The sequence below is a fragment of the Nocardia sp. NPDC059229 genome (assembly GCF_042754165.1).
Lineage (GTDB): Bacteria > Actinomycetota > Actinomycetes > Mycobacteriales > Mycobacteriaceae > Nocardia.
Map to the genome: position 1 here is coordinate 1 of NZ_JBHZAK010000005.1, position 56,871 is coordinate 56,871.

The window sequence follows — 56,871 nt, forward strand, 5'->3', positions numbered from 1 at the left end:
GCCCTACGCGCCCCCCGCCCCCCCCCCCGCCCCCTCGCGCCCCGGTCCTCCATGCGCACGCGCCCCCCAACCTTCCCGCGCCGCGCATCTGGGGGGGGGGGCCGCCAAACCCCCCCCCACGCCAGCAGGTTCCACAGTTCGGCCCGCCAGCCCTCCAGCAGATCGGCCCGAGTCCGGCTGAGCAGGCCCATCGAGAAGCCGCCGACGGTCTTCAGCTCGCCGAGCAGGCTGCCCGCGTCGATGGTTCCGCCGAACGCGCTGAAGGCGATCAGACGACCGCGCGGGCCGAGGATGTCCACGCAGCGCTGAGCCACGTCGCCACCGACGCCGTCGAGGACGACGTCCACCCGCTCGGTCCAGGCGTCCGCGTAGGTGACGACCTCGTCCGCGCCACAGCCGCGTAGGAACTCGGCCTTGTCCAGGCTGCCGACGGCCGCGATCACCCGCACCGCCCCGAGCTCCCGGGCCAGCTGGACGGCCAGATGCCCGACCCCGCTGGCCGCGCCGGTGACCAGCACCGACTCCCCCGCGGCGAACCGCGCCGTCCGCAGCAGGCCCAGGGCGATGACGCCGCCCCGCACCAGCGTGAGCGCGTCGGCGGCATCCACCCCGGTGGGGATCTCGGACATCAATTGCGGTGCGGCGAGGGCATATTCGGCGTAGGCCCCCTCGAAGACCACGCCGCCGACCCGCTTGCCCACCCAGTCGGCGAGGTCCGGTCCGGCCGCCACCACCGTGCCGACGATCTCACCGCCGTCGGGTCCGCCGTCCCGCTGCAGCATGCGCAGCAGCCCGAGGTGGACGCCCGCCAGCTCGGTGCGCACCAGCAGCTGGCCCGAGCCGGGCACGAGTTCGGCGGCGGTGACGACAACTGGACTGCGGCCGGAGAACTGAATCTTGCGCACTGGCAGTGCCTTTCGGTGAGACCCGGCGATTCCGCCGATATTTCTATGTTGGACCTAAATTTATCTGAGTCTTATTTCCTATGTCAAACCTAAAATTTCTCTCGGCGGAATGATCCTGTTCAGCACACCAAAGAGCGCGACGGCCGTCCGGAGACGGCCGCCGCGCCCGACGTGCGGGAACGAGCTAGCTGGGAGCCTTCTCGAACTCCTCCACCGCGTGCTGCCCCGAGCCCCACCCCACATGCGCCTCCGCGCGCATGCGCTCGATCATGTGCGGGTAGTGCAGTTCGAAGGCCGGGCGCTCGGAGCGGATGCGCGGCAGCTCGTAGAAGTTGTGCCGCGGCGGCGGGCAGGAGGTCGCCCATTCGAGGGAGTTGCCGTAGCCCCACGGGTCGTCCACGGTCACGACCTCGCCGTAGCGGTAGGAGCTGAAGACGTTCCACACGAACGGCAGCACCGACGCGCCCAGGATGAACGACCCGATGGTGGAAACGGTGTTCAGCGTGGTGAATCCGTCGCTGGGCAGGTAGTCGGCGTACCGGCGCGGCATGCCCTGCGCACCCAGCCAGTGCTGGACCAGGAAGGTGGCGTGGAAGCCGAGGAAGGTGGTCCAGAAGTGCCACTTGCCCAGCCGCTCGTCGAGCATGCGGCCGGTCATCTTCGGGAACCAGAAGTAGATGCCGGCATAGGTGGCGAAGGCGATGGTGCCGAAGAGCACGTAGTGGAAGTGCGCGACCACGAAGTAGGTGTCGGACACGTGGAAGTCCAGCGGCGGCGAGGCCAGGATGACACCCGACAGACCACCGAAGAGGAAGGTGACGATGAACCCGACCGCGAACAGCATGGGCGTCTCGAAGGTGAGCTGACCGCGCCACATGGTGCCGATCCAGTTGAAGAACTTCACACCGGTCGGCACCGCGATGAGGAAGGTCATGAACGAGAAGTACGGCAGCAGCACCGCGCCCGTCGCGTACATATGGTGCGCCCACACCGCGATCGACAGCGCCGCGATGGCGAAGGTCGCGTAGACCAGGGTGGTGTAACCGAAGATCGGCTTGCGCGAGAACACCGGGATGACTTCGGAGATGATCCCGAAGAACGGCAGCGCGACGATGTACACCTCGGGATGCCCGAAGTACCAGAACAAATGCTGGAAGAGGATGCTGCCGCCGTTCGACGGATCGTAGATGTGCCCGCCCAGGTGGCGGTCGAAGGCCAGCGCGAACAGGGCGGCCGTGAGGATCGGGAAGGCAATCAGGACAAGGAAACTCGTCACCAGGACGGTCCAGACGAACACCGGCATCCGGAACAGCGTCATGCCCGGGCAGCGCAGGCAGACCACGGTGGTGATCATGTTGACGCCACCGAGGATGGTGCCCAGGCCGGAGACGGCCAGACCCAGAATCCACAGGTCGCCGCCCACGCCCGGGGAGTGCACGATGTCCGACAGCGGCGTGTAGGCGGTCCAGCCGAAGTCGGCCGCACCACCCGGGGTGAGGAAGCCGGCGGTCGCCATGGTGCCGCCGAACAGGTACAGCCAGTAGCTGAGTGCGTTCAGGCGCGGGAACGCCACGTCGGGCGCGCCGATCTGGAGCGGCAGCACCACATTCGCGAATCCGAACACGATGGCGGTGGCATAGAAGAGCAGCATGATCGTGCCGTGCATGGTGAACAGCTGGTTGAACTGTTCCGTCGAGAGGAACTGCATACCCGGCCGGGCCAGCTCGGCGCGCATGAGCAGCGCCATCAGGCCACCGATCAGGAAGAAGCTGATGGCCGTGGTCAGGTACATCATCCCGAGCATCTTGGGATCGGTTGTGGTGATCACCTTGAGGACGAACGAGCCCTGGGGACCGTGTCGCGGCGGATACGGGCGGATCGCCTCGAGATTCTGTTCGGGCTTTGGAGCAACTGCAGTCACCACATCCTCCTCGGGAGGGTTCCGTCCAGCTCTACCAATCAGGGCACATAGAACGGCGCACAGCGTACCGACAGCAAATCGATCCTCGCCGAAAACACTCCGGTCGGGGTGAACAGCGATTGGAATGCAAGATACTGCAGGGCAACCCTGCGCGTCGATGGCAGTCTCGAACAGGTTTGGTGCGTTGTTCATTGGCAGTTCATCCCGCGCCATCACGAAATACTCACGAGGCAGGGTCCAATATCGGTGCTATGTCTCGATCACTGCGCACCCGCGTTCTCACCGTCGCCGTGGTCGGCAGCCTCGGCACCGTGCTCGCCGTGGGTGCCGCCACCGATGCCCATGGCGAACCCAAGGCCGTGATCCAGGGCCGCACCGAGGTGACCGCCCGGGTCACCGGCGAGAAGCCGGACAACAAGTGCCAGATCGCGGCATCCGATATCAGCGGTCCGTGGGGCATCGTCGGCGCCGACGGCACCGTCACCCTCACGCTCGGCGCGGTGCACGGCAACGCCAAGAAGCTGCGCGTCATCTGCGAGGACCCCAAGCGCGGCGACGCAAGCCTGCACACCGTCCGCTCGGATCGGGTGACCTTCGACGGACTGCTCTCCCCCATCCGCCAGATCATGCACAACCGATTCTTCGGGGCCAGATAGCTGTCTTGGGGGCTAGACAACCGGGTGACCGGCGCGGGCCGAGGCGACCGCGGACCGGACCGCGGGCACGGTCTCGGTGGCGAAATGGTGTGTGGCGCGGTCGCCGCCGGGGTCGACGGGGAGCAGGAATTCGCTGATGCCGTGGGCCAGGGCCACTTCCGTGAGCTGGCCGGGCGTCATGGTGGGGTCGATGACGTAGGCGCGGCGGATCAGGGCCGGGACGCGACCCGCCCCGCGGGCGGCGGCGTCGATGGCGGTCATCATGGCGGTCAGGGTGGCGGGCGGGGCGTAGCCGACGCTGCCGAGCCAGCCGTCGGCCAGTTCACCGGTCAGGCGCAGGGCGCGGGGACCGTAGACGCCGAGCCAGATGCCGATCGGATGGGCCGGGCGCGGACCGGGTTTCGCGCCGCGCAGCGGATAGAACTGGCCGGCCAGTTGCGAGCGTTCACCCTCACCCCACAGCGCGCGAACGACCGCGATGGCCTCGCGCAGCGCGGCGAGGGCCTGGCCGGGACTGCGGCGGGTGCCGCCCATGGTCTCGATGGCGTCCCAGAACGCGCCGGCGCCCAGGCCCAGTTCGACCCGGCCGCCGCTGAGCAGGTCCAGGCTGGCGGCGCTGCGGGCCAGCACCGCGGGCGGGCGCAGCGGGAGGTTCGCCACCGCGGGCATGAGGGTGAGGTTGCGGGTGACGCCGGCCAGATAGGACAGCAGGGTCCAGGTGTCCAGGAAGGCGGGCTGATACGGATGATCCTGCACCGCCAGCACTTCCAGCCCGGACTCGTCGGCGTGACGCACCAGGCGCAGCAGCAGACGCCCGCGCGCCGCCTCGGGCGGCACGAAGATCCCGAACCGGAGCTCATGCCCGTAATCCGCCATAGCGAATATCAAGCTACCGCGCCGCCGGGGGCGCCCGGGCGAAATCGGGCGGATTCGGCGCGTCCGGGGCGCGACAGCCGTTTCAGATCGTGATCAACTGGCAACCCGATTCCATAGTCGTTGCCGGGCAACGGAATACAATTGAGACCGGGTCGCCCGGGTCACGACCCGGTCTTTTCGGCAGTGGGCCGTTCGCGACGGCCGGGTGAAGGGACGTGCGCGATGCCGGCTCACAGCACGGTGGACATCGCCCTACGGCACCTGAGGGGAGTGGATCCCTCGGCGTTGCACCACGCGCGGAACCGGTTGGCGGAGACCGGAATCGCACGGCTGGGATTTCTGCTCCCGCACCGGGTCAAACGGGTCCTCGCCGCCGAGGCGCTGACCCTGCTCGATCATCACAAACAGTGGGGCGACCTGCTGCCCGAGGGCGAGGGCCTGGCCCGGCAGCAGGTCGACCTGACCGAGCAGGAGGTGGCCGCCCACGCCTCCTGCATCCCGCAGCTCTACGACTGTGAACCCTTGCGGCACAGCCTTTCCGTGGTCGCCGCCGAACCGGTGCTGGCCTGCCCCGAGGCCGAGCGCTACCGCGTCAGCCGCCTGCACCACGACGACTCGGTCGACCAATGGCATTGGGACGACTACGCTTTCGCCCTCGTCCTGGTGGTGGAGTGCCCGCCGCTGGCGGACGGCGGCTTCGTGCAGACGGTGGCGCACACCCGCCGCGACTGGGACCACGCCGACATCTACCGGACCCTGACCCGCAATCCGATCCACTCGTGGGAGATACAGCCCGGCGACCTCTACCTGATGCGCGCCGACACCACCCTGCACCGTGTGCACCCCTTCGCGCACGGCCGCCGCACGATCGTCGCCATGACCTTCGCGTCGCGGACCGACACCGAGCGGGAAGTCCCGTGGCGGGCGGTCGAACTCGCGCCCCGATAGCGGACACGCCGTGCAGAGCTGGGAGTTTGCGCCAACAGGTCGATGTGGGCTGAATCATATAGAGTGATAGCCTGATTAACCGTTAACGCAGCGGGGGGCAGCGTCGCCGCACCGTATCCGCTCCGGGCAGTTGTGCCCCACCCGGCTAAGGCGGCTCCCATGGACCTGCTCAACCCTCTCGACGCGATCTTCCTGGCCATCGAATCCCGCGAGCATCCTATGCACGTGGGCGGTCTGCAGCTGTTCGAACCGCCCGCCGACGCAGGCCCCGAGTTCACCCATGAGCTCTTCGAGGCGATGGCCGCGAAAACCGATGTCCGCACCCGATTCCGGCGCAAACCGAGCCGGCTGCTGGGCGGCTTCTCCAGCCTTGCCTGGTCCCACGCCGAGACCGTGGATCTGGGCTACCACCTGCGGCGTTCCGCACTGCCGGCGCCCGGCGGCATGGGTGATCTGCTGGACCTCACCGAGCGCCTGCACGGCATCCTGCTGGACCGGCACCGCCCACTGTGGGAGGCCCGGCTCATCGAGGGCCTGTCCGACGGCCGCTTCGCGGTCTACGTGAAGATGCACCACGCTCTCATCGACGGCGTCTCGGCCATGCGGCTGCTGCAGCGCACCCTCACCGACGACCCGTTCGACAGCCGGCTCACCGTCCCGTGGGGCACGGCGCCGGTGCCGCGCGACGACAGCCCCGAACCCGAAAGCCCCTGGACGCAGTTACGCCGGGCGGTGCCGCGGATCCTGCGCGCCACCGGATCGATCGCCGCGCCGTTGCGGGGCGCCATCGACGGGCGGCTCACCCTGCCCATGACCGCCCCGCGCACCGTGCTCAACACCTCCATCGGCGGGGCCCGGCGCATCGCGGTGCGGTCCTGGCCGCTGGAGCGGATCAATGCCGTCCGGCTGGCCACCGGGGCCACCGTCAACGACATCGTGCTGGCCATGAGCGCCGCCGCGCTGCGCGCCTATCTGCTCGAGCGTGACGCACTGCCGGACGAGCCGCTGATCGCCATGGTGCCGGTCAACATTCGCAGCGCCGCCGAATCCGATAGCTCCGAGGGCAATCTGGTGGCGGCCTGCCTGGCCAACCTCGGCACCCACATCGAGGATCCGGCGGTCCGGCTGGAAACCATCAGCACCTCCATGCGCGATGCCAAACGGGTGTTCACGCAATTGCCGAAGCTGGAGGCCATGCTGCTGTCGGCCGCGCTGATGACGCCGTTCGGGGTGTCGCTACTACCGGGCTTCGAAGCACTGCCGCGCATGCCGTTCAACCTGGTGATCTCGAATGTGCCCGGGCCGCGCAAACCGGTCTACATGCAGGGTGCGCGCCTGGACGCCAATTACCCGCTGTCGATTCCGTTCGAATCGCAGGCCATGAACATCACGCTGACCACCAATGGCGACAATCTGGATTTCGGCCTGGTCGGCTGCCGCCGCACCGTGCCGGATCTCGATCGCATGACCGACCATCTGGAGAACGGCCTGGCCGAGCTGGAGCGAGCCGTCGCCTGACGCCTCGTGGCACAGGGCCGCGCCGGGCCTCATTACGCTGGTCCGCGTGGAAACATCGTGGCCCGAACTGCGCACCGAGTGCCTGATCCTCGAGGACGAGGCGGTCCTGGCCCTGAACAAGCCGGCCGGGATCTCGGTGACGGGCGAACGCCACGACACCGACATCGTGGAAATGGCCGCGGCGCAGGGCGAGACGCTGTATCCGGTGCACCGGATCGACAAGGTCACCTCGGGCCTCGTCCTGCTGGCCAAGGAGCTGCCCGCGCACGGGCAGCTCACCCGGCAGTTCAACAAGCGCACCGCGGAGAAGACGTACCTGGCCGTCACCGCCTCCACGGGCCTGCCCGACCGCGGCGTCATCGATCTGCCGCTGAGTGTCGGCCGCAAGAACCGGGTGCGAATCGCCGCGCCCCGCGAGAGCATTCACCGCGCGGGCGACACCTGGCTGGTCGACGAGCAGGACGTGGCGGCGGGCAAGAGCTATCCGTCGGTCACCGAATTCACCACCCTGGCCCGCACCGATTCCCATACCGTGCTGGCGCTGCGCCCGATCACCGGGCGGCGGCATCAAATTCGCGTGCACCTGGCCTGGATCGGTCACCCCATCGTCGGCGACCCGCTGTTCGACCGGTCCGGCGCATTTCCCCGCACCCATCTGCATTCGTGGCGTCTGACCCTGGATGCGTCCTGGCGTCCCACCGGCACACTCGAACTGGAGGCCGAGCCGGGCGCCGACTTCTGGCGGATCGGCGACACCCCGGTCACCACCGATCCGCGGCAACTGTTGAGCAGCGCAGGCGAACTCATGACCCGCACCACATCGACCGGTCACTGATACGACTTCGCTATATTGGGTGGCGGGTCTCACCGAGACCGCATCAGGGCAGGTCAATTAGCCTGAATGGGGTGACCGCGGTGCGGCGGCACAGCCGGGCGCAATGATGCGGCCCTTCACAGAAAGCGAACGCCGATGGTTCTGCTGGCTCAGCTCAGTGACACCCATTTCAATATGGGCGCCCGCAATGTCGAACGCGCCGAACGGGTGATGGCCTTTCTCGCCGAGCTGCCGCAGCGACCCGACGTCATCATCGTCACCGGCGACATCGCCGACGAGGGCGATGTGGAGGAGTACCAGCAGGCGCGCGCGGCCCTGACCGCCGATCTGCCCGTGCTGATCCTGCCCGGCAATCACGACGACCGCGCCAATATGCGCAGCGTGCTCTTCCCCGCCACCTCGGGCACCGGGCCCATCAATCAGTCCTACCGGATCGACGGCGTGACCCTGGCCCTGCTGGACTCCAGCATCCCCGGCAAACCGGAGGGCCTGCTCGAGGACGAAACCTACGACTTCCTCGCCGAGGTCCTGGCGGCGGCACCGGACGATGAGGTGGTGCTGGTGGCCATGCATCATCCGCCGGTGCCGGTGCAGTCCACCGTCGTGGATCCCATCCGGCTCACCAATCCGGAGCGCCTGGCCGAGATCGTGGCGGGCGACGACCGCATCGCCGCCGTCCTCACCGGCCACGTGCACGCCGGGCTCATGACCCAGTTCGCGGGCAAGCCGCTGATCGTGGCGCCCAGCGTCTCCTCCACCATCGGCTGCGAATGGGAAACGGCCGCACCGGGACACGTGCCGATCGACTTCGCGCCCGACCCGTCGATGATCTTCCACTCCATTACCGACGGCCGGCTGCTGTCGATGTTCCGGCCCATCGCCATGGGCGGCTGGCTCAGCGAACCGACGGAGTGAGCGCACCGCGCCGGTAGGCCGAGGGCGTGGTGCCGGTCCAGCGTTTGAAGGCGTGAATGAAGGTGGACGCCTCCGCGTAGCCGAGCCGGATCGCCACATCGCTCACCGACAGCGGTGTGGCCGTGAGCATTTCCTCGGCCAGCGCGCGCCGCACCTCGTCCAGCAGCTGCCGGTAGCTGGTGCCCGCCGCGTCCAGGTGGCGGCGCAGGGTGCGGGTGCTCATATTGAGATCCCTTGCCACCGAATCGATTCCGGGTGGCACCGCGAAACCGTCCAGGCCGCCGCGCGGCACCAGCAGCTCCCGCACCTCGGCGGCGATGCCGGTGCGGGCGCGGCGGCGGGAGACCAGTTCGGTGCACTGCGCCAGGCACATGGCCCAGGTGTGCTCGTTGGCCTGCGGCAGCGGCTGCTCCAGGATCGCCGGATCCATGGTGAACACATTGTGCTCGGCCTCGAAATTCGGTGTCAGCCCGTAGATTTCGGTGTAGAGGCGGAGGTCTGGCGGCGGCTCGAAATCGAAGTCGGCGCGCAGCAGTTCGACGCGGTGACCCATCAGGTCCGACAGCATCTGGAACATGGCGGTGACGTCGCGTTCCACCAGGAAGCGGCGGACGTCGGCGGGCACCCGCTCGTCATGGATGCGGGCCATGAATTCACCCGGCCGCCAGCGGGCCGCCGGAATGCAGAAGGTGAAGCTGAGCTCCAGGTAACGCAGGGCGAGGGAGATGGCCTCACCGAGGGTGGGACTGCTGACGCAGGCGAAGCCGAAGATGCCGAAGGTGGTGATGCGGTACCGCCGGCCCACCTCCAGCCCGAGGTCGGGGCGGGCGCCCAGTTCGCGCACCAGGTTCCGGATCACCGCCAGTTCGGTGTGCGCGTCGATCTGCTCGTCCGGATTGGCCAGCTGCTTCTCGTTCAACCCGCTGCCCTGCAGCATGCGGGCGGCCGGGACCCCGTGCTCGCGCGCGAATCCGACCATGAGGGCGACACTCGCCACGCCGCGCGGGAAATTCCAGTCGCGAATCCCCGCCTCCTGCACCGTGCCCATAGCCTGATTATGGCCGAAATTCTCGATCCGGTCGCCCACCAAATCGAACGCTCGCTCCTACAGTGAGAAGAGTCTTCGATGTGAGGAGCACCACAATGCCGTCCGTCATCATCATCGGCGCCGGATTCGGCGGGCTCGGCATGGCGATCGAGTTGCAGCGCAATGGCTTCCGCGAGTTCACCATCCTGGAGAAGGCGGCCGATCTGGGCGGGGTGTGGCGGGAGAACACCTACCCCGGGGCGGCCTGCGATGTGCCGTCGCCGCTGTACTCGTTCGCGCACGAGCCCAGACCGAAGTGGCGGCAGCGGTATTCGACCCGCGAGGACATCTGGGCGTACATGCGCGGGATCGCCGAGCGGCATCGGCTGCTGGACCACATCACGTTCGGGGCCGAGGTCACCGAGGCGGAGTTCGACGAGACGACCGGGCAGTGGACGGTGCGCACCGCCGACGGCGTGACGCGCACCGCGGATGTGCTGGTCCCGGCCGTCGGGCAGTTGTCGCGCCCGGCCATGCCGCCGATTCCGGGCATCGAGGTGTTCGGCGGGGAATTCTTCCATTCGGCGCGGTGGGATCACGGGGTCGAACTGGCCGGGAAGCGGGTGACCTGCATCGGGACCGGGGCCAGCGCGATCCAGTACATTCCCGAGATCCAGCCGCGGGCCGCTCATCTGACCGTCTTCCAGCGCACCGCCGCCTGGGTGCTGCCCAAGTTCGACACCGACTACAAGCCGGTGCATCAGCGGATCCTCATCTCGATTCCGGGAATGCCGAAGGCCGAACGCCTTTCGTGGTGGCTGCTCGCCGAGTTCATATCGCTGGGGCTGGTCGAGTTCCCCGGCATCGTGCGCGCGGTCGCGCGGATCGCGGAGAAGCATCTGGAGGTGCAGGTCGCCGATCCGGAGTTGCGCGCCAAGCTCACCCCCGACTACCCCATCGGCTGCAAGCGCGGACTGTTCTCCAACGACTACTTCCCGGCCCTCACCCAGCCCAATGTGCGCGTGGAGACCACCGTCATCAGCGAGATCGTCCCCGAGGGCGTCCGCACCGCCGACGGCGTCCTGCACGAGGCCGACGTCATCATCTACGGCACCGGCTTCAAGGGCACGGAATTCCTGTGGCCCATGAAGATCCGGGGCCGCGGCGGCCGCAACCTGAGCGACGTGTGGGACGGCGGCGCCCACGCCTACCTGGGCATCACGGTCCCCGAATTCCCCAATATGTTCATGGTCTACGGCCCCAACACCAACCTCGGCGTCGGATCCATCATCTACATGATCGAATCCCAGGCGCACTACATCCGCCACGCCCTGCAACTCCTCGCCGAACGACCGCGCACCTATCTGGAAGTCCGGCCCGAAGTCGAACTGGCCTTCAACGACGCCCTTCAGCAGCGCCTGGCCCGCACCCCGTGGAACTTCTGCACCAGCTGGTATCGGACGCCCTCCGGCCGCATCACCAACAACTGGCCCGGCACCACCCGCAGCTACCGCCGCCGCACCCGCGCCCTGCGCCTCCCCGACTACACCTGCACCCCGATCCGAGGCTGATCAGTAACCGGTAGACGCGAAATTCCTTGCCCACCAAATCATCTCAACCTCGGTGGGGACACGGTGCTGGCAGCGGACACCGAGTGATCTGCTTCGGCCGTTTGCCACCAGCACCGAACCTTCCCGATTCCTCGGCTTCACCGCTCAATGAGAATCAGAAGGGCAACCCGTTGGTCAGTACCGGTGGCAACTGTCGGTGACCTGGCGCAGGTGCGGACCGAAGTCCGAGTTGATGTCGGTGGGCGCGCCCATCTGCTGCTGTTCGACGAGCAGGGCCTGGAAGGCGAGGCGCCGCTGCCACATCGGCTGGTCGTAGGCCATCCGGAACGCCGCCTTGCGCGCGGGTGCGGCATCGAGCTGCGCCGCGATCTCGGGTTCCACCTGATGGAAGGCGGCGTCGATCTGGTCGAACGAGCAACTCGAGCTCAGCAGCGGTTCGAGATCGCTCATCGGATCGGCGCCCGCCACTCCCGCACCGGACAGCGCCGCACTGGCGGCGAATCCGGCAATCGTCACTGCAATCACGCCTGCGTACCGCGCACTGATCAACCTCATGTGAGACCAACCTTTCGTAGTAGCTGGATCTGCGGATGACAACCGGCCCTCGTCCGGGCCGGACCGAAGGGTAGCCGAGGGCATCGGGGCCCGGAGCGCTGGACTCCGCACAACACCTTTGTCTCCGCGCGCGAGTCATCGTTGACCGCGCGTACCAGGCCACATAGTTTGTTCTCCCATGCGCCGGAATTCTTGGCGGCGCAAGCAGTGGTCCGTGGTATCTGGAGCGTTGGCCGATACACACTGGAGGCGTTTTGAAGCTCGATGCCGCACGGTTCGGGAAACGCACGAATAGATCGACCAAATTATCGCGAACAATCCGATACTGGTGGCGCGCCGGACTCATCGGCGCAGTCACACTGCTGACGACGGCAATCGCGGCGCCCAGCGCCCGCGCCGATATCCCCTTCCCCGACAACGATCCGTTCTACGCGGCACCTGCCAACCTCGGACAATTCGCCAACGGGTCGATTCTCAACTCCCGGCCGATCTCGGTGTTCGGGCAGTCGCTACCGGTAGAGGGCTGGCAGGTCCAATACCGGACCACCGGCTCCAGCGGCGAGGCCGCCGCCGATATGGCCACCGTCTTGAAGCCCAATACCCCGTGGAACGGCCCGGGCGATCGCCCGCTGCTGGCGTTCCAGGTCGCCGAGGACAGTCTCGGAACACGGTGCGCGCCATCGTTCGCGCTGCGCGGCGGGCGCGGCTTCTCCATCATCACCACGCTGCTGGATGTCCCGTTCCTGGCGCAGGCGCTGTGGCGCGGCTGGGCGGTGGTGGTATCCGACTACCAGGGCCCGCAGTCCCGTTTCTTCGATGGCATCAACTCCGGCCGGGCCGTGCTGGACGGCGTGCGTGCCGCCAAATCCTTTGCCCCGCTGGGTATTACCGCCAACAGTGCACTCGGCGCGTGGGGCTACTCGGGCGGCGCCTTCGCCACCCTGTGGGCCATGCAGATGCGGTCGAGCTACGCACCCGAGCTCCGGTTCGCGGGCGTGACCTCCGGCGGCGTGCCCGTGGACATCCCCTCCATGATGCGCGGGGTGGACGGAGGCTTCCAGGCCGGGCTCGCCGTGCTCATCCTGATCGCCCTGGCGCGCAACGATTCCGGCACCGGACTGGCCAAGGTACTCAATGACAACGGCCGCACGCTGATGGCCCGAGAGGCCAGCTCGTGCGCCGGCGACCTGGTGGTCCACCACGCCATGCGGCACCTCGACGAATACTCGACCGCACCGAATCTCGTCGGCAGCCAAGCGTTCAAGGCCGCCGCCAGCCGTCAGGAACTGGGCGACCAGGCCCCCGACACCCCGCTGTACCTCTACCACAGCAACAACGACGACGTGATCCCGGCGGGCGGCTTCAGCGCCCTCGTCGACCGCTACTGCTCCCTCGGCGCAAACCTGACCGCCATCCACTCACAGATCCCCGGCCACAACCCCGCGGCAGTCGTGGAATCCCTGGGAGCCATGAACTTCCTGTCCGACCGCTTCGCCGGCAAACCGACGTCGCCCGGCTGCAACGTGCGCTGAGGCACGCATTGCGGGATAGGCCGCTACTCGCCGAAGGCGGCGAGGCCGGATTGCCAGGCGGCCGTCAGGTCGGCGTTGTTGGGGAAGCGGCCGTCGATTTCGAGGCTCACCATGCCGTGGGCGAAGGCCCAGAGGGCGCGGGCTCGGGCCGGGTCGCCGCCGACGGCCGTGACGAGTGGTTGTGCCGTGCGCTCTTCCAGGTCGGGCGGGAGTAGGTCGCGGCGGAGTGGGCGGTAGTTCATGAGGCGGTATACGTGCGGGTGGGCCAGGGCGTAGTCGCGGTAGGCCTGGGCCACGCCCGGGAGGCCCTGGGCGGAGGCGGTTTCCAGGGCCTGCGCCACCTCGGTGAAAGCCTGGGCCACTACCAGGGTTTCGAGGGCGGTCTTGTCGGGGACGTGCTTGTAGAGGGAGGGGGCTTTGATACCCAAGGCCTCGGCTACGTTTCGCATGGTCAAGGCCTCGGGGCCCTGGGTGTCCAAGAGGGTACGAGCGGCGGCGGCGATCTGCCGCTGCCGCTCGGTGAGTGGTCCGGTCGGGTCAGGCACGGAGGAATCCGTCCGCGGTGCGGAGGCCGTAGCCGGCGATGCGGTCGATGCCGATGTGCAGCATCCAGGCCAGCAGGAAGGTGAACAGGGCCGGGATCTGGAGGGGGGCAAAGGTGTACGCGACGGCCAGGGCCAGGGGGATCCAGGTGCGGTGGGCGGTGTTGTAGAAGGGGACGGCCCGGCGAGGCAATTGACCCTGCTGCACAGGGTCTTTCGCGCCGATGGCGGCGAAGAAGGTGAGGTCGGGGGCGATGAGGCCGGCCGTCAGGGCCAGCCACGAGCCGGTGCCGTGGTTGACGCCCTCGAGGATGGCGAAGGCGGCGAGGAAGACGGTCCAGGTGATCCATCCGGCCTTGCGGACGAGGGCCGGGAGGCGGTGATCGGTGGTGGCCGGCAGGTTGGCGGCGATGGTGGTCATCGGACCCTCCGAGGCTTCTAACTGGGGCTAACGTTGTTAGCCATCACGTTAGGCTAACAACGTTAGCCCGTCAACCCCGGATGGTCAGGCGGCCATCGGCTCGGCCTCCGCGGCGGGCGAACCAGCCGGTTCCGCGGGATGGAAGCCCGGCAGGAACCGGTCCACGAACGGGATCATCAGCTGGATCAGCGGTCCGATGGCGAACGCGTACACGACCGTGCCCACTCCGACGCTGCCGCCGAGGATCCAACCGACGGACAACACCGTCGCCTCCAGCCCTGTCCGGATGACCCACACCGGCTTGCCCGTGCGCCGAACCAGGCCAGTCATCAGGCCATCACGCGGACCTGGCCCCATGCCCGCGCCGATGTAGAGCACCGTCGCAATCGCATTGAGCACCACCGCCGCACCCATGGCCGCGATCCGGATCGGCAACGCGTGCAACTCCGGCAGCAACCACAGCCCCGCGTCCACCGAGACGCCGATCACCACGACATTGCTGACCGTGCCCAGACCCGGCCACTGCCGCAGAGGAATCCAGGCCAGCAGTACCGCCGCGCCCGTAATCGCCACGACCGTACCGAAACTCAGCGGCACCTGATCGGCCACACCCTGGTGGAACACATCCCACGGATCCAGGCCGAGCGCGGCACGGATCATGACGGCCATGGAGAAGCCGTACAACCAGAGTCCGACATACAGGGCGATGAGGCGGCGCAACAACATTGACCGAGCATGGCGGCAACTGGCATGCAACCGGTAGATCCAGTTGCAAAGATCTGGATACCAAGCTGGATATATCTTTTCGTACAAGAAACCGCGCAACGCCGCAGTTACGACGCGCGGAGACGCGTTGACCGCGAGGACCGGCCCGACGTAATTTTATTTCTCCGATGCGCCGGAATTCTTGTCGGCGCGAACAGCGGGTCCGTGAGATGTCTGGAGCGTCGGATGATTCGACGCTGGAGGCGTTATGCGGCGGGACGGCGCATGGTTCGGGGTACGCACGCGCGGATTCACGGTGCGCTCACACAAGGTTCGGCACTGGTGGCGCGCCGGGCTGATCGGCGCGGTGACCCTGCTGGCGGCGGCGGTCGCGGCGCCCGGCACTCGCGCCGACATCCCCTATCCCGACGATGATCCGTTCTACGCGGCGCCGATCAACCTGGGAGAGTTCGCAAATGGGGCAATCCTCAACTCCCGGCCCATCGCCGTCTTCGGGCTGCCGCTCCCGGTGGCGGGCTGGCAGGTGCAGTACCGCACCACCGATTCCGCCGGGGAAGCCGCCGCCGACGCGGCCACCGTCATGACGCCGCTCACGCCCTGGACCGGTCCCGGCGATCGCCCGCTGCTGTCGTATCAGATCGCCGAGGACAGCCTCGGAACCCGTTGCGCCCCATCGTTCGCGCTGAGCGGCGGTCGCGACTTCTCCATTGCCACCACCCTGCTGGACGTGCCCTTCCTGGCCGAGGCGTTCCGCCGCGGCTGGGCCGTGGTGGTGTCGGACTACGAGGGCCCGCAGTCCCGATTCTTCGACGGCGTGAACTCCGGCCGGGCCGTGCTGGACGGCGTGCGCGCCGCCAAATCCTTCGCCCCACTGGGTATCACGGATGCCAGCCCGCTCGGGGCCTGGGGCTACTCGGGCGGCGCCTTCGCCACCCTGTGGGCCATGCAGCTGCGGGCGAGCTACGCGCCCGAGATCTGGTTCGCGGGTGTGACCTCCGGTGGCGTGCCCGCCGATATCCCCGCCATCGCGCGCGGCGTGGACGGCGGCTATCAGGCCGGGCTCGCGGTGCTGATCCTGCTCGCCCTGGCCCGCAACGATTCCGGCTCCGGACTGGCGGACACGCTCAATGACAGCGGCCGGGCGCTGCTGGCGCAGGAGGCGACCTCCTGCGGCGGCGATCTGGTGGCCCGCCACTTCTTCGGGCACGTCGACGACTACTCGAGCGTCCCGGACATCCTTGACAGCCAAGCCTTCCGGGCCGCCACCAACCATCAGGAGCTGGGCGGCTGGGCGCCCGACGTGCCGCTGTACCTGTACCACAGCAACAACGACGACGTGATTCCGTCGGCGGGCTTCAGCGCCCTGGTGGACCGCTACTGCGCGCTGGGCGCGAACCTCATTGCCGTGCACTCGGCGATACCGGGCCACAATCCGGCCGCTGTCGGAGAAGCCTTGGGGGCCATGAACTTTCTATCGGATCGCTTCAATGGCGACCCGGTGGACGCCGGGTGCACCGTGCGCTGACGATCGTCCGCAGCGGCCGGTGCACCCGCGCCAGAGCGTTACTGGTCGCCGGGCTGGGCCCACTTGGTGGTGCCGGGCGCCGCGTTCAGCGTGTTGATCAGGTCGATGCCGGCGATGAGCAGGGCGGGCCCGCCGACCACCAGGGTGCCGATGACCGCGCCGACCGCCGCGGCGACCGGTACGGTCGCCAAACCGAAAGCACCACCGAGGAATCCGATCGCGCCGACCGCCGCGCCGACCGCCAGGCCCAGGAAACTGCCGATGGCCGTGCCGATGCCGAACTGGGTGCTGAACGCCTCCATGGCGTGCTGGTTCTCGTTCGTCGAGGCCACCGGGTGCAGTGCCGGCGTGGCCGCGGCGACATCCTTGACCGCGGTCAGGGACAGGGTGGCGCCGTCATCGCTGACGGTGCCCGGCACCGGGTAGCTCAGACCGTCCTGCTCGAAGGCCAGCGGCAGGCTGAGGACGGTCGCGCCCGCGGAGTCCTTGATGTTCACCGCTCGCCCGGCCAGCTCGAAGCTGCCGTTGGTGAGGGTGGTGACAACGGTATTGCCGACCAGCTGGGTCTGGTAACCGATGTCGGGCACCGCCGGATCCGCGTGTGCCACACCGGCTCCGGCGATGGCGACTGCCGTGACAACCGGCGCGGCGACAGCGGTGATCTTGCGCAGCATCATGGGTCTTCCAATCTTGATCAGGTGTTTGTGGCAACACACGGCTCAGTTGAAAGAATTCCCCCTTTGCGACTGTGAGCCCGTGCTGCATCGGCAACGAGTTCTACTGGCAGACACGGTAGCGCGCGGCACCGACACCCCGAATTATTTTCGGCTCGAGTGTTGCTAAAAAAGCAGTTCGACGCCGATTCCCAAGGCGCACACCAAAGCCACCACCAGCAAGGCCACCACGTCCGCGCGCCCCGGCGATCCCGGGCGGGCGGTCAGCTCGCCGGTGCCGCCGCGGGTGGTGATGGCCTCGCCGAGTTCGCCCGCCCGCCGGCTCGAGACCGCCATGCTCGCGGTCAGAATGTCGACCAGCGGGTTCTCCGACGCGCGATGCAGCAGCGAATCCTTGGGCCGCAGTTTGCGAGCCGCGCGCAGGATGCGCATCTCCTCCAGCAGCAGCGGCAGGCCGCGCAGGGTCAGCGCGACCACCACCGCCCACTCGTCCACCGGAATCGCGTGCCGGACCCCATGGCGTGTCCAGCCGATGCGCTTCAGCGGCGCACCCAATCTGGCCAGCGCGGGCGCCACCTCACCCATCGGCGTGGTCCAGGCGACCAGGAACGACGCACCCAGCAGCAGGAAGCCGAACAGGATCACCTGCGCGTACCGCAGCAGCGCCGACGCGCCGACGGGCGCGTTGATGGCCGCCCCGATCAGCACGCCCGCCCAGATCCACCACGGAAGGCGGGGCAGCGTGCCCAGCGGCAGCTTCGCCAGCAGGAACACCGCAACCAGGAACAGCGTCGCGACACCCAGCAGTGCCCAGGACGGGATGAACATGAGCAGCACGCTGACGGCGAAGACGCCGATCATCTTGGTACCGGCCCAGAGTCGATGCACGGGGCTGTCGACGGGGACCTCGCGAAGGACGACGCTGCTCATCGGACACCTCCGGTGAAATCCTGAATCCGGTTGTCGTGCACCGCGGCGGCACCGTTCTCGACGAGACGGCCGTCGCGCAGGTGGACGGTGCGGTCGCACACCGCGGCCATGTCGGACACGTCGTGCGAGATGACGATGAGGGTCAGGCCCGAATCCCGGAGCCGGGCAAGCAGTTCCACCACTCCGGCGCGGCCCTCCGGATCGAGTCCGGCCAGCGGCTCGTCGAGCACCACCACCTGGGGATGGCTCGCCACGATCGCCGCCAGCACCACCCGCTTGGCCTGCCCGCCACTGAGCTCCTCGACCGAGCGCGAGGCCAGCGCCCGATCCAGCCCCACGGCGTCGAGGGCACGCGCGACCTCGTAACTGCCGCGGCCACCCCAGTCCTCGATCTCGGTGCCGACGTCCTGGCGCTGCAATTGCAGGCGGGAATGCTGGAAGGCCAGCTGCACGGCCCCGATCCGCTTGTGCACCGGACGGGTGGTGCCCATGGGTTCGCGCAGCACGCAGGTGCCGGCGGTGGGCATGGTCAGCCCGGCCATGATCCAGGCCAGCGTGGACTTGCCGGAACCGTTGCCGCCCACGATGAGCAGGGCTTCGCCGCGGCGGACGCTCAGGTCGATGTCGTGCAGCGCGGGCGCTTCCCAGGGGGTGCCGCGGTTGTAGGTGTGGCCGACGCCCTGCAAGTCGAGGACGGCGTCGCCCATGGGCCGGCGGCGTGGATCGCGAACGGGGCGCGGCCAGGCGGGCAGATGGCCGACCGAGCGGCCCTGTTCCAGATGGATGACCCGGTCCGCGGCAGCCGCGTCCGCCTCGTGATGGGTCACCAGGACCACGGCCATCGGATGCCGGCGCGGCAGGTCGGCCAGCAGTGCGACCAGATCACGACGACCCTCGGGGTCGATCATCGAGGTCGCCTCGTCGGCGATGAGCAGCGTGGGCTGCCGGGCCAGGGCGGCGGCCACCGCGAGCCGCTGCTGCTGGCCACCCGACAGGGTCGAGGTTTCGCGGCCGCCCATACCGGTCAGGCCGACCTCGGACAGCAATCCGTCGATATCGACGGCCGCGGCATCCGCGGTGGGCAGGCCCCACACCACGTCATCCGCGACGAGCACGCCCAGCGTCTGGCTCTCCGGTCGCTGCAGCACCATCGCGGTGCCGCCACGCACGCCCAGACCGGCCGCACCCAGCCGGGTGACCGTGCCCGCGGTCGGTGGGCGACCCGCGAGAATCCTGGTGAGCGTGGACTTTCCGGACCCGTTGTGGCCGACCACCGCCACGAATTCGCCGACGTCGACGGTCAGGTCGATATTGCACAGGGCATCGGTGCGCGCTCCCTCGTATCGGAACGCGACCTCCCGCAAGGTTACCGGCAGCGGCGCGACCGGACGCGGATCCGCGGGCGCGTCCAGCAGGCTGTCGCGGCCCGGCAGCCAGGACAGGCGATCCAGCACCCGCCCGAGCACGAACCAGGAGAACACTCCGCTGACCACCATGGCGGCGATGATGCCGCCGCCCACGAAGGCCCACCACCAGTGCAGGACGGTGTCGGTGTAGTCGGACACGGCACGGCCCAGCGGCTCCAGCGAAGACTGGCGCGCCGCCAGGTTTTCGATGCCTGCCGCGGAGTTGCGGATGCTGTCGAACAGCAGGTGCCGCGACTGGGCGAAAACCAGCAGCATGCCAACCGTCAGGGCGGCCATCGCGGATCCGGCCACGGCCGACAGCGCCACCACCGCGGGCAGACCGCCTCGCCTGCGCTTGACAGTGCCGATGATCCCACCGATCACCGCGACGCCGACCAGGTTCTCGGCGGGCAGCAGCCCCGCCGCGACGAACGTCACCAGCGCCCCCGCGATGGTGGTCGCCAGCTGCGCCCGGAACCGGTGCCGATGCGCCAGCAGCCCCATGGGCACCGCCGCCACCAGTTGCAGTGCCGCGGCGAACGGCACCAGCGACCCGAGCGTCACCAGCCCCACCGTCGCTCCGCCCAGCACGGCCGACGCGGCCAGCTCGATGGGCCGCAACGCCCCCGTGGGAAGCGTCGCCCCAGCGCTGCTCCCGGCGCGGGACACGCCAACCTGCTCGGCCAGCCCACCGCGAATCCGGTACGAATCGGTCACGCCTACCAGTCTGCCGTGTCCGCACCCCAACCCACCGCGACCTCTCAACATCTCCACAGACTGCCGGCAATGCCGCCACAAATATCCGCGGTCGATCAGCGGAAACAGCGGCCCCTATGGCATGGCCCACCCGGCCGTCCCGCAGATCGGCCCGTATGCCCGGCCGCTAGGCCGGACGCTGGTCGATGAGGTTGGCGAAGATGTGGGTGATGCGGGTCGTGAGGGCTTCGGGGGTGGTGCCGGATTGGGTTGCGCGGAGGCCGAACTTGCCGTCGACGGTGAGAGCGGCCATACCGTGGGCCAGCGACCACCAGGCCAGGGCCATGGTTTCGGCGTCGGTGGCGGGGAGGAAGCCGGAGCGGACGGCGTCGGCGACGGCGGATTCGAGGATGGCGTAGGCGGCGTCGCCCGCGGCCTCGGTGTCGGGGTGCTTCTCGGGCTGGGACAGCTCGGGGCGGAACATGATCCGGAAGTAGGCGGCGTGGTCGCGGGCGAAGCCGACGTACCCCTCGGCCATGGCGAGCAGGGCGGCGCGCGGATCGGGGGCAGCGGCGCGGGCGGATGCCATTGCGGCGCCGAGTATTTCGAAGCCGCGGGCGGCGAGGGCGGACATCAGGGCGGCACGGTCGGCGAAGTGGTGGTAGGGCGCGCCGGGGCTGACGCCGGCTTCGCGGGCGACCTTGCGCAGGCTCACCGCGGCCAGGCCCTCGGACTCGATCAGCTGCAGGGAGGCGCGCAGTAGTTCCTCGCGGAGGTCTCCGTGGTGATAGCGGTCCTTGGTCGGCGGCATGGGATGAGCGTAAGGGGTTGACGGCTCCCGGCCTCGGAATCTATACATTGTTCAGATTCTAAACACTGCTCAGATTGGAGTCAGGCAATGTCCGATCTCGTTCTCGTCACCGGCGCTTCCGGCTATGTCGCGGGCCATGTCATCCAGGAGCTGCTCGGCCAGGGCTATCGGGTGCGCGGCACCGTGCGCTCGGCCGTCCGCGCCACCGCGGTGGCCGAACTACTGCCCGGCGTCGAGCTGGTCGAGGCCGATCTGGGCTCGGACGCGGGCTGGGCCGCGGCCGTCGCGGGCTGCCGCTACGTGCTGCACACCGCCTCGCCCTTCCCCTCCGGAGTCCCCGAGCACGAGGACGAACTCGTCCGCCCCGCCGTGGACGGCACCCTGCGGGTGTTGCGCGCGGCCGCCGGAACCGGTGTCGAACGGGTCGTCGTGACCTCCTCCATCGCGGCGGTCGAGGTCGGCAACGAGGGCCATCTGCTCACCGAGGCGGACTGGTCCGACACCGCGCAGTGCGACGCCTACCAGAAGAGCAAGACCCTGGCCGAGCGCGCCGCCTGGGATTTCGCCGCCGAACACCCGAATCTCGAACTGGCAGTGATCAATCCGGGCATGATCATCGGCCCCATCCTGCGCGCCGAGGCCGGCACCTCGGCGGACGGCATTCGCGCCCTGCTGGCCGGGGGCATGCCCGGCGTCCCCCGGCTGAACTTCGCGACCGTGGATGTCCGCGACCTCGCGGTGGCGCATCGGCTCGCCATGGAAACCCCGCAGGCCGCGGGCAATCGCTACATCTGCGCGGGCGAGGAAGTCTCCTTCCCGCAGATGGCGCAGATCCTCGCCCAGCGCTACCGGGTCGCGACCCGCGTGCTCCCTGACTGGCTCGTCCGCCTGAGCGCCCGGTTCAACCCCGACGCCCGCACCGCCGTCCGCTTCCTCGGGCGCGCAGCGCACCTGAGCGCCGCCAAGGCCGAGCACGACCTGAACTGGACCATGCGCCCCGTGGCGGATTCCCTGCTCGACACCGCGGAGAGCCTCATCCACTTCGGCCTGGTGCCCGCGCCCCGCCCAGCCCGCTCCGCCGCCTGAGCCAGGGAGCTTCCACCGAGGGATTTCGCCCGATTCCCCGCACCGAGAGGTCCCTGATCATGGTTCGCCGGCGGGGTAGGGTGGCGAAAGAGGGTGGGGCAGTGGGAGATTGCGGAGGGCTTATGCGGCGCGGGAACGGGCAGGAGATTCCGGAGACGCTCGAGGACGTGTGTTCGCCGGAGAAGATGGCGGTCGTCGTGTACGACATGCAGGTCGGGGTGCTCGGGCAGCTCGACGACGGCCCCGCGATCACCGAACGGGTCGCGCGGGTCGTCGAGGCCGCGCGGCGCGGCGGCTACCCCGTGATCTTCCTGCGGCACTTCTTCCTGCCGAAGCGCCTCATGGGGACCTTCGCGCTGCGCATGGCCATGAGCTGGCAGGGCGTGGACTCCGCGGACGACGTGGTGCCGATCCTGCAGCGGGACACCCCGGGATTCGAGCTGGTGCCGGAACTTCGGCCGCAGGCGGGCGAGACCGTCTTCGACAAGACCTCGATGTCGGCGTTCGAGGGCACCCCGCTGGCCTCCACCCTGCGGGACCTCGGGATCGGCGCGTACGCCATCGTCGGCGTCGCGCTCGAGATCGGCATCGTGCCGACCGTGTGCCACTCCACCGATCTGGGTTTCATCCCGGTCGTGATCCGGGACGGCGTCGGCGGGCGGGACGAGCCCGGACAGCAGCGCGCGTGGGACGATTTCGCCTTCCAGGGCCACGCCATCGTCACCGATATCGACACCATCGTGCCGCTGCTCGAGAAGTCGAGCTAGCCGAAACGGTCAGTCGGAGCTGGGAATCCAGGCCGGATGCCAGAGTCGTCCGGTCTCGGTCCAGTTCATGAAGCGCACGGTGCCGGTGAGTTTCGGCGTCACCCACACCGCGTCCTTGCGCTCGTCCGCGGTGAGTTCATTGTCGAACGGGCTGGTCTTGCGTGTCAGGCGGCGCAGCCGATCGGCGAGGTCGCTCATCTCCTGCTCGCTGAACCCGGTGCCGACCCGGCCCAGGTAGTACAGCTCCCCCTCGTGCGGAACACCGACCAGCAGCGAAGCGAACTGCCGCACCTCCGATCTCCGGTAGCCGCCGATCACCACCGACAGCGTCCGCCAGTTCCGGGTCTTGATCCACGACTGCCCGCGCCGCCCGGGCAGATACACCGCGTCCCGCCGCTTGGCGACCACGCCCTCCATGCCGTGATCCTGGCTGTACCGCAGGGCTTCCGCACCCGGTCCGCCCAGCTGTTTCGGCACGATCAGCGAACGCGCCTGCCCGGCAAGGGCTTCCAGCACCCGCCGCCGGTCGTCGTAACGTTTGCGGACCAGCGAGGTGCCGTCCAGATACAGCAGGTCGAAGGCCAGGAAGACCGCCCGCGTCGAATCCTCCCGCAGCAGGCCGAGATTCGCGCCGCCGTGATCGTCGAAGACCACCGCCTCGCCGTCGAGCACCGCGCTGTGCCCGGACAGTTCCGAACCCAGCACCGCCAGGCCCGGATACTTCCCGGTGACCACATGCCCGGCCCGGCTGCGCAGCGTGACCGCGCCGCCCTCGATCTCGGCAATCAGCCGGAACCCGTCCCACTTGGTCTCGAAGGCCCAGTGCTCGGCGTCGAGGGTCCCCACATCACCCGCCGTGGCCAGCATGGGTTTCAGCCCCCGCGGCATGGGCGCGGGGGTGCGCGGCGGCGCGGCCGGAACCGGCTGCGCCCCATTGCCTTCCATCCCCGGCGGCGTCTGATCCTTCATCAGGTGCATGAGCCACTGGTTGCCGTTGGTCTGGATCAGTGCGTACCGCCCCGTCAGCCGCTGCCCGCGCAGCCAGACGATGACCTCGTCGTCACGCCACTTCTCGGTCTCGTAGGTGCCGGTATCCCAGATGGTCATCTCGCCGCCGCCGTACTCGCCCTTGGGGACGGTCCCGTGAAAGGTGAGGTACTCCATCGGATGGTCCTCGGTGTGCACGGCCAGGCGGTTCTCGCCGGTATCGGTGGGCGGGCCCTTGGGCACCGCCCAGGACACCAGCACGCCCTCGCGTTCCAGCCGGACATCCCAGTGCAGCCGCCGGGCGTGATGCTCCTGCACCACGAACCGATTCCCCGGACCGGCGTCGGGCGGGCCCGGCGGGACCGGTTCGGGCGTACGCCGCGGGTCGCGCATGGAGCGGTAGGTGTCGAGCCGGTCCGGAACCGGTTCCGGCAGTGGCTCGTCCAATCCTTCGAGCAGATCCCCCTGCTCCCGCCAGCGCCACAGCACCTCGTCGAAGCGCAAGTGCCGCAGCCGTTTCGGTTTCTCGATCTCCGTCCAGGCCCGGGGCGCGGCCACCCACGGCTCGGTGCGCCCGCGCAGCGAATACGGCGCGATGGTGGTCTTGGCCGGATTGTTCTGGCTCCAGTCCAGGAACACCTTGCCCCCGCGCGCCGATTTCGCCATGGTGGCCGTCACCAGCTCCGGCCGCAGCTGCTGCAGGTTGGTGGCGACCTGCTTGGCCACCGCCGACGCCCCGTTCGGCCCGAGTCTGCGGTCCAGCGGCACGTAGACGTGAATTCCCTTGGAGCCGCTGGTGACCGGGTAGGCCACCAGCCCCACCTCGCGCACCACGTCCCGCAGGATGAGCGCCACCTCGGCGCATTGCGCCAGCCCGGCCCCCGGCCCGGGATCCAGGTCGAACACCAGGCGGGTGATGTCCCCGACCGCGGCCCCGTCGAAACGCCATTGCGGCACATGCAGTTCCAGCGCCGCCTGCTGCCCGAGCCAGGCCAGGCCCGCGAGGTTGTCGATGAGCGGGTACGTGACCGGCCGGTCGGAATGCGGAACCGTCCTCCGCGCCAACCACTTCGGCGCGTGCTCGGCCAGGTTCTTCTCGAAGAACGACTGCTCGTCCACCCCGTTCGGCCACCGCTTGCGGGTCACCGGTCGCTGCGCGATATGCGGCAGCAGGGCCGGGGCGATGGCCGTGAAATAGTCGATGACCTCCCCCTTGGTGGTCCCGGTGGCCGGGTACAGCACCTTGTCGAGGTTGGTCAGCCCAACCTCGATACCCCCGAAATCCCTGCGGGACCCCATGACAGCAGTTTAGGTCCGGGTCCCGGGAAAAACCGGCAACCCGAAGCGACCCGGAGGAACTCGCGCCATCCGTGAAATGCCAACGGGCCGTTCAGGTCAGCGACGGGGATCCCGCCACTCCCGAACAGCCCGTGGAACGACCGGTGCGACCACTGCGAGACGCCGCGACGATTACGCCTCGGGCTGTTCGCCTTCCGCGGCCTCCGCAGCGGGTTCCGGGGCCGGTTCGGCCGCCGCCGCGGCGGGTGCCGGCTCGGCGGCCGGTTCGGCTGCGGGAGCCTCCGCGGGGGCCGCGGCCGGCGCCTCGGCGCCCGCCTCGGGCTTGATGGCCGACTTCACCGCCTCCGCGCCCTTGTCGATCTGGGCGGAGAACTTCCCCCCGGTCTTCTCGTCGATCACATGTCCGGCCTTATCGACCGCCTGCTCGATCTTCTCGGCGTTCTGGGCCGCCACCTCTTTGCCCTTGCCGACCAAGCCCTTGAGCGTGTCCATGAGACTCACAGCGCTGCTCCTTCAATCTCGGTCCGTTATTGGCGAACATCTTCCCACCACGAATCCCGTGGTGGGAGGCCAATCGGGTCGATCCGCTCGCCCGGCTTCGGCACGGCGATGCGTGTCCCCGCCGCCTCCGCCGCCTCGACCAACCGGTGGACCGGCTCCGACCAGCCGTGGAAGGCCAGATTGAAGGTGGCCCAGTGGATCGGCACCAGCAGCCCGTAGCCCGCATCGCCGACACACAGATCGGCGTGGGCGCGCACCGCCTCCTCGGGGTTCATGTGCACATCCGGCCAGTGCCGGTCGTAGGCGCCGATGGGCAGCAGGGTCAGGTCGAACGGGCCCAGGCGCGCACCCGCCTCCGCGAAGGCCTTGGTGTAGCCGGTGTCGCCGCCGAAGTAGACCCGGCGGGTGGGACCGGCGATCGACCAGGACGCCCACAGTGTGGTGTTGCGCACCAGCCCGCGGCCGGAGAAGTGCCGCGCCTCCGCGCAGGTGATCACCAGATCGGTGCCGTCACCATGATCCCGCTGCAGCTCCGACAGCGAAACCGAAGCGGCCCAATCCAATTCGACAATGCGATGTTCGGGCACCGCCCAGTGCCGCAGATGCGCGCCGATGCCGATCGGCACGATGAACACGCAGTCCTGGCTGTCCGCCAGCTCGATCACGGTGTCGCGATCCAGATGGTCGTAGTGGTCGTGGGAGATGAGCACCGCGTCCAGCGCCGGCAGCTCCGACAGCGGTGACGGCACCGGATGCAGCCGGGCCGGACCCACCAGCGGCGACGGCGAGACCCGCTCGCTCCACACCGGATCGGCCAGCACCCGGTAGCCGTCCACCTCGATCAGGCAGGTGGCGTGCCCGTACCAGGTGACGGCCAGGTCCCCCGCCTGCTCCGGCAGCGCGGGCGTCACCAACGGGATCGTCCCGGCCGGGCGGCCCCGGTCGCGCTGGGTGGCCAGCTGATACAGCAGCTCCAGCGGGGAACCGGTGATTTGGCTGCTCGGTTCGGTGTTGTGGAACTGCCGATTGCGATAGGTGGTCGCCCCGCGCGCCGTCGGCGCGATGGCGGACATGGAGGCGCCCATGGCGGAGGGAATCCCCCACGCCGCCCGCACCAACCAGGAAAGACCGAATGCACCCGCAGACATACCCACCAGTTTCCGCGCATTCGCGGTCGCGCGCTGCCCGTTCATTTGCCCTCGAACTTCGCGGGCCGCTTCTCCTGACGTGCCGTGCGCGCCTCCTGCGCGTCGGCACTCTGCCACGCCGCGTCCAGCGCCGCGGTCTGCTCCAGGGAGTCGGGGCCGCGGGTGTCGTCGTCGTTGAATACCAGTTTCAGATGCCGCAGCGACAGCGGCGCGAGTTCGGCGATCTGCTCGGCCCAGGCCTGCGCATCGGCCAGCGTGCCGATCCGGTTGGCGAAGCCGAAGTGGTACGCGTCCGCGGCCTGTACCCGCTCGGCGCCCATCAGGATGGTGCGCGCCGGGCCGGGCCCGATCAGGTTGGACAACCGCCGCACGGTCCAACGGTCCACGGAGATACCGAGTTTCGCCGCCGGCACGCCAATGAAGGAGTCCGGCGTCATGACCCGTAGGTCCGACGCCAGGGCCAGCTGCACGCCCGCGCCCAGCGCCCCGCCGTTGATGGCCGCGATCACCGGCACCGGGATCGTCTCGATGGTGCGCAGCATGCCGAGCAGCCCGGTCAGGAACTTGTCCGAATACACGCCGTCCAGATCCGCGCCCGCGCTGAAGATCGGCCCCTGGCCGGTCAGCACGATCACGCGGGCCGAGGTCGCGGCCTCCTCGAGCGCCGCGCGCAGCAGCCCGATCAGCTCCTCGTTCAGGGCGTTCCGTCTATCCGGACGCTGCAGTTCGATGGTCACTACCTCGCCATCGCGGCTGACTCCGAGCATCTGTCCCTTCCCCACTGTCCAACTCACCTGCGCTTTCGACCCATGGTCGGCCTTCACTCTAGGTGCGGGTACCGTCGGGCCGGTGACCGCAACACCCGACGTCGACATCCTCGTAATCGGCGCCGGGCAGGCCGGTTTATCGGTCGGATATCACCTGCGACGGCTCGGTTTGCGGCCGGAGCAGGACTTTCTCATTGTCGACCACGCTCCCGCGCCCGGCGGGGCGTGGCAGTTCCGGTGGCCGTCACTGACATTGAGCAACGTCAATCGGGTGCACGATCTTCCGGGCATGTCGTTCGCGGAGACGCTGCCCGAGGGCTCGGAGAACGCACAGGCGGCCACGGCCGTGCCGCACTACTTCGAGCTCTACGAGAAGCGCTTCGATCTGCGGGTGCACCGGCCGGTGTCGGTCAGCCTGGTGTGCGACCGGGCCACCCCGGCCACCTGCCCGGATCAGGAGGTCGACGGGCTGCTGCACGCGGAGCTGACACCGGACGCGACGCTGCGGGTGCGCGGGCTGGTGAATGCGACCGGCACCTGGGACAAGCCGTTCATTCCCTACTACCGGGGCGCGGACACCTTCGCGGGGCGTCAGCTGCACGCCCACGATTACCGCACCGCAACGGAATTCGCGGGCAAGCACGTGGTCGTGGTGGGCGGCGGGATCACCGCCATCCAACTGCTGAACGAGATCTCGCAGGTCACCGGCACCACGTGGGTGACCCGGCGCGAACCTGTGTTCCGCTCAGGGCAATTCGCACCCGAGGACGGGCGGGCGGCGGTGGCCATGGTGGAAGACCGGGTGCGGCGCGGACTCCCGCCCGGCTCGGTGGTCTCGGTCACCGGCCTGCCCGAGGACGCGCGGGTGCGGGCCATGCGCGACCGCGGCGTGCTGGACCGGCGGCCCATGTTCGACCACCTCGAAGCCGACGGAATCCGCTGGGCCGACGGCACTTTCCAGCACGCCGACGTGATCCTGTGGGCCACCGGATTCCGCAGCGCCCTCGACCATCTGGCCCCGCTGCGGCTGCGCGGTCCCGGCGGCGGCATCACCATGGGTGGTCGGCTCGCCACCCGGGTCGAGGCCGATCCGCGCATCCACCTGATCGGGTACGGCCCGTCCGCCAGCACCATCGGCGCGAATCGCGCGGGCCGGGCCGCCGCCGTCGAATTGACCTCGTACCTGGGCATTCCCACCCAGCACGAGCCGTGAGCTCAGGCGGGGGCGTCCATATCGAAAATGTTCGGATCCGCGCCCTGCCGTGCGCCCTTGTCGATGCCGACGATCTGCGTCATCTCCCGGCCGGACAGCTCGAAATCGAAGACCGCCAGGTTCTCCGCCATCCGGGACGGCATCGTGGACTTCGGAATGGCCACATTCCCCAGCTGCATGTGCCAGCGCAGGATGATCTGTGCGGGCGTCCGGCCGAGCTTGTCCGCCAGCGCGATGATGACCGAGTCGTTGAACTCGGCCCCGCGCCCCAGCGGACTCCACGCCTCGGTCACGATGCCGTGCGCGGCGTGGAAGGCCCGCAGCTCCGACTGCGCGTAATACGGATGCAGCTCAACCTGATTGACGGCCGGCACCTCACCGGTCTCGCCCATCACCCGTTCCAGGTGCGCCCGGGTGAAGTTGGAAACGCCGACCGAGACCACCCGGCCCTGCCGCTTGAGCGTCTGCAGCGCACGGAAGGTGTCGACGTACAGATCGGCCGCGGGCAGCGGCCAGTGGATCAGGAACAGGTCGATGGTGTCCAGGCCCAGTCGCTTGACGCTGGCGTCGAAGGCGCGCATGGCGGCGTCGTAGCCGTGGTCGGCGTTCCACAGCTTGGTGGTGACGAACACCTCGTCCCGAAGTAGGCCCGATTCGCGGACCGCGCGGCCGACCTCCTCCTCATTGCCGTAGAAGGCGGCGGTGTCGATGCTCCGGTAGCCGAGCTCGAGGGCCGTCGTAATGGTGCCGACCGCCTCGTCGCCGACGACGTTGTACACACCGAACCCTAGCTTCGGCATGACCTGGCCATCATTGAGCACTATCGCTGGGATGTCGCTGGCCTCGAACCGATAAGTCACCGTTCCGAAGGTAGAAGCGCCGTCCCACCCCGTCAACCGAACACACGATAGAGAAGAAGCCGGATCGGATCCGCACGGCAGCAACTTCTCAGCGTCGCCCTGGCGGGATGTGAGGAGAACTACGACCCGACACCCAGGCGACGGTATCGCAGCTGCCGTGCGGCCGGCAGATCCGCGGCGGACCGACTGGTGAGACCGGCCAGTTCGTCGGCAATGGCCGCCACCATGCGCAGCGCGAAATCCACCGGCTCGTCCGCGGCATCGGGATACTCGGGCACGATGCGGTCCACGATCCCGTCGGCCCGCAGATCCTGCGCGCGAATCCGCTGGGCGGCAGCCAGTTCCGGGGCGTGCCCGATGTCGCGGTAGACGATCTCGCTCGCACCCTCCGGCGGGAGCGGAGCCAGCCAGCCGTTCGCGGCCGCCAGCACCCGGTCCGCCGGCAGCAGGGCCAGCGCGCCACCGCCGGTGCCCTGGCCGAGCAGCACCGACACCGTCGGTGTATCGAGAGTGACGAGATCGGCTATGCAGCGGGCGATTTCGGGCGCCAGGCCGCGCTCCTCCGCCTCACGGGACAACGCGGCGCCCGCGGTATCGATGACGAGGACCAGCGGGACGTGAAGTTCGGCGGCCAGGTGCATGCTGCGCCGGGCCTCGCGCAACGCCGCCGGACCCATGGTGTTCTCGGGCGACTGCCCCGCGCGATCGTGACCGAAGACGATGCAGGGCTGACCGCGGAAACGGGCGAGCGCGTGCACGACGGTGCGGTCCAGCTCGCCCTGTCCGGTGCCGGACAACGGAACTCGATCGGTGGTGTGGCGCAGCAACTCCCGGATTCCCGGCCGATCGGCACGCCGCGAGATGAGCACCGACTGCCAGCCGTCGACGTCACCGGTATCGAGCAGTGCCGGGCCGGGATGCTCCTCCGCACCCGCCAGGAAGGAACCGACGCCGTCATCGAAACGGTGTGAGCCGCCGTCCTTTTCGGGCAGCGGCAGCGGTCCGTCGCACAGGACGGTCAGAGCCCGGTGGGCGATCCGGCGGAAGACCGGCACCGGTACGACTCCATCGATAACGCCATTGTGGTAAAGGTTTTCGGCCGTCTGCACGCCCTCGGGGAACTGTTTCCCGTACAGCGCCTTGTAAACTCGCGGCCCGAGAAAACCGACCAGCGCGCCCGGCTCGGCAAATGTCATGTGCCCCAACGATCCCCACGAGGCGAACACCCCGCCCATGGTCGGGTCGCGCAGATACACCAGATACGGATGCCCCGCCGCCTTGTGTGCGGCCAGGGCCCCGGCGACCTTCACCATCTGCACGAAAGCGACTGTGCCCTCCTGCATTCGGGTACCGCCGGAGGTCGGCGAGGCGAGCAGCGGCAGTCCCAGCTCGGTGGCACGCTCCACCGCCGACACGATGCGCTCGGCCGCGGCCACCCCGATGGACCCCGCGAGAAACCCGAACTCACACGCGAGCACGGCGACCCGCCGCCCGCGCAGCAACCCCTCCCCGGTGAGCACCGCCTCATCGGTGCCCGCCGTTGCCGCAGCAGCCAGCAAATCCTCGCGATACCCGGCCGATGCCGCCACCGCAACGGGTGGCCGATCCCAGCTCACGAAGGAACCGGGATCGAGCAGTGCGCCGAGCAGCTCCCGCGCCGAGATCTTCACGGCGCGAGCTTATCGCCTGGGCGGCTCAGTACCCCTGCACAACCTTGCGCAGTGCGTACTCGGTGACCGCGACCAGAGCCTGCTTCACCGGCTCCCGGCGACGGGCGTCGATCGAGAGGATCGGCACGTCCGCGGGCACCGCCAGGGCCTGGCGAATGTCCTCGACCGGATACCGTGGCGCATCATCGAATTCGTTGATGGCCACCAGGAAGGGTAGGTTCCGCGCCTCGAAGTAGTCGACGGCGGCGAAACTGTCCTCCAGCCGGCGGGTGTCGACCAGCACCACCGCGCCGATGGCGCCCTTGATCAGGTCGTCCCACATGAACCAGAAGCGGTACTGGCCGGGCGTGCCGAACAGGTACAGCACCAGGTCATCGGCCAGGCTGATGCGGCCGAAGTCCATGGCCACCGTGGTGGTGGCCTTCGACGGGACCCCGGTCAGGGAGTCCACGCCGACACTGGCATTGGTCACCAAAGCCTCGGTGCGCAGCGGAACGATCTCCGACACGGCACCGACCAGGGTGGTCTTGCCGACACCGAAACCACCGGCCACGACGATCTTGGCCGACGTGGGCTTGCTGGTGCGCGTGTCGACCTGTGTCGTCGAATCAAATACGCCGGAGTCCACTGAGAACCCTTTCGATCAGCTCGCGACGTTCATCGTCGCTGGAATCGTCTTTCAATGTCGCCGATACCCGCACATGGCCGGCATCGATGAGGTCGGCGACCAGCACCCGCGCGACCCCGAGCGGGATGCCCAGACGCGCGGCTACCTCGGCAACCGACGGCGATTCTCTGCACAACTCCACGATTGACGTCTCGATATTGGTGAGTTCGAACTGCCGCTCGAGGGCGACCGGATGCGATGCGACGAGCGCCTCCAGGGCGAGCTCCACCTTCGGCCGGGTGCGACCGGCCGTCAGTGAATAAGGGCGAACCAGGCTCGGCTCGGCGCTCCCAACGCGTTCGTTATCTATGTCCATCCCGCCATCAGGAACCCATCGTGACGCGAGGTGTGGCCTGAACCGTCTGGCCCACTCGCTCGACCAACAAGGCCATCTCGTATCCCACCTGGCCGATGTCGCAGGACGTATTCGTCAGGACCGCCAGGTACGAGCCGTCGCCGACCGCCATGAGCAGCAGGTAGCCGTGTTCCATCTCGACCACCGACTGCAACACGGTGCCGCCCTCGAACAAGTTCGACACGCCCACCGAGAGGCTCGCGAGCCCCGCGGTCACCGCTGACAGCTGTTCGGCACGGTCCACGGGCAGCTGCGCACTCGCGGCCATCAGCAGGCCGTCAGCCGACACCAGGACCGCGTGCGCAACGCCGGGAACCTCATTGGCGAAATTCGAAACCAGCCAATCCAGCTGACGCTTCGTACCACCTAGATCGGGGTTCATCGGTCTCCTTTATCTCCGGTTAGGTTCATAGCTTTCATCGCGCGGCCATCCCGGACGCCCTGCTGGTGACGACTCAGACTTGACCTGATGGATTCTGGGTCCCGATGGGCCGCCTTGTCAGCGTTTCCGGTGACACCACCGGGCACAAGTCGGTTACCGGGATCGCGCTGCGGCAGACCCGCGGCGGTCCGCCTGTCCGCCGAGGACTCGTTGACGCGGCGAGCCGCCTGCCAGCCCTCGTCACCCGGTGATTCGAAGGACGACGCCACCTGGGACCGGTCGGCATTCGGATCCGATAGCCACGCCGACATCATCTCGGCGAAAATCGGCGTGCCGCCCATGATCGCATCGCCACCGGAATCGGCTGGCTGCAAACGGGTCTGGAAGAACGACGCCGCCTTCTGCGGATTCGAGCGGAAGCTGTGCCGGCCCGGCTCCTTGACAGCGTCGGAGCCGTTCTGCGGCAGGCCCACACCCGGAATCGGGCTCGGGCGCTGCGGCAGCACCGCACCCGGATCACGCTGCGGCAGACCGGTCGCGCCCCGCTGCGGCAGACCCGCGCCCGGATCACGCTGCGGCAGTGGACCACTCAGCGGATCACGCTGAGTCAGACCACCCGACAACGGATCAGCACCCGGGGCACCACGCTGCGGCAGACCGCCGGCCGACTCCCGCTGCGGCAGACCACTGCCGGCATCCCGCTGCGGCAGGCCGTTGCCACCGCGCTGCGGCAGACCACCGGCGGCAGAGTCACGCTGCGGCAGAGACCCACCCAGCGGATCACGCTGAGTCAGTCCACCCGACAACGGATCAGCACCCGGGGCACCACGCTGCGGCAGACCACTGCCGGCATCACGCTGCGGCAGACCGTTGCCCGCGTCACGCTGGGGAAGACCGTTGCCCGCGTCGCGTTGAGGCAGGCCACCGGCCGCCGCACCACGCTGCGGCAGACCACCCGCGGCCGGATCACGCTGCGGCAGGCCGCCGTCGCGCGGCGCGAGGCCATCACGCTTGGGCAGGCCCGGCACGTCCGAATCCTGAGCGGCGGCGAGGCCATTGGCCCCGTCCCGCTGCGGCGCGGCGCCCCGCTGCGGCAGCCCCTGGCCCGGAGCACCCGGACCACGCTGCGGCGGAGCGCCATTGGCGCCCGGCTCCCGACGCGGCAGACCACCGGCAGCGGAATCACGCTGCGGCAGACCACCGGCCGAAGGATCACGCGGCGGCAGACCACCGGCGGCCGAGTCACGCTGCGGGAGACCACCAGCGGCGGGCTCACGGCGGGTCGGACCCGAATCCGCTCCGCGCGCTTGCTGCGGCGCACCATTGCTACCCGGGTCGCGCTGGGGCAGGCCGCCGGGCGCGGGGCGCTGCGGCTGGCCGAGGCCGGCCTCGCGGCCCGGCGCACCGTTGGTGCCCGGCTGACGCTGCGGCAGACCACCCGGTCCCGACGGAGCTCCACCCGGCGCGGCATCGCGCTGCGGCAGGCCGACGGAGGGATTGCGCGGCGGCATCGCACCGGACTGACCCGGCTGCAGCAAACCGCCCTGGCCCGGACCGCTCGGCGCGGCCCCCGGCTCGCCCGGTCGCGGCGGCAGGCCGCCCGGGGCACCTTGACGCTTGAGCATGTTGGCGGCGAGACCGCCCCGCGGCTGCGACGGGCCCTCGGGGCTCTGGCCGCGCTGCGTCGCTCCACCTCCCAGCGCTGGATTGGCGCCCGGCTGGGCCGAGGGTGCGGACGGACCGTGCGCGCCCGGATCACGCTGGGGTAGGCCGGCGGGCTTCGACCCGCCCGGAGCCGCCAGCGTGTGCTTGACGGTGGGCCCGTTCACACCGGGCTGCCGGGTCGGCAGACCGCCCGGCACCTGGGCGCCCGGCTGCCGCGTGGGCAGTCCGGTCGAGGCGCTGGCCGCGGCGGGGGCCGGGGCAGCGCCCGGCGTCTGTCCCGCCGGAGCCGGAATCGGCCCGCTCACACCCGGATCTACGGTGACCATCACATTGCCGGTCGCCGTGCGGGTGACCGCGCGCATCTGCATGGAGGACGGCGCACCGGCCTGGTTGCCCGCACCCTGCGGCGCGGACGGCGTGGGAGCCGACGGCGGCGTCTGACCCTGCTGCGGCGGCACCGAGATCGGCCCGCCCGCCGAGACGATCAGCGGCTTGGGCACGTGCACGGTGACCGTCACGCCCGGGTCCCGGGCGATGTCGAAGGTCGGGCGCAGCCGCACGGTCAGGCCATGGCGCTCGGCCAGGCGGCCGACCACGAACAGACCCATGTGGCGGGCGGTGTCCGGACCGACCTCGGCCACGGCCTCCAGTCGCCGGTTGATCTCGGCCATTTCGGCCGGGGGCATACCGATACCGCGGTCGGCGACCTCGATCAGCAGACCCTGATCGTGTGCCTGCGCGAAGGTGAACTTGACGTCCGTCTCCGGGGGCGAGGCGCGCAGCGCGTTGTCCAGGAGCTCGGCGAACAGGTGCGCGAGGTCGGAGGCGGCGGGCTCGACGAGCGCACCCCGCGGGGTGGCGCCCAGCTTGACGCGTTCGTAGTCCTCCACCTCGGAGATGGCGGCGCGCAGCACGTCGGCGATCTCGACGGGCGCGGACTTGGTCCGGCGCTGCTTGGTACCGGCCAGAATCAGCAGGTTGTCGCCGTTTCGCCGCATACGGGCGGCGAGGTGGTCGAGGCGGAAGAGGTTTTCGAGCAGGCGCGGGTCCTTCTCGTCGTACTCCATCGCCTCGATGAGCGAGAGCTGGTGATCGACAAGGGACTTGGAGCGGCGGGCCAGGGTCTCGAACATGTCGTTGACCTGGGTACGCATGGCGGCCTGGTCGGCGGCCAGGCGCAGCGCCTGACCGTGGATGTCGTCGACGGCGCGGGCCAGCTGGCCGATCTCCTCGTCGGTGTGCACCGGCATCGGTTCCAGCGGAACGTCTTCGGGATCCGCACCGTCACGCAGCGAGGAAACTTCCTGGCCGAGGTCGTATTCGGCGACGCGCAGGGCGGCCAGGCGCAGACGGCGCAGCGGGACGATCATCGCGCGCGCGATCAGCACGGCCAGCGCGAGGGCGCCGAGGATGGTGGCGATGACGATGATCGAGTAGCGGATGGCGCCAGAGCGGGCCGCCGCGGCCAGATCGTCCACCCGGGACACGATGTCCTTGGTGGAGGCGGTCGCGATGGACTGGTAGCCGTTGATGCTGGCGACCAGCGAATCCTTCAGCTCGGCGACGGGCAGCTGCCCGGCCAGTGCCTGCGGGCCGTTGACCAGCTGCACGCGGGTGTCGGCCTGCCGATCGAGCTCAGCGATGGTGGCGTCGCCGTCCGGGAAGCGGTGCGCGAGCACGGCCAGCATCTGCCGCTCGGTATTGACGCCGATCTGGATGTCCTTGAGGCCATCCTTGGGGTTGTTACGTAGCGCCTCGGCCATACCGGCGACCTCGTTGAACAGCATCCAACGGCTGTTCAACGAGTCGACCAGGCGCAGCTTGGACTGGTCCACGTTCTTGTCGGCGACGCTGGCCACGATGTTCTCCACCGTGCGCACGCTGTCGCCGCGGATCCGTTCGACCGCGGTGACGGTGTCCGGGATCGACTTCGACGGCGCCAGGCCCTGGGACCGGATCGCCTTGGCGCCCACGATCATCTCGTCCAGCGCCGAGCGGGCGCTGGGCATATCGCTCAATCGCGCGGCGGCCTTCTCGGCGAACGCGATGGCCGTATCCAACTGCGCAAGCTCCGGATCCGAGGTCAGCGACTGAGTCGGGCCCAGCATGACCATCTGACCACTGGCGACCTGCGCCGCATCAGCACTGAGACCGGTGATCGCCGGGATGACCCCGACATGATCGGTCGCCGTCGAGAGCCGGCTGGAGTCGGCGAACTCCGCCGAGATCCTGGACGCTCCCAGCACAACAGCAACCAACAGCGGCACGGCGAGCACCGCCGTGACCTTCCATCGCAGGTCCCAGTTGCTCAGCGCCCAGCGCTTATTGCTGCCGGACCTAGCGGCGTCACGCATCTCCCACTCACTTTCCAAACTGGCCCCAGCCACGCGCCATCAGCGAGCCTCCGCGATCGCACGCTGGGCTCGACTGGCACAGCTGGCCGAGAACTGCGGCTGGCCGAGAAATTGCGTCCATGACGGCCGAAATATGTGACATGCGATTCTAACGGATCAATAACTTCTTGTGTGACCTCTTGGCAACCACCGGTCTCTGACCTGCCATTTGCAGGCAAAATCAAAGGTCGCGGCGTCCGCCCGGACGTCGCGTGAAGTCTGCCACAATCAGCTGGATCTATCGAGGCGGGCATCTCAGCGCATCTCGAGGACACATGGCGGAGCTAGGGAGTCACCGGGTTGAACGCGAAGCAGGAGTACCGATCGGCTTATCAGCTGAGCCTGGTCGATCCCTCGGAGTTCTGGTGCGACGCGGCCGAAGCCATCAGCTGGGATGTGCCTCCCACCCAGATTCTCGATACCGCGGCCCGTCCGACGGCGCGCTGGTTTCCCGATGCTCGCCTGAACACCTCCTACAACACCCTGGACCGGCATGTGCGCGATATCACATCCCCGGAGGGCCCGACCGGCGGTCAGGAGGGGGGTCGCGCTGAACAACCGGCCCTAATATACGACTCCGCTATGACCGGGTCCAGAAGGATCTACACATATCGGGAGCTGCTGGACGAAGTCGCCCGATTTGCCGGATCCATGCTCCGACTGGGCGTCAAGACCGGTGATCGCGTCGTCATCTATATGCCGATGATTCCGGAAGCCGTGGTGGCCATGCTCGCCTGTGCCCGCATCGGCGCGGTGCACTCGGTGGTCTTCGGCGGATTCGCCGCCCACGAACTCGCGGCCCGCATCGACGACGCCGAACCTGTGCTGATTATCACTGCCTCCGGCGGGCTGGAACCCGGCCGCCGCATCGAATACCCGCCGATCGTACTGGCCGCCCTCGACCTCGCGGAGACCACCGCGCCCCGCACGGTGCTGGTCAAGCAGCGGGACGGCTTCCCCACCATTCGTTTTCCCGCCGAGCAGGCCGCCACCGAACATCTGCCCGCCTCCTCCGACACCGTCGCCGCCCGCTGGCTGGACTGGGACGAGGCGCAGATCGGCGCGGAACCGGCCGATCCGGTCTCGGTGGCCGCGACCGATCCCCTCTATATCCTCTACACCTCCGGGACCACCGGGAAGCCCAAGGGCGTGGTGCGCGACAACGGCGGGCACGCGGTCGCACTGGCCTGGTCCATGCGCAATATCTACGAGGTCGGCCCCGGTCAGACCATGCTCACCACCTCCGATATCGGCTGGGTGGTCGGGCACTCCTACATCGTGTACGCGCCGCTGCTGGTCGGGGCGACCACCATCCTCTACGAGGGCAAGCCGATCGGGACCCCGGACGCCGGGACCTTCTGGCGACTGGTGGACGAGTACAAGGTGGACGTGATGTTCACCGCACCGACGGCGCTGCGGGCCATTCGCCGCGCCGATCCGGACGCCGCACTCGCGCATCGGCACGATCTGACCCGGCTGCGGGCGCTGTTCTGCGCCGGCGAGCGGCTGGACCCCGCCACCTACGAGTGGGCGGTGGAGACCCTGCTCGCGGAGCGGCCCGACTGCCCGGTCGTGGACCACTGGTGGCAGACCGAGACCGGCTGGCCCATCTGCGCGAATCCGCTCGGGTTGCAGCAACTTCCGATCAAGCCCGGTTCGGCCTCGGTGCCGGTGCCCGGGTACCGGCTGCGGGTGCTGGATTCCGAAGGCAATGCGGTCCCGCCCAATACAGAAGGAAACATCGTCATCGGGCTGCCGCTGCCGCCCGGCACGCTGACCACGCTGTGGCGCGACGACGCCCGCTACGAGCGCTCCTATCTCTCCGCCTATCCCGGCCACTATCTGACCGGGGACTCCGGCTTCTTCGACGAGGACGGTTACCTGTACGTCCTGGGCCGCAGTGACGACGTCATCAATATGGCCGGGCACCGGCTCTCGGCGGGCGGTATCGAGGCGGCCATCTCCGGGCATCCGGCCGTGGCCGAGACCGCGGTGGTCGGTATCCCGGACGAGCTGAAGGGGCAGCGGCCGATCGGGTACGTGGTGCTCAAGACCGGCATCGACATCGAGTCCGAGCGGCTGCGCGCCGAGGTCATCGAGCGGGTGCGCGAGCGGGTCGGCGCCATTGCCACCCTCTACGATGTGGTCGCGGTGACCGCGCTGCCGAAGACCCGCTCCGGAAAGATCCTGCGCCGCACCATGCGTCAGATCGCGGCGGGTGAAACCTTCGAGGTGCCGCCCACCATCGACGACGCCGCCATGTTGCCCACCCTGGAGAAGCAGATCCGCGACGCGGTCACCCTCATGGAGGACAAGGAGCGCATCGCCGCCGCCGATGCCGCGGTCGCCGCCTCCCCGATCCACCGGGTCGATCCGGCCACCCTCGATACGGGCGCGTCCGGGGTGGATCCGGCCGCTCAGGCCGGGGATTCGGCCGTCTCGGGCTAGCCTCAGAGAGTTTTCATACTTCGCTCATCGGCCTCCCATGCGGGTGGTTTAGCGTCGGGCGGGCGCGAATCGCGGGATTCGCGCGCCACCCTTTCGCTCTGCTTGTCGAACAAGAAAGGTCGATGCATGAGCTTCGTCCGTAATCGCCGCGTCGGTGCGCTCTTCGGAGCCGGCGCGGCCGCCGCCGTGGCCCTCGCCCTCGCGCCCGCCACCGCCTCGGCCTCCCCTGCGGATCTGGTTGCGCCGCTACTGAACTCGACCTGCACCTTCACCCAGGTGGATGCCGCCCTGCACGACAAGGCCCCGGCCCTGGCCTCGTTCCTGGACCAGAACCCGGGCTACAAGTCCGAGTTGCAGGCCAAGTTCGCGCTGTCGCCCGAGCAGCGTCAGGCCGAACTCGACCAGTATCTGAAGGACAACCCGGACGCCGCCGACCAGGCCGCGGCCGACCCGCGCGCCGGCGGAATCGCCGCCGCGATCCAGCAGGTCGCGGACTCCTGCCACAACTACTGAGCTAGCGGCTGCCAGAATGGAACCCGTGGTCGAACGCGGTGAGGTACCCACTGTCCTGGTCGTCGACGACGACGAGGATGTGCTCGCATCGGTCGAGCGCGGGCTCCGGCTGTCGGGGTTCCGGGTGGTCATCGCCCGGGACGGCGCGGCGGCGCTGCGCAGTGTCAACGAATCCGCCCCCGATGCCGTCGTGCTCGATATGAACATGCCGGTGCTGGACGGCGCGGGCGTGGTCACCGCGCTGCGCGCCATGGGCAACGAGGTGCCGATCTGCGTGCTGTCGGCGCGCAGTTCGGTCGACGATCGGATCGCCGGGCTGGAGTCCGGGGCCGACGACTATCTGGTGAAGCCGTTCGTGCTCGCCGAACTGGTCGCCCGCATCAAGGCGCTGCTGCGGCGGCGCAGCGACGTACCCGCCTCCGCCATCCCGGGCGCGATCACCGTGGGCCCCTTGGAAGTCGACGTCGCCGGCTACCGGGCGCTGCTGCACGGCACCGAGATCGAGCTCACCAAAAGGGAATTCGAGCTGCTGTCCACGCTGGCGCGCAGCGCCGGCGTGGTGCTGAGCCGGGAGCGGCTGCTGGAACTGGTGTGGGGCTACGACTTCGCGGCCGACACCAATGTGGTGGACGTCTTCGTCGGCTACCTGCGCCGCAAACTCGAGGTCGACGGCACCCCGCGCCTGCTGCACACCATTCGCGGGGTGGGATTCGTCTTACGCGCACCCAAATGAACCGGCCCGCACCCGATTCCGCGCCACCGCGCCGGCGCCGCCACTCCTATTCGCTGCGCTTCCGGGTCGCGGCGGCCGCGGCGCTGGGCGCCACCATCATCGTGGCGGTGCTCAGCTGGGTCACTGTCACCGCCATCGAGCGCAACAATCTCAGTCAGGCCGATCAGCAGCTGGCGCTGTCCTCGCGGATCGTGCTCATCGAGCCACAACTCGCGGTGACCGTCCTCGACGTGCTCGGGCCCACCAACCAGCTGGCACTCACCGTGCGCAATGCCGACGGCTCCATGACCAGCACCTCCGTGCAGCTGCCCGCCCTGTCGGTGGGTAATCACACCGTCACGGTGGACGGCAATTCCTACCGGGTGCTCACCACCACCGAGAACCAGCCCGCGGGACGCGTTGTCTCCCTGGGCATTCCGACCACGGACACCGAGCACGCCACCGCGGAGCAGCGGCGGTTCGTGTTCTTCGCGGCGCTGGCCGCGGTGGCGGCGTCGGCCGGGCTGGGCTGGCTGTTCGGCGGCCGCGCGGTGCGGCCCATCGTCCGGCTCACCGAGGCGGTCGATCAGCGCGGGCCCACCGGCGGCCCGAATGCTCAGCTGCCCGTGGACGGTTCGGGGGTCAGGGAGGCCGACAAGCTGGGCGAGGCCGTCAACACCATGCTGGAGCGGCTGGATCGGGCGCAGGCCGAGATCGCGGCGGCGCTGGAGACCGCGCGCGACTTCGCCGCGGTGTCCGCGCACGAACTGCGCACCCCGCTCACCGCCATGCGCACCGATCTGGAGGTGCTGCGCACCCTCGACCTCAGCGAGGACCAGCGCCGGGAGATCCTCGGCGACCTGCAGCGCGGCCAGAATCGGGTGGAGACCACCCTCGCGGCGCTGGAACGGCTGGCCGCCGGTGACCTCACCAATGAACGCGACCACGTGGTCACCGATGTGGCCGAGCTCTGCGACGCGGCCGCGCACGACGCCATGCGGCACTTCCCGCAGCTGAAGGTGCGCATCGACACCGACGCCGAACTCGTCACCCGGGGCCTGCCCACCGGGCTGCGGCTGGCCGTGGACAACGCGCTCACCAATTCGGCGCGGCACGGCGGGGCCACCGAGGCGCTGGTGTCGGCGCACCGGGCCGCGAACGGGCGCATCGTCATCTCCATCGACGACAACGGGCGCGGACTGCCGCCCGCGGAGCGCGAGGCGGTGTTCGAACGGTTCTTCCGGGGTAGCCAAGCCGCCAAGGGCGGGTCCGGGCTGGGGCTGGCGCTGGTCGCACAGCAGGCCCAATTGCACGGTGGCCGAGCCTATTTCGACGACGGCACGCTGGGCGGGGTGCGCCTGGTACTGGAACTTCCGGACCGCGATGCGCCGCCGGGGCCATCGCCCGGCCGCGGGTGAACGTACCGGTCTTTACCGAACTCTCAGACAACCATCAGAGCTCGGGACACGCCGCACCTCTACGGTCTGAATGGTGTTCGGAAAACGCGCCCGCTGGGTCCTGATCGTCCTGCTGCTCGCCGCCGCGGTCACCGCGGGCACGATCAGCGTCCTCCGACTGCGCTCCGCGCCCACCGCGGTCGCGCTCATCAACGGCGATACCGGGCCACTGGGCGCGCGCATCGCAAAGGAGCTACAGGGCAGCGGAACCCGGCACTGGGATGTGGTCGACGAGGCGAGCACCAAGGACTACGCCGCGGTGGTCACGCTGCCCACCGACCTCAGCACCGATATCACCTCCCTGCTCACCGACAAGCCGCAACGGGCACAGGTCACCGTCACCACCCACGATCGCGCCGACCCGAACCTGGTCAACGACGCGGTGACCGAGGTGACCAAGAAGATCAGCGCCGCCGGGCTGGACACCCTGTTCGCGACCATGAACACCGCGCGCCTGCAGGTGTCGCAGATCGCGGGCACCTCGCAGCTGCTCAGCGCGGGCGTGCAGGCGGCCGCCGACGGGGCGCAGCAGTTCTCCGGCGGCGCCGACCAGATGATGGACTTCCTGAATCAGGCGAAATCCGGTGCGGGACAGCTGACCTCCGGCATCGACGCGCTGAACTCCAGCCTGAGCGCCGCCACCACGCAGGCGAATCAGCTTGCCGCGGCGCTGGATTCGACCGGCGTCACCATGGGCCAGGTCTCCCAGGCGGCGAGCACGCTGTCCAACGGACTCGACTTCGTGGTGCCGTTGCTGCAGGCGCTGCCGTTCACCAATGATCCGCAGCTGGCGAATGTCATCACCCAGCTGCAGGGTCTGCAGAACGTGGCGAATCAGGCCAACACCCAGCTCAGCGGCTTCGCCAATCTGACCGGCACGCAAGTCACCCCGGATACCAAGGTCGGGCAACTACTGCGCGACGCGGCCGGCCGGCTGAACGACGCGAGCACGCAGCTGAATCAGGGCGCGTCGCTGGCACAGAGCATTCCGGCCATCGCCGATCAGGCGGGTACCCAGCTGGTGGCGGCCATGCAGGCGCTGACCGGTGGCGTCACCCAATTGCAGGCCGTGACCAAAACATTGGGCAATCAGGCCGGTCAGGCGATGGGCGCGCTCCCGCAGCTCGGAGTGCCGCAGCAAACGGCCATCGCGGCCGCCCTCACCGACCCGGTCGACATCGTTCGGAAATAACGTTCGCAAACAATCAGCAACATTCGGCGATTCGCCCGGATAGACTCTGCCGGGATTGCTCTAATCGACCCGTTTCGGAAGCTCCACCGCTCTACCGACCCTGGCTCCACCTAGCGCCCCGGTACCGGAGAGGAACGATCGTGAGCATGCTGATGGCCGCGCATGACATGTACGGCACAGTTCTCGCCCAGATGGGCAACCCCACCGCGGAGACCCCGCCCATGGCCGACAAGATGATGAAGATGTTCCGCTACTTCACCTGGTTCACCCAGATGTCGGGCGTCGCGGCCATCACCTACGGCGGCGGGCGCTTCGCCTGGGAGAAGTGGGGCGGCGGCTCGGCCTCCCCCAAGATGGTCGCCAACGCCATGATCGGCGGCGCGACCGCGACGAGCGCCGGAACAATCATGAACGCCATCGTCGGCTAGGGATTCGGGAGACAATGCGGGGGCCCAGCCCCCGCATTCCCTCTGGGGAGGAACCGATGACCTACGGCAACGATCCCTATTCGCAGCAGCCGCAACAGCCCGGATTCGGGCAGCAGCCCGGGTTCGGCCAGCAGCCACCGCCCGGCTACGGGCAGCAGCCACCACCCGGGTACGGCGGCCAGCCACAGCCCGGGTACGGGCAGCCGGTGGGCGGCTATCCGGGTCAGCCCGGGGGCTATCCGCCGGGACCCGGCTACGCCGCGTATCCCCAAGCGCCCTATGCCAGTTGGGGCGCGCGGGTCGGGGCGTACCTCATCGACCGGCTGATCATCGGCGTGCCCGCGGCCATCTTCTACGGCATCGGCTTCGCGGTCGGGTCCAAGGACATGAACTGCACCACCGACTCGACCGACTCCTCCTACAGCACGTCCTGCTCGGGCGGGCTGTCCGCGGGCGGGATCGTGCTGGTGCTCATCGGCGCGGCCATCGCGATCATCGGCGGCCTGTACCTCATCTATATGGAGGGCACCAGCGGCCAGACCCCCGGTAAGCGGCTGCTGGGCATCAAGCTGATCCGCGAGGCCGACGGCCAGCCCCTGGGCTTCGGCATGGCCTTCGTCCGGCAGATCTGCCACATCGTCGACACCCTCCCCTGCTACCTCGGCTGGCTCTGGCCGCTCTGGGACGCCAAGAAGCAGACCTTCGCCGACAAGATCATCAGCAGCATCGTCGTGAAGGTGTGAGTTCCAGCAGCGAAGACAACCGTGCCCGCCGCGTTGAAAAGCACGGCGGGCACGGGTTTTTCGTCGACCGGAGTCGTCAGTTCACGACGTCCAGGAGGTCGATGATGAAGACGAGGGTCTTGCCGGCCAGATGGTGGCCACCCGCCTCGCCGTAGGCCAGCTTCGGCGGGATGGTCAGCTGACGGCGGCCGCCCACCTTCATGCCCGGGATGCCGTCCTGCCAGCCCTGGATCAGGCCGCGCAGCGGGAAGACGATGGACTCGCCACGGTCCCAGGAGGCGTCGAACTGCTCGCCGGAGTCGTACTCGACGCCCACGTAGTGGACATCGACGGTGTCGCCGGGCTTGGCTTCGGCGCCGTCACCCACAACGAGGTCCTTGATCACGAGTTCGGCGGGGGCGGGACCATCCTGGAACTCGATTTCCGGCTTGCTGCTCATGGGCTGTCCTCTTCGATAGATCGGAATCGGGTCTCGATCACCTTATGCCCCGCGCATTCGCCCGCCCGCAGCGGAGGCGAAAATGTTCCGGTGGCCGAAGTGATCGATATCGACGACCCGAACGATCCGCGGGTCGCCGAATTCCGCGACCTCAACAATGCCGATCGACGCCCCGACCTGCCCGGCGGCAAGGGATTGGTGATCGCCGAGGGTGTGGTGGTCGTGCAGCGCATGCTGGCCTCGCGATTCACGCCCTTCGCATTGTTCGGTGTCGCGAAGAGATACGAACAGCTCGCCGAGGAGCTGACCGGAGTGGAAATTCCGTATTACCGGACCAGCGCCGAGGTGATGGCGCAGGTCGTCGGATTTCATTTGAATCGCGGCGTCCTCGCGGGCGCCTATCGGCCGCGTGAACTCACCGCCGGCGAGCTGCTCGCGGACGCGCGCACGGTGGCGGTGCTCGAGGGCGTGAACGACCACGAGAACATCGGGTCGATCTTCCGCAATGCCGCCGGATTGGGTGCGGACGCCGTGCTGTTCGGCGACCGCTGCTCGGATCCGCTGTACCGGCGCGCCGTGCGGGTCTCCATGGGCCACGTACTGCGTGTCCCCTTCGCCCAGCTGCCGCCCTTCCCGGCGGGGCTGGACCTGCTGCGCGACAACGGCTTCCAGATCATCGCCCTGACCCCGAACCCGAAGGCCGACACCCTCGCCACCGCCATGACCGGCGAGAAGGTGGCCCTGCTGCTCGGCGCGGAGGGCCCCGGCCTCACCGAGGAGACCATGCGGGCCAGCGACATTCGTGCCCGCATCCCCATGACGGCGGGCACCGATTCGCTTAATGTGGCGACCGCAGCCGCCATGGCCTTCTACGAGAGAGTGCGTGCCCAGTGAGCCATCCGCCCGACGGACCGTATGGATACGGCTATTCCGAACCCACCCCGTGGGCCAGCGGCATCGCCGTGGTCGTCATGGTGGCCGCACTGACCGCCGTCGGCGTCTACGCCTTCGGCGCGGCGCTGGCCCAGATCCATCCGGTGCTGTCGGTGGCGGTCAACCTGATCGCGGTGGGCGGGGCCGCCCCGACCGCCTGGCGCTGGCGCTACGCCCCGGTGACCCGCTGGGTGATCGCGGGCCTGGGTGCGGGCGTACTGCTGGCCTGGCTGGGCCTGCTGCTGTTCTGAGTCAGGAGACCCGGTCGCGGCCGCGCAGCCAGCCCAGCAGTCCGCGTTTGCTGCCGTTGTGCTCGACGGGCGCCTCCGGCACGACCTCCACCACCATGGGCGCCTCGCCCCTGGGGAACAGCGAGAAGCCGCACACCTCGATCCGGTCGGCGGTCAGCGCCTGCTCGGGATCCCGGCCGCGATACCGGAAGCCGAGCCACTCCTGATTGGCGGCGTCGGCGAAGTCCGGCGGGTCGAAGGGCAGCAGCTGCGGGTCGGGCAGTTCGCCGGGCGCGAGGTGGATGGGATGTTCACCCGCCCAGTAGGGCCGCTCCCACACCCGCGGCATGCCCTCGTCCTCGAGGATATTGACCCGGGTCGCGCTGAAGGAGCGGCGGAATTCGCCGCGTTCCCAGTGCGCGAACGCGCCCCAGCCCAGGGACAGGTCGTAGGAGATCAGGTAGGTCTGCTCGGAGGCCAGCGGACGTACCAGCAGCTCCGGCAGCCTGGTCGGGCGTGGCAACGCGGCCTGGGTGGAGCAGACGACCGTGACGCCGGGATAGCAACCGATATAGATGGATTCGCGATCCGGCCCCGCCCACACCTTCATGGTGCCCGAGGCGGCGGGCACCACATCACGGTCCGGGTTGAGCTGTCTGGCGAGTGCGAAGGCGGCGTCCGGGTCGGGTCCCGGGTGCGCACGCAGCACGGCCACCGGATCGGGGGCGTCGACGTACCACAGGGACGAGACCGTTGATGGCACCGACGTCACCTCCCCTCAGTCACTGCACACAGGATGGCTACTTTTGAGCAAACATCCGGCGGCCGATCGCTGGCATCGACGTGGGTCGACCCGGCACTGACCGCCGACTTAATGAATCTACCCCCGCGAGGGCCGAAATATCGCCGTTGCCAACCTTGTTTCGCGGCGCGGCGCAGAGCGGATGGCCAGCGGATTCAGCAACCCACTAGCATCCGAGAAATTCGAGCGGCCTACCCGGCAGGACTCAGTGACCGGAGGACCGCACGCCTAGGAGTACATCCTCCCAGGACGGCATCGGCGCCTTGCCGCCCCGCTTGGCGCGATTCGGCTTCTGCGCGTTGGCCTTCGCGGCCGGCTGCGCCGGGGCGGGAGCCGGTTCCGCGGGCTCGGCGGCAGCCGCGGGGGCCGGAGCGGGCGCCGGGGCAGCCGGGAGCGCCGGAGCGGGCTGCTCCTTCGTCGCCGGGGTGGGCGCGGGCGCCGGGGCAGCGGCGGTGGTCACCGGCACGGTGCCGTCGCCGACCGCGGCGCGCTGCTCGAAGTAGTCGTCCACGTTCTGCTGCTTGGCGACTCGCGCCGGGGCGGACTCGTAGTCGGGGGTCCGCTCCTCGCGCGGTGCGGGCGCGGGCGCCGGCACCTCGTCCACCACCGGGTCGGTCTGGTCCGGCAGGATGGTCGCCAGGCCGCGCAGCGCCCGGCCGAAGTCGGGATCGATCAGGTCCGAGGCCGGATCATCGAGCGGCACCACCGAGCCGCCGTGCGCGTCCGGCTGGTAGCGCCAGTGCGCGGCGATCACGGAACGGCCCGCCTGCCACTGCAATTGGGCCACCCAGTAGCCCTTCTCGTCCTTCCAGGCGTCCCATTCGGCGACCTCGATATTGTGGCCGCGCTCGGCGAAGGCGGCCGACACGATCTCGATGAGGGTCTCCACGGCGGGACCGTCGTTGCGGACCGGGTGCGCCTTCTGCGCCAGCTCGGCGGCCCGGGCGCGTTCCAGCAGAACGGGATACGCGAAACGCTCCACCCGCGACAGCGGCATACCCGACTCTTCGGTGACCTGCTCCACCGACGCACCGGCACGGATACGGGCCTGGATATCGCGAGGACGCATCGTGGCTTCCGTTTCGATCTCGATTTGGCCGAATCGGGCAAGATCTCCGCGGGCAGCGGCGCGCAGTTTATCGTCGGCGGCGAGCCTGTACTTCTGGCCGCTCTCGGTATCGATGCACACGATGTGCGTGGAATCGGGCGTCAATCCGATTACTCGAAGTTCACGCACCGTTACCTCCTGTTCGCTGCGCAACTCACAGCTATAGCTAGGCTCGCGACACCGCCCACGTTCTGGAACAGTAGTGCACTTCTGAGAATCATGGGGCAAGACACGCGGCGCGGAAATCTGTTCCCAGACTTCCGCGCCGCATTAGTGTGATCGATTCGCCTCAGCGGCGAAACCGGTTTCACGATCTCCCGAACATCGTGAGAGAACCGCGAACCGATGTCGTTTTTACTGCTCAGGCCAGCTTTTCGACGACCCAGTCGACGCAGCGGGTCAGCTGCGACACATCGTCGGGGTCGATGGCCGGGAACATGCCGATGCGGAGCTGGTTACGGCCCAGCTTCCGGTACGGCTCGGTGTCCACGATTCCATTGGCGCGCAGCACCTTCGCCACCTGCGCGGCGTCCACGGTGTCGGCGAAGTCGATGGTGCCGACGACCTGCGAGCGCAGCGCCGGGTTCTGCACGAACGGCGTTGCGTACGCGCTGGTCTCGGCCCACGAGTACAGGCGCGAGGACGAGTCGGCGGTGCGCTTCACGGCCCAGTCCAGGCCGCCGTTGCCATTCAGCCACTCGATCTGGTTGGCGAACAGCAACAGGGTGGCAAGCGCCGGGGTGTTGTAGGTCTGGTCCTTGGTGGAGTTGTCGATCGCGATCGGCAGCGAGAGGAATTCGGGGGTCCAGCGACCCGAGTTCTTGATTTCCTCCACCCGCTCGAGCGCCTTGGGGCTCATGAGCGCGATCCACAGGCCGCCGTCGGAGGCGAAGCACTTCTGCGGGGCGAAGTAGTAGACGTCGGTGTCGGCGATGTTCACCGGCAGGCCGCCCGCGCCGGAGGTGGCGTCGATGGCGACCAGCGCGTGCTCGGAACCGGCCGGGCGCGACACCGGGATGGCGACACCGGTGGAGGTTTCGTTGTGGGCCCAGCCGATCAGGTCGGCCGACGGGTCGGAGGTCGGCTCGGGGGCGTCGCCCGGCTCCGACTTCACCACGATCGGGTCACCGATGAACGGGTTGCCCTTGGCGACCGAGGCGAACTTCGAGGAGAACTCGCCATTGCTCAGGTGCAGCGACTTCTCGCGGATCAGGCCGAAGGCGGCGGCGTCCCAGAACGCGGTGGTGCCACCGTTGCCCAGCACGACCTCGTAACCGTCGGGCAGCGAGAACAGGTCGCGCAGACCGGAGCGCACCCGGGCCACCACGTCCTTGACCGGCTTCTGCCGATGCGAGGTACCGAACACCGAGGCGCCGGTATCCACCAGGGACTGCAGCTGCTCGGGGCGGACCTTGGAGGGGCCGCAACCGAACCGTCCGTCGGCGGGCTTGAGATCGTCGGGGATGGTCGGGAACGCAGAGGTCATGGCGACAAGGGTAGAGGTGCTATCACCCGCGCTCACGCCCGGGTCCGGTCGGAAAAACATTCCCACGAGCGGGTTCGGCAAACCGCGGGTATCGCTGTGTCGGGCACCACACAGCGATTACGGTGTACCGCCATGGACATGGCCGCACACGAGCGACCGCGCAGCGCTTCCGACCAGCCGCCCGATTCCGGACCCGGCGCGCCCCCGAATTCCGGTCGGGGACGCGGCGGTCCGCAGGTTGTGCCCGCCCCGCGCATCGGCCTGCTCGCCCGGCTGTCCTCGCAATTCGGTTCCCGCGGCCTCGCCCGCCGCGGGCCCGCGCTCGACGACGCCGCCCGGCGCGAACTGCTGCTGCACGGCGTGGAGGGCGCCGCGACCGTGCTCGGTGTGCACGGCGCCGCCGAGGCCGAGCCGGGGCCGGAGTTCTGGGTGCGGGTCCAGCTCGAGGGCCGGCATGCCTACGAGGCGCGGGTCCGGCAGCGGGTGAACGCGGCCGATCGGCAGTGGATGCAGCCCGGCGATGTGGTCTGCTGCCGGGTCGATCCGGGCGATGACGACCGGGTGGTGCTGTATCTGCCCGCGTCCGAGGAGACCTCGCGCACCAATATCACCAAGATCCTGGCCGACGGCCGCCGCGCCCGCGCCACCGTGCTGGCCGCGACACCGGTCGCGGCCGACTACACCGGCAGAGACGATCCGGTGCTGCGGCTGGATCTGGAACTGCACGCCTGGGACGAGCCGGGGCCGTGGCGGGTGCGGGTGGTGCAGCCGGTCCCCCTGTCCGCCCTGGAATTGGTGGATCTGGGCCGGCATCTGGAGGTCGCCTTCTTCACCGTCGACCGCGGCGAATCCGTCGCGGTGGACTGGGCGGCCTCGCTACCCGGCTGACCGCCGGCCCCGAAACGCTGTGGCACGTGCCCGAAAGGCTGTGGCACGTGCCCGAAAGGCTATGGCAGGTGCACGAATTGGAAGCCGTTGGACTTCAGGGCGGGCAGGGCTGCGAGCATGCCCCGGCCGGTGCCCGACTTGGGGCGGTGCATGTGCGCCAGGGAGATGCCGCCGGTCTTGGCGGCCGTCATGTTGTTCTGGACCTGGGCGGCGGTCGCGGTGGCACCGAAATCGGCATTGACCGAGAAGCCGACCGGGGTCTCGCCCAGGTCCTTCACGATCGCCACGGCCACGTCGTCGTAGTGCGCGGTGCCCGCGCGGAAGAAGCGGGGCGCGTGACCGGTCAGGGCGGTGATGCGCTGGTGGTTGCCCCACACCTCGTCCACGGCCGCCTGCGGGGAGGCGGTGCCCTTGATCTCGTAGGCGGCACGGCCGTTCACCGACAGCGGGCAGTGCGCGGTGCCGTGGTTGCCGATCTCGAAGAGCGGGTTGGCGGCCAGCTGCCCGGCGCGACCGGGATTCGCGTCGATCCAGCGCTTGTTCAGGAACAGGGTGGCCGGAATCTGCTGAGCCTGCAGGAAGGCCAGCAGGTTCTCGTCGATGTCGTTGTTGCCGGGGCCGCCGCAGGCGTCGAAGGTGATCGCGAACTGCTTGCCCGTGGCATTGAACCCGGTCACGATGCCGTCGAGGTCCATGCCCCAGCCCTGCGGCTGCCGACCGGCATACTTCGCGGCCACGGCGTCGGGCGACACCGCGGCGGCGGGCAGCCGCGCCGGCGCGGTGGCCGGATCGGCCCCGGCGTGCGGATCGAGGATGCGGTCGGACGAATTGCCGTTCGCCACACCGCATCCGGCGGTGACGAGGCCTGCGGCGAGCGCCGCGCCCGCGGCGAAGAAGCCGCGCCTGGACAGTCCTGCGTCGAGCACCGGTGCAGGTTATGTGAATCCGGTCGCAGTAGCCAGGACCACGATCATGATTATTCGAACCGTTGCGGTCTGGCAACCAATTCGCCACCGCCGTTGGTGCAGATGTAATCCATTGTTCCACTGCAGGATTCGCCGCAGCAGCCCGAATACGAGCACCTCGGGACGCCGCCGCTGGTGAGCGGATCAGCAATCGCGCAGCGCTCACGGCGTGTCGGATTTCCAGTTCATCCCGAAGGCCGGATTGCTCCAGACTGTAGCCTGCCCGACCGAAACAAACCGTTTGCAAGGAAACGCATTGACATACCCGAACAACCCGTACCCGCAGCAGCAGCCCGGATACGGCTACCCGCCTGCCGATCAGCCCGCTCCGGGTTACGGCGCTCCCCAGCCCGGCTACGGCGCGCCGCAGCAGCAGCCCGCCTACGGCGCGCCCCAACCCGGTTACGGTGCGCCCCAGCCCGCGTACGGCGCCCCGCAACCCGCGTACGGTGCTCCGCAGCCGGGCTACGACGCCCAGTCCCCCTATGGCGCTCCGCAGCAGCCCGCGTACGGCGCGCCCCAACCTGCTTACGGCGCAGCGCAACCCGCGTATGGGGCGCCGCAGCCCGGCTATGCGCCGTTCGGAGGGTACGGGGCACAGTATGCGAGCTGGGGCGCGCGTGTGGGCGCGTACTTGATCGACGGCGCGATCTGGATGCTGCCCGGCGCGATCCTGCGGACCATCGCGGTCACCGCCGGCACGTCGAAGGTGCAGTGCAGCGTCACGCCCGGCACCTACCACACGTCCTGCACGGGCGGCGGGATGAACGCGGTGGGCGTCATCTGCCTGCTGCTCGCCTTCGTCGTCGGCGTCGCCGGCCTGCTGTTCATCAGCCACCAGGAGGGCACCACCGGCCAGACCCCGGGCAAGCGCGTGGTCGGCATCCGGTTGGTCCGCGAATCCACCGGCCAGCCGGTCGGTTTCGGTCTCGCCATCGGCCGCCGCCTGCTGCACTTCATCGACGCCCTCCCCTGCTACCTCGGCTTCCTGTGGCCCGCCTGGGACGCCAAGAAGCAGACCTTCGCCGACAAGATCGTCAGCACCATCGTCGTGAAGGGCTGAGAGCAACCCGGGGCTGGGGGGTGACCCGGGGACGAATGTGAAAAACGGTGGCCCGCAGCGATTCTCGCTGCGGGCCACCGTCGTGTTGGAACCGGATTACTTGTGCGACACCAGATCCCAGCCCGGGACGGCGTCGGGCTTGCGCGGGGCCGGGCCGGTGTAGATGGCGGCCGGGCGGACCAGCTTGCCCAGCTTCTTCTGCTCCAGGATGTGGGCACACCAGCCGGCGGTGCGGCCACAGGTGAACATGGCGGGCATCATGTGCGCCGGGACCTCGGCGAAGTCCAGGATCACGGCGGCCCAGAACTCGACATTGGTCTCGATGGCGCGGTCGGGGCGGCGCTCGCGCAGCTCGGCCAGGGCGGCCTGCTCCAGGGCGGCGGCGACCTCGTAGCGCGGGGCGTCGAGGCGCTTGGCGGTGGCGCGCAGCACGCGGGCGCGCGGGTCCTCGGCCCGGTAGACCCGGTGGCCGAAGCCCATCAGCTTCTCCTTGCGGTCCAGGATGCCCTTGACCAGAGCCCGTGCGTCGCCGGTCTTCTCGACGGCTTCGATCATGGGCAGCACGCGGGCCGGGGCGCCGCCGTGCAGCGGGCCGGACATGGCGCCGATGGCACCGGACAGCGAGGCCGCCACGTCGGCACCGGTGGAGGCGATGACGCGGGCGGTGAAGGTCGAGGCATTCATGCCGTGCTCGGCGGCCGACACCCAGTAGGCGTCGATGGCCTCGATGTGGCGCGGGTCCGGGTCACCCTTCCAGCGGGTCATGAACCGCTCGGTAATGGTGGCCGATTCGTCGATCTTCGCCTGCGGCACGGCCGGCTGGTAGATGCCGCGCGCCGACTGGGCGACGTAGGACAGCGCCATGACCGAGGCCCGGGCGAGGTTCTCGCGGGCGGTGTCGTCGTCGATGTCGAGCAGCGGCTCGTAGCCCCAGATCGGGGCCAGCATGGCCAGGCCGGCCTGCACGTCGACGCGCACATCGCCGGTGTGGATGGGGAGCGGGAACGGCTCGGCGGGCGGTAGGCCGCGGCCGAATTCGCCGTCGACCAGCAGGGCCCACACATCGCCGAAGGTGACCGAGTTGCCGACGAGGTCCTCGATATCGACGCCGCGGTACCGCAGTGCACCGCCGTCCTTGTCGGGTTCGGCGATATCGGTGGTGAAGGCCACCACTCCCTCGAGACCGCTGACGAAGCCGTCGGGGACGACCGAGCTTGGTACCGCAGCGCTGGCAGTCATGTTGTGACTCTCCTTGCAAAGTCGGGCCGCCCGATCTTTGGGCAGCCACGCCGATCAACTGGAGCTTAACCCCCGCATTACTCCGGAGTAACGTCTGCCCCATGGTTGACCAGGAGAAATTCGCCACGCCCGACATCGACATGGCTGCCCTGCGGGTCGAGTACGGAGTCGATCAGGGCGACAACCATCCGGACCCGGAAACCGACCTCGACGAGACCTGGCTGTCCGACGGCTGGGAGCCGTTGCTGCGCAACTGGATCGAGGACGCGACCAGCGCGGGCATGACCGATCCGAACTCGATGGTGCTGAGCACCGTCGAGATCACGGAAACCGGTCCGCGGCCCGCGTCGCGAACTGTCCTGTGCAAGGGACTTTCTCCCGAAGGTGTGACTTTTTACACGAATTACGAATCGTTCAAGGGCCGCCAGCTGACCCGAACCCCGTATGCCTCGGCCACTTTCGTGTGGCCCGCCATGGGCCGGCAGGTCACCGTGCGCGGGCCGGTGCGGCGGGTCCCGGCCGAGGCCACCGAGGTGTACTGGCAGTCACGTCCGCGCGGTTCCCGGCTGGGCGCGTGGGCCTCGGAGCAGTCGCGGCCCATCGCCTCCCGTGCCGAGCTGGACCGGCAGATGGATGCGACGGCCGCCCGGTTCGCCGAGGTCGGCGACATCCCGGTGCCGCCGTTCTGGGGCGGCTTCCAGATTCAGCCGGAGACCGTGGAGTTCTGGCAGGGCCGCCGCAGCCGCATGCACAACCGCATCCGGGTCACCGTCGAACCGGGCAATACCGACGTGTCGGTCATGAAAGTCGAACGCCTGCAACCCTGACCGACTCTCGTGAGCCCGAAAGAGTTGGATATCTCACGTTCAAATGATGGGATGATCGGCCCAAAATGCCTTCCCAAGCGCTCGTCGGCGTCGCTAGGTTGGGCCGGTGAAGCTGCTCGCCGACATAACTCCATTACGGAATCCTGATTACCGGAGGCTCTGGACCACCGGCATCGTCACCGTGATCGGCGCACAGCTGTCCGTCGTAGCCGTCCCCAAACAGCTCTACGACATCACCCACAGCTCTTCGTATGTCGGCCTGGCCGGGCTGTTCGGCCTCATCCCGCTCATCGTCTTCGGCCTCTGGGGCGGCGCGCTCGCCGACGCCATGGACCGCCGCAAAATGCTGCTCGTCACCGGTGCGGGCACCGGCCTGACCTCGCTGGCCTTCTGGGCGCAGGCCGCCGCCGGGCTGAACAATGCCTGGCTGGTGCTGATCCTGTTCTCGGTGCAGCAGGCGTTCTTCGCCATGAACCAGCCCGCGCGCAGCGCCATCTACCCCCGGCTACTGCCGCCCGAGCAGCTGCCCGCGGCCAATTCACTGAGCATGACGGTCATGCAGTTCGGCGCCATCGCCGGACCCGTGCTGGCGGGCATGCTGATTCCGTTCGCGGGCCTGGCCACGCTGTACCTGATCGACTCCATCGCGCTGCTGGCGACGCTGTGGGCCACCTGGAAGCTGCCACCCATCCCGCCGCACGGCGAGACCCGGCGCGCGGGCCTGCGCGAGGTGTTCGACGGTTTCGCCTACCTGGCCACCCAGCGCATCCTGCTGGCCTCGTTCGCGGTCGACGTGGTGGCCATGGTGTTCGGCATGCCGCGCGCCCTGTTCCCGCAGATCGCCCAGGACAGCTTCGGCGACACCGCTTCCGGCGGAACGGCACTGGGCCTGCTGTTCGCGGCCATGTCGGTGGGCGCGGTGCTGGGCGGGGTGTTCTCCGGCTGGCTGTCGCGGGTGCGGCGGCAAGGCCTGGCCGTGGTGGTCTGCATCGTGCTGTGGGGGCTGGGCATGGTCGGATTCGGCCTGGCCGTGGGCCTGGTCGGGCACGGGCTGAGCATGACGCTCGCACTCTGGATCGCGCTGGCCTGCCTGGCTTTCGGCGGCGCGGTGGACATGTTCTCCGCGGCCCTGCGCACCACCATGCTCCAGTCGGTGGCGACCGACGAGATGCGCGGACGATTGCAAGGGGTCTTCATCGTCGTCGTGGCGGGTGGACCGCGCATCGGTGATGTTGCGCACGGTTTCGCGGCCGCGGCGGTGGGTACCGCGACGGCCGCGGCCGGTGGTGGCGTCCTGGTCGTGATCGGCATGATGATCGCGGCCGTGGCGTTTCCGGCGTTCGTTCGATACCGGGTGGCACGTGCGTATTCGGAGGTGCAGCTCGCGTGATGCCGCGGGGTTCATGCTCATAGCACATGACCGCCGCTCTCCTCACCTGCGAACGATGTGACTGTGAGGTAGCAAAGAGCCACCCTCATTGGTCGGGCGTAGTGGACAGCGGCTAGCGTTGACTCGAGCGCATCGCACGCCGACCGTGTCCGATGCCTACGGTTACAAGCCTGAGAGGGATCCTTCCGTGCCCGCTGAGAACATCATCAACGTCGACGACGACGCCAAGCCGGTACTGCAATACCCGGGCGGCGAGTACCCGATGACCGTCGCCAAGGCTGTCGAGGGCAATGACGGAATCGACCTGGGCAAGCTGCTCGCCAGCACCGGGTACGTCACCTTCGACCCCGGTTTCATGAACACCGCCTCGACCAAGTCGGCCATCACCTATATCGACGGCGAGGCGGGCATCCTGCGCTACCGCGGGTACCCGATCGAGCAGCTGGCCGGGAAGTCGACCTTCATCGAGGTCAGCTACCTGCTGATCTACGGCGAGCTGCCGACCCAGGCCCAGCTCGACGACTTCACCGACCGGATCCGCCGGCACACCCTGCTGCACGAGGACCTGAAGCGGTTCTTCGACGGCTTCCCGCGCAACGCGCACCCGATGCCGGTGCTGTCCTCCGCGGTCAACGCGCTGTCGGCCTATTACCAGGACTCGCTGGACCCGCGCGACCCCGAGCAGGTCGAGCTGTCCACCATCCGACTGCTCGCCAAGCTGCCGACCATCGCGGCCTACGCGTACAAGAAGTCGGTCGGCCAGCCGTTCCTGTACCCGGACAACTCGCTGTCGCTGGTGGAGAACTTCCTGCGGATGACCTTCGGCTTCCCGGCCGAGCCCTACGAGGTCGACCCGGAGATCGCCGCGGCGCTGGACATGCTGCTCATCCTGCACGCCGACCACGAGCAGAACTGCTCGACTTCGACTGTGCGCCTGGTGGGTTCGTCCGACGCCAACCTGTTCACCTCCGTCTCCGGCGGCATCAACGCGCTGTGGGGCCCGCTGCACGGTGGCGCCAACCAGGCCGTGCTGGAGATGCTGGACGACATCAAGGCCAGCGGCGGCGATGTCAAGGAGTTCGTCCGCAAGGTCAAGAACAAGGAAGACGGCGTGAAGCTCATGGGCTTCGGGCACCGCGTCTACCGCAACTACGACCCGCGCGCCACCCTGGTCAAGCAGGTCGCGGACAACATCCTGGCCAAGATCGGCGGCGACGACCAACTGCTCGACATCGCCAAGTCCCTCGAAGAGGCCGCC

Annotated in this window: 54 protein-coding genes (1 of these 54 only partly in view); 25 read left to right on the plus strand and 29 right to left on the minus strand. The window is 68.8% G+C overall.

Annotated elements, in window-relative coordinates:
- Together ACFXHE_RS13460 and ctaD are read right to left on the minus strand one after the other, a co-directional pair.
- Nucleotides 1-905, minus strand: a 905-nt coding sequence (locus ACFXHE_RS13460) for a zinc-binding alcohol dehydrogenase family protein (RefSeq protein WP_379382862.1), incomplete at its 3' end; no start/stop codon positions are given.
- Nucleotides 906-1,089: 184 nt separating this feature from the next.
- On the minus strand, nt 1,090-2,826 hold the full coding sequence (gene ctaD / locus ACFXHE_RS13465) for a cytochrome c oxidase subunit I (protein WP_379382864.1): 1,737 nt from the start codon (nt 2,824-2,826) through the stop codon (nt 1,090-1,092).
- Between the two features lie 251 nt (nt 2,827-3,077).
- Between ctaD and ACFXHE_RS13470 the strand changes: the two genes are divergently transcribed.
- Complete coding sequence (locus tag ACFXHE_RS13470; protein ID WP_379382866.1) at nt 3,078-3,482, plus strand: hypothetical protein; 405 nt, start codon at nt 3,078-3,080, stop codon at nt 3,480-3,482.
- Between the two features lie 12 nt (nt 3,483-3,494).
- On the opposite strand, the gene ACFXHE_RS13475 is transcribed toward ACFXHE_RS13470, so the two are convergent.
- Nucleotides 3,495-4,358 (minus strand): LLM class flavin-dependent oxidoreductase, encoded by an 864-nt coding sequence (locus ACFXHE_RS13475; protein ID WP_379382868.1) that lies wholly within the window; start codon nt 4,356-4,358, stop codon nt 3,495-3,497.
- A 222-nt stretch (nt 4,359-4,580) separates the two neighbouring features.
- On the opposite strand from ACFXHE_RS13475, the gene ACFXHE_RS13480 reads away from it, so the two are divergent.
- From ACFXHE_RS13480 to ACFXHE_RS13495, 4 genes are all read left to right on the plus strand, one after another.
- Complete coding sequence (locus ACFXHE_RS13480) at nt 4,581-5,306, plus strand: hypothetical protein (RefSeq protein WP_379382870.1); 726 nt, start codon at nt 4,581-4,583, stop codon at nt 5,304-5,306.
- 159 nt (nt 5,307-5,465) lie between these two features.
- Nucleotides 5,466-6,824 (plus strand): wax ester/triacylglycerol synthase family O-acyltransferase, encoded by a 1,359-nt coding sequence (locus ACFXHE_RS13485; RefSeq protein WP_379382871.1) that lies wholly within the window; start codon nt 5,466-5,468, stop codon nt 6,822-6,824.
- A 46-nt stretch (nt 6,825-6,870) separates the two neighbouring features.
- Complete coding sequence (locus tag ACFXHE_RS13490; RefSeq protein WP_379382873.1) at nt 6,871-7,659, plus strand: RluA family pseudouridine synthase; 789 nt, start codon at nt 6,871-6,873, stop codon at nt 7,657-7,659.
- A gap of 135 nt (nt 7,660-7,794) precedes the next feature.
- Nucleotides 7,795-8,574 carry a metallophosphoesterase gene (locus ACFXHE_RS13495; protein ID WP_379382875.1) on the plus strand — a complete coding sequence of 260 codons (780 nt, stop codon included), beginning with the start codon at nt 7,795-7,797 and terminating at the stop codon, nt 8,572-8,574.
- Here the strand turns inward: ACFXHE_RS13495 and ACFXHE_RS13500 are convergent.
- Nucleotides 8,555-9,622 (minus strand): AraC family transcriptional regulator, encoded by a 1,068-nt coding sequence (locus ACFXHE_RS13500; protein WP_379382877.1) that lies wholly within the window; start codon nt 9,620-9,622, stop codon nt 8,555-8,557. The genes ACFXHE_RS13495 and ACFXHE_RS13500 overlap by 20 nt on opposite strands.
- Before the next feature lie 95 nt (nt 9,623-9,717).
- Between ACFXHE_RS13500 and ACFXHE_RS13505 the strand changes: the two genes are divergently transcribed.
- Nucleotides 9,718-11,172, plus strand: a complete 1,455-nt coding sequence (locus ACFXHE_RS13505) for a flavin-containing monooxygenase (protein WP_379382879.1) — start codon at nt 9,718-9,720, stop codon at nt 11,170-11,172.
- A 174-nt stretch (nt 11,173-11,346) separates the two neighbouring features.
- Here ACFXHE_RS13505 and ACFXHE_RS13510 read toward each other — a convergent pair whose 3' ends face one another.
- Nucleotides 11,347-11,727: a hemophore-related protein gene (locus ACFXHE_RS13510; protein WP_379382881.1), complete on the minus strand. Its 381-nt coding sequence runs from the start codon at nt 11,725-11,727 to the stop codon at nt 11,347-11,349.
- 254 nt (nt 11,728-11,981) lie between these two features.
- Here ACFXHE_RS13510 and ACFXHE_RS13515 point away from each other — a divergent pair, with 254 nt between their 5' ends.
- A complete protein-coding gene (locus ACFXHE_RS13515; protein WP_379382882.1) occupies nt 11,982-13,259 on the plus strand; it encodes a lipase family protein in 1,278 nt (425 codons plus the stop codon).
- Nucleotides 13,260-13,282: 23 nt separating this feature from the next.
- Here ACFXHE_RS13515 and ACFXHE_RS13520 read toward each other — a convergent pair whose 3' ends face one another.
- The 3 genes from ACFXHE_RS13520 to ACFXHE_RS13530 form a co-directional block, all read right to left on the minus strand.
- Entirely contained in the window at nt 13,283-13,804 is a 522-nt protein-coding gene (locus ACFXHE_RS13520) for a TetR/AcrR family transcriptional regulator (protein ID WP_379382884.1), read from the minus strand.
- Nucleotides 13,797-14,222 (minus strand): DUF4260 family protein, encoded by a 426-nt coding sequence (locus ACFXHE_RS13525; RefSeq protein WP_379382886.1) that lies wholly within the window; start codon nt 14,220-14,222, stop codon nt 13,797-13,799. Before ACFXHE_RS13525 ends, ACFXHE_RS13520 begins: the two co-directional genes overlap by 8 nt.
- A gap of 84 nt (nt 14,223-14,306) precedes the next feature.
- Nucleotides 14,307-14,948: a hypothetical protein gene (locus ACFXHE_RS13530; protein ID WP_354830764.1), complete on the minus strand. Its 642-nt coding sequence runs from the start codon at nt 14,946-14,948 to the stop codon at nt 14,307-14,309.
- 295 nt (nt 14,949-15,243) lie between these two features.
- Between ACFXHE_RS13530 and ACFXHE_RS13535 the strand changes: the two genes are divergently transcribed.
- Nucleotides 15,244-16,473, plus strand: coding sequence for a lipase family protein (locus ACFXHE_RS13535; RefSeq protein WP_379382888.1), 1,230 nt, complete (start codon nt 15,244-15,246; stop codon nt 16,471-16,473).
- Between the two features lie 38 nt (nt 16,474-16,511).
- On the opposite strand, the gene ACFXHE_RS13540 is transcribed toward ACFXHE_RS13535, so the two are convergent.
- From ACFXHE_RS13540 to ACFXHE_RS13555, 4 genes are all read right to left on the minus strand, one after another.
- Nucleotides 16,512-17,150, minus strand: coding sequence for an ammonium transporter (locus ACFXHE_RS13540; protein ID WP_379382889.1), 639 nt, complete (start codon nt 17,148-17,150; stop codon nt 16,512-16,514).
- Nucleotides 17,151-17,312: 162 nt separating this feature from the next.
- Nucleotides 17,313-18,077, minus strand: coding sequence for an energy-coupling factor transporter transmembrane component T family protein (locus tag ACFXHE_RS13545; protein ID WP_379382891.1), 765 nt, complete (start codon nt 18,075-18,077; stop codon nt 17,313-17,315).
- Complete coding sequence (locus ACFXHE_RS13550) at nt 18,074-20,152, minus strand: ATP-binding cassette domain-containing protein (protein ID WP_379383420.1); 2,079 nt, start codon at nt 20,150-20,152, stop codon at nt 18,074-18,076. Before ACFXHE_RS13550 ends, ACFXHE_RS13545 begins: the two co-directional genes overlap by 4 nt.
- A gap of 214 nt (nt 20,153-20,366) precedes the next feature.
- Nucleotides 20,367-20,990 (minus strand): TetR/AcrR family transcriptional regulator, encoded by a 624-nt coding sequence (locus tag ACFXHE_RS13555; protein ID WP_379382892.1) that lies wholly within the window; start codon nt 20,988-20,990, stop codon nt 20,367-20,369.
- 87 nt (nt 20,991-21,077) lie between these two features.
- Between ACFXHE_RS13555 and ACFXHE_RS13560 the strand changes: the two genes are divergently transcribed.
- Both ACFXHE_RS13560 and ACFXHE_RS13565 read left to right on the plus strand, forming a co-directional pair.
- The gene (locus tag ACFXHE_RS13560) at nt 21,078-22,076 is read left to right on the plus strand and encodes an SDR family oxidoreductase (protein WP_379382894.1); all 999 of its coding nucleotides are present in this window, start codon (nt 21,078-21,080) and stop codon (nt 22,074-22,076) included.
- A 122-nt stretch (nt 22,077-22,198) separates the two neighbouring features.
- Entirely contained in the window at nt 22,199-22,843 is a 645-nt protein-coding gene (locus tag ACFXHE_RS13565) for a cysteine hydrolase family protein (RefSeq protein WP_379382896.1), read from the plus strand.
- 9 nt (nt 22,844-22,852) lie between these two features.
- Here ACFXHE_RS13565 and ACFXHE_RS13570 read toward each other — a convergent pair whose 3' ends face one another.
- The 4 genes from ACFXHE_RS13570 to ACFXHE_RS13585 form a co-directional block, all read right to left on the minus strand.
- Nucleotides 22,853-25,129, minus strand: a complete 2,277-nt coding sequence (locus ACFXHE_RS13570) for an ATP-dependent DNA ligase (RefSeq protein ID WP_379382897.1) — start codon at nt 25,127-25,129, stop codon at nt 22,853-22,855.
- A gap of 171 nt (nt 25,130-25,300) precedes the next feature.
- A complete protein-coding gene (locus ACFXHE_RS13575) occupies nt 25,301-25,621 on the minus strand; it encodes an antitoxin (RefSeq protein ID WP_379383422.1) in 321 nt (106 codons plus the stop codon).
- A 35-nt stretch (nt 25,622-25,656) separates the two neighbouring features.
- Nucleotides 25,657-26,778 carry an MBL fold metallo-hydrolase gene (locus ACFXHE_RS13580; protein ID WP_379382899.1) on the minus strand — a complete coding sequence of 374 codons (1,122 nt, stop codon included), beginning with the start codon at nt 26,776-26,778 and terminating at the stop codon, nt 25,657-25,659.
- Nucleotides 26,779-26,819: 41 nt separating this feature from the next.
- Nucleotides 26,820-27,545, minus strand: coding sequence for an enoyl-CoA hydratase (locus ACFXHE_RS13585; RefSeq protein WP_379383424.1), 726 nt, complete (start codon nt 27,543-27,545; stop codon nt 26,820-26,822).
- 82 nt (nt 27,546-27,627) lie between these two features.
- On the opposite strand from ACFXHE_RS13585, the gene ACFXHE_RS13590 reads away from it, so the two are divergent.
- Nucleotides 27,628-28,758, plus strand: coding sequence for an NAD(P)-binding domain-containing protein (locus ACFXHE_RS13590; protein WP_379382901.1), 1,131 nt, complete (start codon nt 27,628-27,630; stop codon nt 28,756-28,758).
- Nucleotides 28,759-28,760: 2 nt separating this feature from the next.
- Here the strand turns inward: ACFXHE_RS13590 and ACFXHE_RS13595 are convergent, their stop codons facing one another.
- From ACFXHE_RS13595 to ACFXHE_RS13620, 6 genes are all read right to left on the minus strand, one after another.
- On the minus strand, nt 28,761-29,558 hold the full coding sequence (locus tag ACFXHE_RS13595) for an aldo/keto reductase (RefSeq protein ID WP_379382903.1): 798 nt from the start codon (nt 29,556-29,558) through the stop codon (nt 28,761-28,763).
- A gap of 179 nt (nt 29,559-29,737) precedes the next feature.
- Complete coding sequence (locus ACFXHE_RS13600) at nt 29,738-31,288, minus strand: carboxyl transferase domain-containing protein (protein WP_379382905.1); 1,551 nt, start codon at nt 31,286-31,288, stop codon at nt 29,738-29,740.
- A 25-nt stretch (nt 31,289-31,313) separates the two neighbouring features.
- Entirely contained in the window at nt 31,314-31,916 is a 603-nt protein-coding gene (locus ACFXHE_RS13605; protein ID WP_174391578.1) for an ATP/GTP-binding protein, read from the minus strand.
- Entirely contained in the window at nt 31,897-32,271 is a 375-nt protein-coding gene (locus ACFXHE_RS13610; protein ID WP_033085504.1) for a DUF742 domain-containing protein, read from the minus strand. Before ACFXHE_RS13610 ends, ACFXHE_RS13605 begins: the two co-directional genes overlap by 20 nt.
- A gap of 7 nt (nt 32,272-32,278) precedes the next feature.
- Nucleotides 32,279-32,692 carry a roadblock/LC7 domain-containing protein gene (locus ACFXHE_RS13615; protein WP_029930951.1) on the minus strand — a complete coding sequence of 138 codons (414 nt, stop codon included), beginning with the start codon at nt 32,690-32,692 and terminating at the stop codon, nt 32,279-32,281.
- The gene (locus tag ACFXHE_RS13620) at nt 32,689-36,711 is read right to left on the minus strand and encodes an ATP-binding protein (RefSeq protein WP_379382906.1); all 4,023 of its coding nucleotides are present in this window, start codon (nt 36,709-36,711) and stop codon (nt 32,689-32,691) included. The genes ACFXHE_RS13615 and ACFXHE_RS13620 overlap by 4 nt, the downstream gene beginning before the upstream one ends.
- Before the next feature lie 339 nt (nt 36,712-37,050).
- Between ACFXHE_RS13620 and ACFXHE_RS13625 the strand changes: the two genes are divergently transcribed.
- The 7 genes from ACFXHE_RS13625 to ACFXHE_RS13655 all read left to right on the plus strand — a co-directional run bounded on the left by ACFXHE_RS13625 (nt 37,051) and on the right by ACFXHE_RS13655 (nt 44,243).
- Nucleotides 37,051-39,198, plus strand: a complete 2,148-nt coding sequence (locus ACFXHE_RS13625; protein WP_379382908.1) for an AMP-binding protein — start codon at nt 37,051-37,053, stop codon at nt 39,196-39,198.
- 126 nt (nt 39,199-39,324) lie between these two features.
- Nucleotides 39,325-39,711, plus strand: coding sequence for a hemophore-related protein (locus tag ACFXHE_RS13630; protein WP_379382910.1), 387 nt, complete (start codon nt 39,325-39,327; stop codon nt 39,709-39,711).
- 25 nt (nt 39,712-39,736) lie between these two features.
- Nucleotides 39,737-40,444, plus strand: a complete 708-nt coding sequence (locus tag ACFXHE_RS13635; protein ID WP_379382912.1) for a response regulator transcription factor — start codon at nt 39,737-39,739, stop codon at nt 40,442-40,444.
- Nucleotides 40,441-41,841, plus strand: a complete 1,401-nt coding sequence (locus ACFXHE_RS13640; protein WP_379382914.1) for a sensor histidine kinase — start codon at nt 40,441-40,443, stop codon at nt 41,839-41,841. Before ACFXHE_RS13635 ends, ACFXHE_RS13640 begins: the two co-directional genes overlap by 4 nt.
- Nucleotides 41,842-41,911: 70 nt before the next feature.
- Nucleotides 41,912-43,072, plus strand: coding sequence for a YhgE/Pip domain-containing protein (locus tag ACFXHE_RS13645; RefSeq protein ID WP_379382916.1), 1,161 nt, complete (start codon nt 41,912-41,914; stop codon nt 43,070-43,072).
- A 146-nt stretch (nt 43,073-43,218) separates the two neighbouring features.
- On the plus strand, nt 43,219-43,500 hold the full coding sequence (locus ACFXHE_RS13650) for a hypothetical protein (protein WP_379383426.1): 282 nt from the start codon (nt 43,219-43,221) through the stop codon (nt 43,498-43,500).
- 56 nt (nt 43,501-43,556) lie between these two features.
- The gene (locus tag ACFXHE_RS13655) at nt 43,557-44,243 is read left to right on the plus strand and encodes an RDD family protein (RefSeq protein ID WP_379382918.1); all 687 of its coding nucleotides are present in this window, start codon (nt 43,557-43,559) and stop codon (nt 44,241-44,243) included.
- 76 nt (nt 44,244-44,319) lie between these two features.
- Here the strand turns inward: ACFXHE_RS13655 and ACFXHE_RS13660 are convergent, their stop codons facing one another.
- Entirely contained in the window at nt 44,320-44,682 is a 363-nt protein-coding gene (locus tag ACFXHE_RS13660; protein ID WP_354830823.1) for an FKBP-type peptidyl-prolyl cis-trans isomerase, read from the minus strand.
- Nucleotides 44,683-44,772: 90 nt separating this feature from the next.
- Here ACFXHE_RS13660 and ACFXHE_RS13665 point away from each other — a divergent pair, with 90 nt between their 5' ends.
- Together ACFXHE_RS13665 and ACFXHE_RS13670 are read left to right on the plus strand one after the other, a co-directional pair.
- The gene (locus ACFXHE_RS13665) at nt 44,773-45,576 is read left to right on the plus strand and encodes a TrmH family RNA methyltransferase (RefSeq protein WP_379382920.1); all 804 of its coding nucleotides are present in this window, start codon (nt 44,773-44,775) and stop codon (nt 45,574-45,576) included.
- Entirely contained in the window at nt 45,573-45,866 is a 294-nt protein-coding gene (locus ACFXHE_RS13670) for a DUF2537 domain-containing protein (RefSeq protein ID WP_379382921.1), read from the plus strand. Before ACFXHE_RS13665 ends, ACFXHE_RS13670 begins: the two co-directional genes overlap by 4 nt.
- A gap of 1 nt (nt 45,867) precedes the next feature.
- Here ACFXHE_RS13670 and ACFXHE_RS13675 read toward each other — a convergent pair whose 3' ends face one another.
- From ACFXHE_RS13675 to serC, 3 genes are all read right to left on the minus strand, one after another.
- On the minus strand, nt 45,868-46,608 hold the full coding sequence (locus ACFXHE_RS13675; RefSeq protein ID WP_379382923.1) for a DUF6928 family protein: 741 nt from the start codon (nt 46,606-46,608) through the stop codon (nt 45,868-45,870).
- Nucleotides 46,609-46,852: 244 nt separating this feature from the next.
- Complete coding sequence (gene sepH, locus ACFXHE_RS13680) at nt 46,853-47,884, minus strand: septation protein SepH (protein WP_379382925.1); 1,032 nt, start codon at nt 47,882-47,884, stop codon at nt 46,853-46,855.
- Nucleotides 47,885-48,116: 232 nt separating this feature from the next.
- Nucleotides 48,117-49,241, minus strand: coding sequence for a phosphoserine transaminase (gene serC / locus ACFXHE_RS13685; protein ID WP_354830837.1), 1,125 nt, complete (start codon nt 49,239-49,241; stop codon nt 48,117-48,119).
- Nucleotides 49,242-49,373: 132 nt separating this feature from the next.
- Between serC and ACFXHE_RS13690 the strand changes: the two genes are divergently transcribed.
- Nucleotides 49,374-50,129: a hypothetical protein gene (locus tag ACFXHE_RS13690; protein WP_379382927.1), complete on the plus strand. Its 756-nt coding sequence runs from the start codon at nt 49,374-49,376 to the stop codon at nt 50,127-50,129.
- A 59-nt stretch (nt 50,130-50,188) separates the two neighbouring features.
- Here ACFXHE_RS13690 and ACFXHE_RS13695 read toward each other — a convergent pair whose 3' ends face one another.
- Together ACFXHE_RS13695 and ACFXHE_RS13700 are read right to left on the minus strand one after the other, a co-directional pair.
- A complete protein-coding gene (locus ACFXHE_RS13695) occupies nt 50,189-51,055 on the minus strand; it encodes a polysaccharide deacetylase family protein (protein WP_379382929.1) in 867 nt (288 codons plus the stop codon).
- Between the two features lie 50 nt (nt 51,056-51,105).
- Entirely contained in the window at nt 51,106-51,246 is a 141-nt protein-coding gene (locus ACFXHE_RS13700) for a DUF1272 domain-containing protein (RefSeq protein ID WP_379383428.1), read from the minus strand.
- 104 nt (nt 51,247-51,350) lie between these two features.
- Between ACFXHE_RS13700 and ACFXHE_RS13705 the strand changes: the two genes are divergently transcribed.
- The gene (locus tag ACFXHE_RS13705) at nt 51,351-52,157 is read left to right on the plus strand and encodes an RDD family protein (RefSeq protein ID WP_379382930.1); all 807 of its coding nucleotides are present in this window, start codon (nt 51,351-51,353) and stop codon (nt 52,155-52,157) included.
- Nucleotides 52,158-52,253: 96 nt separating this feature from the next.
- Here ACFXHE_RS13705 and ACFXHE_RS13710 read toward each other — a convergent pair whose 3' ends face one another.
- Nucleotides 52,254-53,396 (minus strand): citrate synthase 2, encoded by a 1,143-nt coding sequence (locus ACFXHE_RS13710; protein ID WP_354830844.1) that lies wholly within the window; start codon nt 53,394-53,396, stop codon nt 52,254-52,256.
- A gap of 101 nt (nt 53,397-53,497) precedes the next feature.
- Between ACFXHE_RS13710 and pdxH the strand changes: the two genes are divergently transcribed.
- The 3 genes from pdxH to ACFXHE_RS13725 form a co-directional block, all read left to right on the plus strand.
- Complete coding sequence (gene pdxH, locus ACFXHE_RS13715; protein ID WP_379382932.1) at nt 53,498-54,223, plus strand: pyridoxamine 5'-phosphate oxidase; 726 nt, start codon at nt 53,498-53,500, stop codon at nt 54,221-54,223.
- Between the two features lie 106 nt (nt 54,224-54,329).
- The gene (locus ACFXHE_RS13720) at nt 54,330-55,613 is read left to right on the plus strand and encodes an MFS transporter (protein ID WP_379382934.1); all 1,284 of its coding nucleotides are present in this window, start codon (nt 54,330-54,332) and stop codon (nt 55,611-55,613) included.
- 187 nt (nt 55,614-55,800) lie between these two features.
- A protein-coding gene (locus tag ACFXHE_RS13725; protein ID WP_379382936.1) for a citrate synthase crosses the window boundary here: on the plus strand, nt 55,801-56,871 show its 5' portion. The gene runs 243 nt beyond the window's last position; the window shows 1,071 of its 1,314 coding nt (coding positions 1-1,071); its start codon is at nt 55,801-55,803; the stop codon falls past the right edge of the window.

Bases quoted from the DNA above. Each gene is read 5' to 3' on its own strand.
- ACFXHE_RS13470 (WP_379382866.1), top strand. From the start codon at position 3,078: ATGTCTCGATCACTGCGCACCCGCGTTCTCACCGTCGCCGTGGTCGGC.
- ACFXHE_RS13475 (WP_379382868.1), bottom strand. From the start codon at position 4,358: ATGGCGGATTACGGGCATGAGCTCCGGTTCGGGATCTTCGTGCCGCCC.
- ACFXHE_RS13480 (WP_379382870.1), top strand. From the start codon at position 4,581: ATGCCGGCTCACAGCACGGTGGACATCGCCCTACGGCACCTGAGGGGA.
- ACFXHE_RS13485 (WP_379382871.1), top strand. From the start codon at position 5,466: ATGGACCTGCTCAACCCTCTCGACGCGATCTTCCTGGCCATCGAATCC.
- ACFXHE_RS13495 (WP_379382875.1), top strand. From the start codon at position 7,795: ATGGTTCTGCTGGCTCAGCTCAGTGACACCCATTTCAATATGGGCGCC.
- ACFXHE_RS13500 (WP_379382877.1), bottom strand. From the start codon at position 9,622: ATGGGCACGGTGCAGGAGGCGGGGATTCGCGACTGGAATTTCCCGCGC.
- ACFXHE_RS13505 (WP_379382879.1), top strand. From the start codon at position 9,718: ATGCCGTCCGTCATCATCATCGGCGCCGGATTCGGCGGGCTCGGCATG.
- ACFXHE_RS13510 (WP_379382881.1), bottom strand. From the start codon at position 11,727: ATGAGGTTGATCAGTGCGCGGTACGCAGGCGTGATTGCAGTGACGATT.
- ACFXHE_RS13525 (WP_379382886.1), bottom strand. From the start codon at position 14,222: ATGACCACCATCGCCGCCAACCTGCCGGCCACCACCGATCACCGCCTC.
- ACFXHE_RS13530 (WP_354830764.1), bottom strand. From the start codon at position 14,948: ATGTTGTTGCGCCGCCTCATCGCCCTGTATGTCGGACTCTGGTTGTAC.
- ACFXHE_RS13540 (WP_379382889.1), bottom strand. From the start codon at position 17,150: ATGATGCTGCGCAAGATCACCGCTGTCGCCGCGCCGGTTGTCACGGCA.
- ACFXHE_RS13545 (WP_379382891.1), bottom strand. From the start codon at position 18,077: ATGAGCAGCGTCGTCCTTCGCGAGGTCCCCGTCGACAGCCCCGTGCAT.
- ACFXHE_RS13555 (WP_379382892.1), bottom strand. From the start codon at position 20,990: ATGCCGCCGACCAAGGACCGCTATCACCACGGAGACCTCCGCGAGGAA.
- ACFXHE_RS13560 (WP_379382894.1), top strand. From the start codon at position 21,078: ATGTCCGATCTCGTTCTCGTCACCGGCGCTTCCGGCTATGTCGCGGGC.
- ACFXHE_RS13565 (WP_379382896.1), top strand. From the start codon at position 22,199: ATGCGGCGCGGGAACGGGCAGGAGATTCCGGAGACGCTCGAGGACGTG.
- ACFXHE_RS13570 (WP_379382897.1), bottom strand. From the start codon at position 25,129: ATGGGGTCCCGCAGGGATTTCGGGGGTATCGAGGTTGGGCTGACCAAC.
- ACFXHE_RS13575 (WP_379383422.1), bottom strand. From the start codon at position 25,621: ATGGACACGCTCAAGGGCTTGGTCGGCAAGGGCAAAGAGGTGGCGGCC.
- ACFXHE_RS13580 (WP_379382899.1), bottom strand. From the start codon at position 26,778: ATGTCTGCGGGTGCATTCGGTCTTTCCTGGTTGGTGCGGGCGGCGTGG.
- ACFXHE_RS13585 (WP_379383424.1), bottom strand. From the start codon at position 27,545: ATGCTCGGAGTCAGCCGCGATGGCGAGGTAGTGACCATCGAACTGCAG.
- ACFXHE_RS13595 (WP_379382903.1), bottom strand. From the start codon at position 29,558: ATGCCGAAGCTAGGGTTCGGTGTGTACAACGTCGTCGGCGACGAGGCG.
- ACFXHE_RS13610 (WP_033085504.1), bottom strand. From the start codon at position 32,271: ATGGACATAGATAACGAACGCGTTGGGAGCGCCGAGCCGAGCCTGGTT.
- ACFXHE_RS13615 (WP_029930951.1), bottom strand. From the start codon at position 32,692: ATGAACCCCGATCTAGGTGGTACGAAGCGTCAGCTGGATTGGCTGGTT.
- ACFXHE_RS13620 (WP_379382906.1), bottom strand. From the start codon at position 36,711: ATGCGTGACGCCGCTAGGTCCGGCAGCAATAAGCGCTGGGCGCTGAGC.
- ACFXHE_RS13630 (WP_379382910.1), top strand. From the start codon at position 39,325: ATGAGCTTCGTCCGTAATCGCCGCGTCGGTGCGCTCTTCGGAGCCGGC.
- ACFXHE_RS13640 (WP_379382914.1), top strand. From the start codon at position 40,441: ATGAACCGGCCCGCACCCGATTCCGCGCCACCGCGCCGGCGCCGCCAC.
- ACFXHE_RS13645 (WP_379382916.1), top strand. From the start codon at position 41,912: ATGGTGTTCGGAAAACGCGCCCGCTGGGTCCTGATCGTCCTGCTGCTC.
- ACFXHE_RS13650 (WP_379383426.1), top strand. From the start codon at position 43,219: ATGCTGATGGCCGCGCATGACATGTACGGCACAGTTCTCGCCCAGATG.
- ACFXHE_RS13655 (WP_379382918.1), top strand. From the start codon at position 43,557: ATGACCTACGGCAACGATCCCTATTCGCAGCAGCCGCAACAGCCCGGA.
- ACFXHE_RS13660 (WP_354830823.1), bottom strand. From the start codon at position 44,682: ATGAGCAGCAAGCCGGAAATCGAGTTCCAGGATGGTCCCGCCCCCGCC.
- serC (WP_354830837.1), bottom strand. From the start codon at position 49,241: ATGACCTCTGCGTTCCCGACCATCCCCGACGATCTCAAGCCCGCCGAC.
- ACFXHE_RS13690 (WP_379382927.1), top strand. From the start codon at position 49,374: ATGGACATGGCCGCACACGAGCGACCGCGCAGCGCTTCCGACCAGCCG.
- ACFXHE_RS13710 (WP_354830844.1), bottom strand. From the start codon at position 53,396: ATGACTGCCAGCGCTGCGGTACCAAGCTCGGTCGTCCCCGACGGCTTC.
- pdxH (WP_379382932.1), top strand. From the start codon at position 53,498: ATGGTTGACCAGGAGAAATTCGCCACGCCCGACATCGACATGGCTGCC.